The organism is Stenotrophomonas sp. YJH_SMC_91 (genome assembly GCF_059368495.1).
Genome location: NZ_JCAFRT010000006.1, coordinates 167,116 through 214,783 on the forward strand (window position 1 = coordinate 167,116; position 47,668 = coordinate 214,783).

Below are 47,668 nucleotides of genomic sequence, written 5' to 3' on the forward strand. Positions count from 1 at the left end.
ATGTCGAACCGTTGCAGGCAGGATTGGCCGCGTACCAGTCCACCTTCGTCGCCTGCACCCGTCGCGATGCCGCAGCGAAACTCGGCCTGGCTGCGGCGGATGATGAAGACCTGCAGTTCTACCTGCGCTGGCAGCAGTTGATGCAGGACGGCGCAATGGACATGACCCTGGCCTGGCGCGCGCTGATGCGCGTTGATCCAGCGTCGCCCGATGTGGGTGTGCTGGACGCGGTGTACTACGACGAGGCACGCCAGCAGTCGGTGCAGGCACCGTTGCAGCAGTGGCTGCAGGATTACGCGGCGCGGCTGCGCGTGGATCCGCTGTCGGCCAGCGAGCGCACGGCGAAGATGGCCGCGGCCAATCCGCTGTACGTGCTGCGCAACTGGCTGGCGCAGGAGGCCATCGATCGCGCCGAACAGGGCGACCTCGGCGGTGTTCATGCGTTACAGGATGTGCTGCGCGATCCGTATACCGAGCGCGCCGGCCTGGAGCACTATGCCGGCAAGCGGCCGGCGTGGGCCGACAACCGCGCCGGCTGCTCGATGTTGTCCTGCAGTTCCTGAGGGTGGGTTTCGGCAGGGCTGCGCCCTGCACCCGCAGAGGCCAGGTCAACAGCCAGAGCAAAAGCTGGATTCCGTGGTTTGGCGGGGCGGTGTCGGAGTGCGGGGACGCCGCAAGTACGTCCGTGTAGGCTTGGCAGCCGCTTGCTCGTGTGCGCTTTCCTGCGCACACGGCAAGACCGGGGTTGGGCGTCCTGCCCAACCCGCCCGAGGCATGCCTCGGGCCCATGCGGCTGACACCCCGCACTCCGACACCGCCCCGCCTCCGACAGATTCCCGTTGCTGTGGGTAGGTGTCGACCTTGGTCGACACGGTCGATCCACGCCATGCGTGGATGCTTTTTGTTCAATTCTCGAAATATTCGATTTCGATGAAGATTCATCCACGCATGGCGTGGATCTACGACAGGTCGCAGGAAACTGTCGAAGGCGGGGTGGGTCCGGTTGCGGGGGCGTGAGCCGCATGGATGCGGCGACCGAGCTTACATGGACGTACTTGCAGCGGCCCCCGCCACCGGACCCACCCCGCCATCCCACAGGAAACCCGCTTCTGCCGTTGCCGTTGCCGTTGCTTGAAGCCTCTGCAGGTGCCGGGCGCAGCCCGGCCGAACACCCCCAACAGGCAGCCGGCGCCCGGAACAGGTACCCTATGCCGCCATCAGATAGCCAACGTGACATGACCGACGCCCTCGTCGCTCCGCAGTGGGCCTCCCGCCTGCGCGACATCGCCGACTTCCCCAAGCCCGGCATCCTCTTCAAGGACATCATGCCGCTGCTCGCCCATAGCGAGGACTTCCGCGGTGCCATCACCGCGATGGCCGACCGTTGGCGCGACCAGAAGCTGGACGCGGTGATCGGTATCGAATCGCGTGGCTTCATCCTCGGCGCCGCGATGGCGCTGGAACTGGGCGTGGGCTTCGTGCCGGTGCGCAAGCCGGGCAAGCTGCCGGGACAGGTGCTGCGCGAGGAATACACGCTGGAATACCGCAGTGACTGCATCGAAGTGCACGCCGACGCCCTGCCGGCCGGGGCCCGCGTGGCGATCATCGACGACGTGCTGGCCACCGGCGGCACGCTGGTCGCTGCGCTGTCGCTGGTGCGCCGCCTGGGCGTTGACGTGGTCGGTGCCGGCGTACTGGTCGAACTGGACGGCCTGGGTGGTCGCGCCCGCTGGGAATCGGATCTGCCGCTGCACACCGAACTGGTGTTCTGATCGAAGGGCAGGTGCCAACCAAGGTTGGCATCTACCAGAGCGAATGGCCGGGAACCGGTAGTTGCCAACCTTGGTTGGCAGCGCTTTTCGCGATTGACGCCACGGATGGGCCAACCAAGGTTGGCCACTACCAGGTCAGATCATTGCCAACCGTGGTTGGCAACGCTGCTTCAATCACATCATCCGCACGCGGAAACGACGGCCCTTGATCTTGCCGGCTTCCAGTTTCGCCACGGCCTTGTTGGCCTGCTCGCGCGCGATCGCCACGTAGGAGCGGGTCGGGAAGATCGCGATCTTGCCGATGAACTTGCTCGACAGGCCGGCATCACCGGTCAGCGCACCGAGGATGTCGCCTGGGCGCAGCTTGTCGGTCTTGCCACCGTCGATCCGCAGCGTGCGCATCGCGGCCTGCGGCAGTTCGGCCGGGCGCGAGGTTGCCAGCGGCGTCTTCTGCCAGTCCAGCGGCTGCCCCATCTGCGCTTCGATGGCTTCGGCGCGGGTCTTCTCGCGGCCGGCCACCAGGCTGATCGCCAGGCCACTGGCACCGGCACGGCCGGTACGGCCGACGCGGTGCTGGTAGCTTTCCACGTCGGTCGGAAGCTCGTAATTGATCACTGCCGCCAGATCTTCCACGTCCAGGCCACGTGCGGCCACGTCGCTGGCCACCAGCACGTTGCAGCTGCGGTTGGCCAGCAGCAACAGCACTTCCTCGCGGTCGCGCTGTTCCATGTCGCCATGCAGGGCCAGCGCGGAGAAGCCGAACTGCTGCAGCGAGTTGGCTACTTCGTCCACGTCTTTGCGGGTGTTGCAGAACACCACCGCCGATTCCGGCGTGTACTTCAGCAGCAGGCCGGCCAGCGCCTTCTGGCGATGCGCCGGTTCCACCTCGCAGAACAGGTGGCGGATGGCCGGTGCCTGGTCGGCGCCTTCCACGGTCACTTCCACCGCATCGCGCAGCAGGTCACGCGCCATGGCGCGGATGCTGTCGGGGAAGGTGGCCGAGAACAGCAGGCTCTGGCGGTCCTTGTGGGTGCGGCCGGCGATCTCGCGGATCGGCTCCTCGAAGCCCATGTCGAGCATGCGGTCGGCCTCGTCCAGCACCAGCGTGCGCACCGCGCCAAGATTCAGCGCGCGCTTGCGTGCCAGCTCCTGCACGCGGCCGGGCGTGCCCACCACAACGTGTGGGTCATGGCCTTCCAGCGAGGCCAGCTGCGGGCCCAGCGGCACGCCGCCGACCAGCAGCAACAGCTTCAGGTTGGGGATGCCGGTGGCCAGCTTGCGGATCTGCTTGCCGACCTGGTCGGCCAGTTCGCGGGTCGGGCACAGCACCAGCGCCTGCACGCGGATCAGGCTGGGGTCGATGGACTGCAGCAGGCCCAGGCCGAAGGCGGCGGTCTTGCCGCTGCCGGTGGGTGCCTGTGCGATTACATCGCGGCCATCCAGGATGGCCGGCAGGCTCTGCGCCTGCACGGGGGTGAGGGTGGTATAGCCGAGGGCATCCAGGCCGGGCTGCAGGGCCGGGCTCAGCGGCAGGGTCGAGAAGTCAGTCATGGCGCATTGTACCTGCCTGCACGGCCGGTCCCGCCCAATGGGGTGGGGACGGATCCCTTTCCGCAGGAAAGGGCTCTGACCCCGTCGGAGTCGTCATCCACGCACGGCGTGGATCTACTGGTATGTGCCGCCCCTGGTCGGCACGCTCCTGATCAGCCCAGCACCGCCAGCACACCCTGGTGGATTGCCAGGCCACCGAACAGCAGCCAGGCGAACAGGATCAGCGCCAGCAGCAGCGGCTTCAGTCCTGCCTGGCGCAGCGCCGAGACGTGGGTGGTCAGGCCCAGCGCGGCCATCGCCATCGCCAACAGCACCGTGTCCAGCTGCACCAGCCCGGCCTGCAGGCCGGCCGGAAGCAGATGCAGCGAGTTGAAACCGGCCACGGCCACGAAACCGAACGCGAACCACGGCACCACGATGCGCGCCTTGCTGCCATCGGCGCTGGCCTTGCCGCCACGGGCCAGCCACAGTGACAGCGCGATCAGGAACGGCGCCAGCAGCATCACTCGCACCATCTTGGTGATCACCGCCGTGTCAGCTGCCGCTTCGTTGACCGCACGGCCGGCCGCCACCACCTGTGCCACTTCGTGCACCGTCGCACCGGTGAACAGGCCGTACTGCCGCGCGTCCATTGCCAGCCAGCCGTGCGACTGCACCAGTGCATATAGCGCCGGGTACAGGAACATCGCCAGCGTGCCGAACACCACCACCGTCGAGACCGCGACGGTGACATGCGCAGCGCGGCCACGCACCACCGGCTCGGCGGCCATCACCGCTGCCGCACCGCAGATCGCACTGCCAGCGCCGATCAGCATGGCTGCCTCGCGCTCCATCTTGAACACGCGCACGCCCAGCCAGCAGGCCAGGCCGAAGGTGCTGGCAACCACCAGCACGTCCATCAGCACGCCAGTGACGCCGACATGGCCGATGTCCTGGAAGGTCAGGCGCAACCCGTACAGCACGATGCCGGCGCGCAGCAGCCAGTGCTTGGAAAAGCCGACACCGGCCGCGCTGCCCGGTGCCAGCCGCGGGTAGAAGGTGTTGCCGACCACGATGCCGGCGACGATCGCCACGGTCAGCGCGCTCAAGCCGTGCGCCTGGAGCCACGGAAGCTCGGCCAGATACAGCGACGCCGCCGCGATCAGGCCTACCAGCACGAGGCCGGGCAGACGCGGCTGCCAGCGTTGGCGCAAGGCGGGCAGGGACCAGGGGGAGAGGGCAGGGGCATTCATGGCAGGGGCAGGGCTTGAGTGATGGGGCAAGCGTGCGCGTCTGTCGCTGACCTGTAAAACGAATAATATGGGTGAAACCTACCCATCAAGAAGGTAAGTGCCATGCGCCTGACCTTGCGCCAGCTGCAGGTTTTCGTCGCCATCGCCGACCATGGCAGCACCACCGCTGCCGGCCAGGCCATTGCGCTCTCGCAGTCGGCCAGCAGCGCGGCCCTGCAGGAGCTGGAGGCACACTTCGGCACCCCGCTGTTCGACCGCATCGGCCGCCGTCTGGCGCTGAACGGGCATGGCCGCGCACTGCTGGAGCCGGCGCGCACCTTGCTGGTCAACGCCGCCGACCTGGAGCGTCAGCTGGCCGCCGGCGGCGACCCATCGCAGGGGGCACCGCTGCGGCTGGTGCTGGCCGCCAGTACCACCATCGGCAATTACCTGCTGCCGCCACGCATCGCCGAACTGCTGCGCCAGGCGCCGCAGGCCGAGGTCGACCTGCGCATCGACAACAGTGCCGGCGTGGTCGCTGCCGTGCAGCGCCTGGACGTGGACGCCGGCCTGATCGAAGGCCCGTGCCACGAGCGCGGCCTGCAGGTGACCGCGTGGCAGCAGGACTCGCTGGTGATCGTGGCTGCCGCCGATGCCCCCGCCAGCTGGTCGCTGGACGAACTGCGCCGCGCACGCTGGCTGCTGCGCGAGCCAGGCTCCGGCACCCGCGAAGCTGTCGAACAGGCGCTGCTGCCGCACCTGCGTGGCTTCGCCCAGACCCTGCAACTGGGCAACACCGAAGCAATCAAGCAGGCCGCCATCGCCGGCCTCGGCCTGGCCTGTCTTTCGCGTCACGCGCTGGAAGAGCCATTGGCCCTGGGCCGCCTGCGCGTGCTCGAGACGCCGCTGCCTCCGTTGCGGCGCACCCTGTGGCTGGTACGGCATCCCGGCAAGCAGTGGCTGCCGGGGTTGCAGGCGTTGCTGGGGGACGTGGAGTAGCAGGGATCGGTCTTGCACTGCGCGAATTCCACGAAGGGGTCAGAGCCCGTTGCGCAGCAACGGGATCCGACCCCGACAGATCGACAGGCCTTGCAGCGCTCATCCACGCGTGGCCTGGATCTGCCGTGTCGACCAAGGTCGACACCCACCAGAGCAGAATGCCGCCCCGGCATCCCTCAGGAAACCGGCTTTTGACGTTGCCGTTGAAGTTGCCGGCCAGCGGCCGGCACTACCGCGGGTGCCGGGTGCAACCCGGCCGACGCCCCCAACCCGTACAATATCCGGATGCCTCTGATTACTCTGCAGAACGTCGACTTCAGCGTCGGCGGCCCGTTGTTGCTGGAAAAGGCCGAACTGTCGATCGAGCCGGGCGAACGCATCGCCCTGATCGGCCGCAACGGCGCCGGCAAATCCACCCTGCTCAAGCTGCTGTCCGGCGACCACAAGCCCGATGACGGCGAAGTCCGCGTGCAGCAGGGCGTGCGCGTCACCCGCCTGGAGCAGGAAGTGCCGCACGGCGCGGCCGGCTCGGTGTTCGACGTCGTCGCCGACGGCCTTGGCGAGCTGGGCCAGTGGCTGGCCGAATTCCACCACCTCAGCCATGCCGAAGTCTTCGATGGCGAAGCCCTCGGCAACGTGCAGGCCAAGATCGATGCCGCCAACGGCTGGGGCCTGGACCAGCGCGTCAGCGAAACCCTGACCAAGCTCGACCTGGATGGCGAGGCCGAGTTCGGCCGCCTGTCCGGCGGCATGAAGCGCCGCGTGCTGCTCGCCCGCGCGCTGGTGTCCAGCCCCGATGTGCTGCTGCTGGACGAACCGACCAACCACCTGGACATCGAGGCCATCGACTGGCTCGAAGCGTTCCTGAAGGGCTGGAGTGGCAGCGTGGTGTTCGTCACCCATGACCGTCGCTTCCTGCGTGCCCTGGCCACCCGCATCGTCGAGATCGACCGCGGCCAGGTCACCAGCTGGCCAGGCGACTGGGCCAACTACGAGCGCCGCCGCGAGGAACGCCTCAATGCGCAGGCGCAGGAGAACGCCCGCTTCGACAAGCTGCTGGCGCAGGAAGAAGTCTGGATCCGGCAGGGCATCAAGGCCCGTCGCACCCGCGATGAAGGCCGCGTGCGCCGCCTGAAGGCGATGCGCGTGGAGCGTTCGCAGCGCCGCGACCTCAGCGGCAACGTCAAGATGGAAGCCGCACAGGGCGTCAGTTCCGGCAAGAAGGTCATCGACGTCAAGGACATTTCGTTCGCCTTCGGCGAGCGCACCATGGTCCGCGATTTCACCACCACCATCATGCGCGGCGACCGCATCGGTCTGATCGGTCCCAACGGCAGCGGCAAGACCACGCTGCTCAAGCTGCTGCTGGGCGAACTGCAGCCGGCCAAGGGCGAAGTCAACGCCGGCACCAACCTGCAGATCGCGTATTTCGACCAGTACCGCGCGGTGCTGCGCGAAGACTGGAGCGCGATCGAGAACGTCGCCGAAGGCCGCGATTTCCTCGAATTCAACGGCAAGCGCAAGCATGTGCATGCCTATCTGCAGGACTTCATGTTCACCCCGGAGCGCGCGCGTGCGCCGATTACCCGCCTGTCCGGTGGCGAGCGCAACCGCCTGCTGCTGGCCAAGCTGTTCGCGCAGCCGTCCAACCTGCTGGTGATGGACGAACCGACCAACGACCTGGACGTGGAAACGCTGGAGCTGCTGGAAGAGCTGCTGGGCGAATACACCGGCACCCTGCTGCTGGTCAGCCATGACCGTGACTTCATCGACAACGTGGTGACCTCCACGCTGGTGATGGAAGGCGATGGCGTGATCGGCGAGTACGTAGGGGGCTACAGCGACTGGCAGCGTTATGCGGCCAGCATCGCAGCGCCTGCCGCGGCCCCTGCCGCCAAGCCGGCGGCCGCTGCGCCGGCCACCCCGGCTACCGCAGCTCCGGCCGCACCCAAGCGCAAGCTGGCCTACAAGGAAGCGCGCGAACTGGAGCAGCTGCCGAAGACCATCGAGAAGCTGGAAGGCGATGTCGAAGGCCTGACCTCGGCGATGAACGACCCGTCGTTCTACACCCGCAGCAGCGCCGAAGTGACCGCGCACACCCAGCAGCTGGCCAAGGTGCAGGCCGAACTGGATGCCGCTTACGCGCGCTGGGAAGAGCTGGAAGGCTGAGTATCGGTCGACGCCAGCAGTGCGCCGATTGATCGAGTCGGGAATCAGTAGATCCACGCCATGCGTGGATGGTGGCATCAGTGCGGACCAAGGTCCGCACCCACCGAAGCCGGTTACACCTCCGTACGGACCAACGGTCCGCACCCACCAATCAACGATCCGCACCCACCGGGGGCCTGCGGTCATTTGACCCCGTGCAGATCCCGCAGCTGGCTCGGCCGGCTGCCGAAATACGCCGCCAGATCGGCGATGTCCTGATCACTCAGGTCCTTCGCCTGTGGCGTCATCAACATGTGCTGGCGGTCACCGGCGCGGTAGGCCTGCAGCGCATGCGCCAGGTAGTCACCGTACTGCCCACCCAGCTTCGGATAGGTCGGATCGATCGGCGCATTGCCATCGGCCCCGTGGCAGTCGATGCAGCTCTGGTTGGTGGCCTTGCCCTTCACCTTGGCGCGGGCTTCAGCGGCGGCCTCGCGACCTGCAGGCAGGCCAGCCGAAGAAGAAGAGCCGTGTTCGCCACTGGCATGGCCCGGGTCGGCGGCGGATGTCTCGCTGTTTTCCACCTGCGACTGTGAACAGGCCGCCAGCAGCAGGGCAACGGACAGGGCGATGGCGTGACGCAGCGGATGCGCGGCTTTCGACATGGGCGGGCCTTACTTGACGGTGGACAGGTAAACAGAGAGATCGGCGATCTCCTGTTCGCTGAAACTCATCGACTGCGCCTGCATCGTCGGATGCCGGCGCTTGCCCTGGCGGTACTCGGTCAGGGCCTGGGCCAGGTACTGCTGGGTCTGGCCGCCGATCTTCGGCACCCGGTAGCTGGGGTAGGCGTTCTTGTAGCCGGTGATGCCGTGGCACCCCTGGCAGGTGTAGGCCAGCACGCGGCCATTGTCGAAGTTGCCGGTGGGCGCGGCAGGCGCCGGCGCGGCGGCAGGAGCCGGGGCCGGAGCGGGTGTGGCAGGAGCAGGAGCGGGCTGTGCGGCGGCCCCAAGGGGCAGGAGGACGGCCAGAGCGAGACAAGCGGCGAGCGGCTGCGGGCGCATGGTGTCGTTTCCGGGGATTCGGGTCTGGTCGTTCCGGCGTGGGGTACGGAACGCCCCGAGTATAGCCTCAGGTTTCATCTAGCTGAAATGGGGTCGGGCCGACCAGCGGCGTGAAGACACCATGACCTTTGGGATATGGTGTTGCCGTGAAGTGGTGAATTACTTTGCTACCACACCTGTCCACGCATCCTCCAGGGACCTGACGATGTCGCACCCAACCTTCCTGTCCGGCCGTCGCAGCGGAATCTGCGCTGCCGCACTGCTGATCTCCACCTCCCTGCTGCTGGGCGGTTGCGCCGCAGGGCCCAATTCCGAAGCCAAGGCCGCCGAGACCAAGGAGGAGAAGAAGGTCGATGCGGTCCCGGTCGAAGTGGCCGTGGCCAGCCATCGCGCGGTCGCGGCCAGTTACACAGGCACCGCCGCGCTGGAACCACGCGCCGAGTCGCAGGTGGTGGCCAAGACCTCCGGTGTGGCGCTGGCGGTGCTGGTCGAGGAAGGCCAGCGGGTCACCGCCGGCCAGCCGCTGGTGCGCCTGGACCCGGACCGCGCACGCTTGGCCGTAGCCCAGAGCGAAGCGCAGATGCGCAAGCTGGAAAACAACTACCAGCGTGCACAGAAACTGGTTGGCCAGCAGATGGTCAGTGCTGCCGATGTCGACCAGCTGCGCTTTGATCTGGAAAACGTCCGTGCGCAGTACCGTCTGGCGACGCTGGAGCTGTCCTACACCACCGTCGTGGCGCCGATTTCCGGCGTGATCGCATCGCGCTCGATCAAGACCGGCAACTTCGTGCAGATCAACACGCCGATCTTCCGCATCGTCGACAACTCGCGCCTGGAAGCCACCCTCAACGTGCCCGAACGCGAGCTGGCCACGCTGCGTGCCGGCCAGCCGGTGACGTTGGCCGCCGATGCGCTGCCGGGCCAGAGCTTCACCGGCACCGTCGATCGCATCGCGCCGGTGGTGGATTCGGGCAGTGGCACGTTTCGCGTGGTCAGCGCCTTCGATGGCGCCGCGCACGCGCTGCAGCCCGGCATGTTCGGGCGCATCCGCATCGATTACGACCAGCGTGCCGATGCGCTCGTGGTGCCGCGCCTGGCGCTGCTCGACGACGGTGAGCCGGCGGTGTTCCGGGTGCGCGAAGGCAAGGTCGCACGCGTTCCGGTCAAGCTGGGTTACGCCGAGGGCCCGTGGGTGGAGATCCGTGATGGCCTGGCGGCCGGTGATCAGGTGGTCACCGCCGGCAAGGTCGCGCTGCGCGACGGTACCGCGGTGCAGGTGATCGCCGATCCGAAGGCAAAGGCGAAGACGGTCGCAGCGGCCGCCAAGCCGGCAGACAAGGCCGGGAGCAAGCAATGACCGCCCCGGGCCACGACCACGGTGCCTCGCCGGCGAGCGATGGCGCCGCCGCCGGCATGCGCGGCGGCCTGGTGGAATTCGCCACCCGCCGCCGCGTGACCATCGCCATGTGCACGGTCACCCTGCTGCTGTTCGGCCTGATCGCGCTGGGCAACCTCAAGGTCAACCTGTTGCCCGACCTGAGCTACCCGACGCTGACCGTGCGCACCGAGTACACCGGTTCGGCGCCGACCGAAATCGAAACCCTGATCACCCAGCCGGTCGAAGAGGCCGTCGGCGTGGTCAAGAACCTGCGCAAGCTGAAGTCGGTCTCGCGCACCGGCCAGAGCGACGTGGTGCTGGAGTTCGCCTGGGGCACCAACATGGACCAGGCCAGCCTGGAGGTGCGTGACAAGATGGAAGCGCTGAACCTGCCACTGGAGGCCAAGGCCCCGGTGCTGCTGCGCTTCAATCCGTCCACCGAGCCGATCATGCGCCTGGTGCTGTCGAACAAGGTGGCGCCGACCAGCGATGCCGATGCGGTCCGCGAGCTGACCGGCCTGCGCCGCTATGCCGATGAAGACCTGAAGAAGAAGCTGGAGCCGGTTGCCGGCGTGGCAGCGGTCAAGGTCGGCGGTGGCCTGGAAGACGAGATCCAGGTCGACATCGACCAGCAGAAGCTGGCCCAGCTGAACCTGCCGATCGACACCGTCATCAAGCGCCTGAAGGACGAGAACATCAACATCTCCGGCGGTCGCCTGGAGGAGGGGTCGCAGCGCTTCCTGGTGCGTACCGTCAACCAGTTCGCCGACCTGGAGGAGATCCGCAACCTGCTGGTCACCACCCAGGGTTCGAACGGAAGTGCAGCCGACTCGGCATTGCAGCAGATGTTCAACATCGCCGCGTCGACCGGTTCGGCCGCAGCCATCGCGGCGGCTTCGGCGGCGCAGAGCGCATCGTCCGGTGGTGGCTCCAGCGTGGTCGCCAATGGCGTGCCGGTGCGCCTGAAGGACGTGGCCACCGTTCGCCAGGGTTACAAGGAACGCGAAGCGGTGATCCGCCTGGGCGGCAAGGAATCGGTTGAACTGGCCATCTACAAGGAAGGCGATGCCAACACCGTCTCCACCGCCGAAGCGCTGCGCAAGCGCCTGGAGCAGATCAAGGGCACGTTCCCGTCCGACGTCGAGATGACCACCATCGAGGACCAGTCGCGCTTCATCGAGCACGCCATCGCCGACGTCAAGAAGGATGCGGTGATCGGTGGCCTGCTGGCGATCCTGATCATCTTCCTGTTCCTGCGTGATGGCTGGAGCACGTTCGTGATCAGCCTGTCCTTGCCGGTCTCGATCATCGCCACGTTCTTCTTCATGGGCCAGCTCGGCCTCAGCTTGAACGTGATGTCGCTGGGCGGCCTGGCATTGGCCACCGGCCTGGTGGTGGACGACTCGATCGTGGTGCTGGAGAGCATCGCCAAGGCCCGCGAGCGTGGCCTGGGCATCCTGCAGGCAGCGATCGTCGGTACCCGCGAAGTGAGCATGGCGGTGGTCGCCTCGACCCTGACCACCATCGCCGTGTTCCTGCCGCTGGTGTTCGTCGATGGCATCGCCGGCCAGCTGTTCCGCGACCAGGCATTGACCGTGGCGATCGCCATCGCGATCTCGCTGCTGGTATCGATGACGCTGATTCCGATGCTGAGCTCGCTGAAGGGCCGGCCGCCGCTGGCATTCCCGGAAGAGGCGCCGAACGAACCGTGGCAGCCGCAGAACCGCTGGCAGAAGCCGGTGGCGCTGGGCCGTCGTGGTGCCGTCGCAACCGCGCGCTGGAGCTTCTATGCGCTGGCCTGGCTGGTCGTACGTGCGTGGCGGGGCGTCGTGGCCGTGGTCGGCCCGGTGATGCGCAAGGCCAGCGACCTGGCAATGAAGCCCTACGCCGGTGCCGAGCGTGGCTATCTGCGCCTGTTGCCGAGCGCGCTGGCCCATCCGGGCAAGGTGCTCGGCGTGGCCACGATCATCTTCGTGGCGACCATGGCGCTGGTGCCGATGCTCGGTGCCGACCTGATCCCGCAGCTGGCGCAGGACCGTTTCGAGATGACGGTGAAGCTGCCGGCCGGCACGCCGCTCAAGCAGACCGATGCGCTGGTGCGTGAGCTGCAGCTGGCCCACGGCAACGGCGAGGGCGTGGCCTCGCTGTACGGTATCAGTGGCAGCGGCACCCGCCTGGATGCCAGCCCGACCGAGAGCGGCGAGAACATCGGCAAGCTGACCGTGGTGATGGAAGGCGGTGGCAATGCACGCACTGAAGCCGAGATCACCGAGCGCCTGCGCGACAGCATGGGCCAGCATCCGGGGGCACAAGTCGACTTCGCGCGGCCGGCGTTGTTCAGCTTCTCCACGCCGCTGGAAATCGAGCTGCGCGGGCAGGACATGGCGACGTTGGAAGTGGCTGGCCAGCGCCTGGCGGCGATGCTGCGTGGCAATGCGCACTACGCCGACGTGAAGTCCACGGTGGAAGAGGGCTTCCCGGAAATCCAGATCCGCTTCGACCAGGAACGTGCCGGTGCGCTGGGCCTGACCACCCGCCAGATCGCCGACGTGGTGGTGAAGAAGGTGCGCGGCGACGTGGCTACCCGCTACAGCTTCCGCGACCGCAAGATCGACGTGCTGGTGCGTGCCCAGGAAGGCGACCGCGCCAGCGTGGAGAGCATCCGCCGGTTGATCGTCAATCCGGGCAGCACCCGGCCGGTCACGCTGGATGCGGTGGCCGACGTGGTTGCCACCACCGGCCCCAGCGAGATCCATCGCGCCGACCAGACCCGCGTTGCGGTGGTCTCGGCCAACCTGCGCGACATCGACCTCGGCGCGGCCATGCGCGAAGTGCAGCAGATGGTGGCCGAACAACCGCTGGGCGCGGGTGTCGGCCTGCACATCGGTGGCCAGGGCGAGGAACTGGCGCAGGCGGCGAAGTCGCTGATCTTCGCCTTCGGCCTGGCGATCTTCCTGGTCTACCTGGTGATGGCCTCGCAGTTCGAATCGCTGCTGCATCCGTTCGTGATCCTGTTCACCATCCCGCTGGCGCTGGTCGGCGCGATCCTGGCACTGATGCTGACCGGCAAGCCCATCTCGGTGGTGGTGTTCATCGGCCTGATCCTGCTGGTCGGCCTGGTCACCAAGAACGCGATCATCCTGATCGACAAGGTCAACCAGCTGCGCGAGGCCGGCGTGGCCAAGCACGAGGCCCTGGTGGAAGGTGCACGTTCGCGCCTGCGGCCGATCATCATGACCACGCTGTGCACGCTGTTCGGCTTCCTGCCGCTGGCGGTGGCGATGGGCGAGGGCGCCGAAGTACGCGCGCCGATGGCGATCACTGTGATCGGTGGCCTGCTGGTGTCGACCCTGCTGACCCTGCTGGTAATCCCGGTGGTCTACGACCTGATGGACCGCCGTGGTGACGCCTACTACCGCGAGCGTGGCCGCAAGCACGCCGGCGAGATCGAGCCGGGCGCAGCAGGCAGCGCGGCGGGTGCGGAGGAGCCGGCATGAGTGTTGCCGAGTTCTCCATCCGCCGGCCGGTCACCACCATCATGTGCTTCGTGTCACTGGTGGTGATCGGCCTGATCGCCTCGTTCCGGTTGCCGCTGGAAGCGTTGCCGGACATTTCCGCGCCCTTCCTGTTCGTGCAGATTCCGTACACCGGTTCAACCCCGGAGGAAGTGGAGCGGACCATCATCCGCCCGGTGGAGGAATCGCTGGCGACGATGACCGGCATCAAGCGCATGCGCTCGTCGGCCACCTCCGAGGCGGCGCTGATCTTCATCGAGTTCAGCGACTGGGACCGCGACATCGCCATCGCCGCCTCCGATGCACGCGAACGCATCGACGCGATCCGCAGCGATCTGCCCGACGACCTGCAGCGCTACAACGTGTTCAAGTGGTCCAGCAGCGACCAGCCGGTGCTGAAGGTGCGCCTGGCCAGCACCAGCGACCTGACCACCGCTTACGACATGCTCGACCGCGAGTTCAAGCGGCGCATCGAGCGTATCCCCGGCGTGGCCCGCGTCGACATTACCGGCGCGCCGCCGAACGAGGTGGAGATCGCCATTGATCCGAACCGGCTCAACGCGCATGGGCTGAGCATCAACGAGCTGAGTGACCGCCTGCGCACGCTGAACTTCTCGATCTCGGCCGGGCAGATCGACGACAACGGCCAGCGCGTGCGCGTGCAGCCGGTGGGCGAGATCACCGACCTGCAGGAAATGCGCGACCTGGTGATCAGCGCCAAGGGCCTGCGCCTGGGCGACATCGCCGACGTGCGCCTGAAGCCGGCGCGGATGAACTACGGGCGCCGCCTGGACGGCAACCCGGCGGTCGGGCTGGATATCTTCAAGGAGCGCAGTGCCAACCTGGTGGAGGTGTCGCGCGCGGCGCTGGCCGAGGTTGAAGCGATCCGTGCCGAAGCGTCGATGCGCGACGTCCAGATCAAGGTGATCGACAACCAGGGCAAGGCGGTGACCTCCTCGCTGCTGGAACTGGCCGAGGCCGGTGCGGTCGGCCTGATCCTGTCGATCACGGTGCTGTTCTTCTTCCTGCGCCATTGGCCGTCCACGCTGATGGTGACCCTGGCCATTCCGATCTGCTTCACCATCACCCTGGGTTTCATGTACTTCGTCGGGGTGACGCTGAACATCCTGACCATGATGGGCCTGCTGTTGGCGGTGGGCATGCTGGTCGACAACGCCGTGGTGGTGGTGGAGAGCATCTACCAGGAGCGCGAGCGCATGCCGGGACAGCCGCGCCTGGCCTCGATCATCGGCACCCGCAACGTGGCCATCGCGCTCAGCGCTGGCACCTTGTGCCACTGCATCGTGTTCGTGCCGAACCTGTTTGGCGAGACCAACAACATCAGCATCTTCATGGCGCAGATCGCGATCACCATCTCGGTCTCGCTGCTGGCGTCGTGGCTGGTCGCGGTCAGCCTGATCCCGATGCTGTCCGCGCGCATGGCCACGCCCAAGCTGGTGCACTCGCAGACCGGCCTGATCGCGCGGCTGCAGCGCCGCTACGCCAGGCTGCTGGACTGGTCGCTGCACCATCGCGGCTGGAGCCTGCTCGGCATCGTGCTGGTGGTGCTGGTCAGCCTGGTGCCGATGAAGCTGACCAAGGTCGACATGTTCGGTGGGGATGGCGGCAAGGACATCTTCATCGGCTACATGTGGAAGGGCGCCTACACCTATCGGCAGATGTCCGAGGAAGTCGCGCGCGTGGAGAACTGGATCGACGCCAACCGCGAGCGCCTGCACGTCAAGCAGGTGTACTCCTGGTACAGCGAGCAGGAAGGCAGCTCGACCGTGGTCACCCTGGACGAGAAGTACGCCAAGGACATCAAGGCGCTGCAGGAAGAGCTGCGCAAGGGCCTGCCGAAGTCGGCCCGCACCGACTACTTCGTTGGCAACCAGGGCGGTGATGGCGGCGGTGGCGGCAACCAGGGAGTGCAGGTGCAGCTGGTGGGCGACTCCAGTTCGATGCTGCAGGAGATCGGCCAGGAAGTGGTGCCGCTGCTGGCCCAGCGTGCCGAGCTGCGCGACGTGCGCATCGACAACGGCGAGAAGGGCGGCGAGCTGAAGGTGCGCGTCGACCGTGAGCGTGCCGCCGCATTCGGCTTCAATGCCGAGCAGGTCGCCAGCTTCGTCGGCCTGGCCCTGCGCGGTGCGCCGATGCGCGAGTTCCGCCGCGGCGACAATGAAGTACCGGTATGGGTGCGCTTCGCTGGCGCCGAGCAGAGCAGCCCGGAAGACCTGGCCGGCTTCAGCGTGCGCACCGGCGACGGTCGCAGCGTGCCACTGCTGAGCCTGGTCACCGTTGACGTCGGTTCATCGGCGACCCAGATCGGTCGTACCAACCGCCAGACCACGCTGACCATCAAGGCTAACCTGGCCGAGAAGGTCACCGCGCCGGATGGCCGCAAGGCGATGGAGTCCGTGCTCAAGCCGATGAATTTCCCGGCCGGCTATGGCTTCACCTTCGATGGCGGCGACTACGGCAACGACGACGAAGCGATGCAGCAGATGGTGTTCAACCTGCTGATCGCGCTGGTGATGATCTACGTGGTGATGGCGGCGGTGTTCGAGTCGCTGCTGTTCCCGGCGGCGATCATGAGCGGCGTGCTGTTCTCGATCTTCGGTGTGTTCTGGCTGTTCTGGATCACCGGCACCTCGTTCGGGATCATGTCCTTCATCGGCATCCTGGTGCTGATGGGCGTGGTGGTGAACAACGGCATCGTGATGATCGAGCACATCAACAACCTGCGGCGCGGCGGCATGGGACGCACGCAGGCGCTGGTGGAGGGCTCACGCGAGCGATTGCGCCCGATCATGATGACGATGGGCACGGCGATCCTGGCGATGGTGCCGATCTCGCTGACCAACACGCAGATGTTCGGCAACGGCCCGGAGTACGCGCCGATGGCGCGCGCGATTGCCGGCGGCCTGGCGTTCTCCACGGTGGTCAGCCTGCTGTTCCTGCCGACCATCTATGCGGTGCTGGATGACCTGCGCAATGCCGTGACGCGGTTGATCCGCCGCGCGCGTGGAGTGGAAATGGTAGAGCCGGGCGCTGCCCGGCTGTAATGCACATCAACGTGTTGTGGTGTGGGGGAGGCCGGTCGTAGTGGGGCGGCCTCCCCCTTTTTCTGCCGGGCATGGCGTGCCAACCAAGGTTGGCACCTTCCAGAGCGCAGTCGAGCTTGGCTCGACGCTACACGGAACAATCAACCCGCCACCTTGCCCCACACCTTGAAGGTGGTCAGCCACAGGCCGAGCATGCTGCCGATGTTGGTCAGCATGAACGTCAGCACCACGCGCGTGACCCGATTGCGGTACCAGCCCTTCAGGCTCTGCGCGTCGTCGCGCAGCTTCAGGAAGTCTTCGTACGCCGGCTTGCGCAGGCGCGCTTCAACCAGCGCCGAGAATGCGCCGGTCGGGATGCTCAGGCGGAACGGCTTGAACGGGGCCACCGCGATCGCGGTGAGGATGCTCAGCGGGTGACCGCCTGCCAGCAGGCAGCCCAGGCCCGCCAGGCCGCCGGTATACATCGCCCAGGTCGCCAGCAGTTCGGTCCCCACGCCCAGACCACCGCGGTAGAAGCCCACGCCGATGCCGGTCGCCACGATGGCCAGGATGCCCAGCGTGAACCACGGAATGTTGCGCTTCTTCGGCACCGCCTCCAGCTCGGCGCGCAGCGGTGCCGGTGCCTCGGTGTCGGTTTCCAGGTAACGCGCCAGGCCTGCCAGATGACCCGCACCGACAACCGCCAGCACTTCACGCTGCTGCGGGTTGTGTTCCTCGCGCAGGCGCGTGGCCATGTAGCGGTCGCGCTCGCCGATGATGGTCTCGTACAGTGCCGGGCTCTCGCTGGCAAACTCGCCGAAGCTCGATTCCAGCATGTCGCCCTGCTTGAGCTTCTCGATCTCGTTCTCGCCCACTTCCTCGGACGAGAACAGGCCGGCGCCGAGACCGGCAACCAGCTTCAGCTTGCCGAAGAAGCCCAACCGCTGCGAGGCGCGGCGGAAGGTCAGGCCGACCTCGCGGTCGATCAGGTGCACCGGCAGGTCGCGTTCGCGCGCCAGTTCCACCGCGCGCTTCAGTTCCGCGCCCGGCTCGATGTCGAGCTGTTCGGCCAGGCGGCGCTGGTAGGCGGACAGGGCCAGGTTGGCGGCGAACAGGGCGACGCGGCCCTTGCGGATCACCTCGACCAGGTCGAGCTTGGCCAGCGTGTCCGGGTCGCTCAGCGCCTGCAGGCGCTGCGGGTCCAGTTCAACGGCCACGGCGTCGAAGCGACCGCTGTCGATGGCTTTCTCCACCGCCTCGACGCTGGCGCGTGAGACATGGGCAGTGCCCAGCAGGGTGTAGCGCACGCCGTCGCGTTCAACAACGCGTACCGGCTGGCCGGCGAACAGGTCGTCGCCGGTCTCGGGAAGGGTTTCGGTCATGGGTTCATTCATTGGAAGGTGCAGTGTCGGCGCCATCGCCGAGTGCGCGCTGCATCTGCACGGTATCCAGCCAGCGGCCATGCTTGCGGCCGAGGCCACGGAACACGCCGACCAGCTCGAAGCCGAAGCGTTCGTGCAGCTTGATTGAAGCGGTATTGGTCGGTTCGCCGATCACCGCCACCATCTGCCGGTAGCCACGCGCCACGCAGGCGTCGATCAACGCCTGCAGCAGGCCGGTGCCAACGCCCTTGCCCTGGAACGCAGCATCGACGTAGACCGAGTTTTCCACGGTCCACTGGTAGGCAACGCGGGTGCGGTAGGTGTTGGCGTAGGCATAGCCGGCCACCTGGCCGTCAATCTCGGCGACCAGGTAGGGGAAGCCGCGGTCGATGATGTCGCGCATGCGGCGCAGCATCTCGGACGCGTCCGGGATGTCGTACTCGTAAGTGTTGACGAAGTCGGTCACTTCCACCGCGTAGATCGCGGTGATCGCGGCGATGTCGGCCGGGCCGGCATCACGGATGAGGACGGCCATGCGCGGGCTCCGGCTCAGTCGATGTAGCGCTTGAGCAGGTCGCCGTAGGCATCGATGCGGCGGTCGCGCAGGAACGGCCAGATGCGGCGCACATGCTCGCTGCGCTGCAGGTCGACATCGCACAGCAGAACCGTGGCATCGGTGCCGGCTTCGGCCAGGAATTCGCCCTGCGGGCCCAGCACGTGGCTGTTGCCCCAGAACTGGATGCCGGAGGCGCCCAGCGGCGAGGCCTCGTGGCCGACGCGGTTGCAGCTCAGCACCGGCAGGCCGTTGGCCACGGCGTGGCCGCGGTGGCTCAGCACCCAGGCGTCGCGCTGGCGGGTCTTCTCGTCCTGCACGTCGTCCGGGTCCCAGCCGATCGCGGTCGGGTAGAGCAGCAGTTCGGCACCGGCCAGCGCCATCAGGCGCGCCGCTTCCGGGTACCACTGGTCCCAGCACACCAGCACGCCAAGGCGACCCACCGAGGTATCGATCGGCTTGAAGCCGATGTCGCCCGGGGTGAAGTAGAACTTCTCGTAGAAGCCCGGATCGTCCGGAATATGCATCTTGCGGTACTTGCCCAGCAGCGTACCGTCCTTTTCGAACACCACGGCGGTGTTGTGGTACAGGCCGGCAGCGCGGCGTTCGAACAGCGAGCCGACCAGCACCACGCCATGCTTCTTCGCCAGTGCGCCCAGGCGCTCGGTGCTGGGGCCCGGAATCGGCTCGGCCAGGTCGAATTCGTCCACCGATTCGTGCTGGCAGAAGTACGGACCGTTATGCAGTTCCTGCAGCAGCACCAGCTTGGCACCCTGCGCAGCCGCCTCGGCCACGCGTGCTTCGATCACCGCCAGGTTGGCGGCGGCATCACCGTGGTTGCGCTCCTGGATCAGGGCGACGGTAAGGGGGCTGCGCGAGTTCATGCGGGGCGTTCCTGCGGGGGAAAACCAGCATGTTAGCGCGGATGGACGGCGACGGCGTGTCGCGCGCTGAATGGGTGCGATCGGTAGTGCCGGCCGCGGGCCGGCAATCCCGTGGATCCATCAGGCAGTGCGGGGTTGCCGGCCAGCGGCCGGCACTACCGTCATGCCTTCAACAGCCCTTCCGGCAGCTGCATGGTGATGCAGTGCAGGCTGCCGTTCTGCCAGATCAGCGAGCGGCAGGGCACCTGCACGATCTCGCGGCCCGGGTGCGCCTGGGCCAGCACATCGCGGGCCAGGTCGTCGGCCGGGTCGCCATAGGCCGGCATCAGCACCGCACCATTGACGATCAGGTAGTTGGCGTATGACGCAGCCAGGCGGCGGCCTTCGTCGATCACCGGCTGTGCCCACGGCAGCGGGAACAGGCGGTACGGCTGGCCATCCTTGGTGCGCAGTGCGGCCAGCTCGTTGCCCATCGCCTGCAGTTCGGCGAAGTGCGAGTCGCTCTCGTCGTCACAGGCCTGGTAGACGATGCTGTCGGCCGAGGCGAAGCGGGCGAGGGTGTCGATGTGCGCGTCGGTGTCGTCGCCTTCCAGGTAGCCGTGGTCCAGCCACAGCACGCGGTCCTGCTGCAGCCAGTCGGCCAGGTCGGCACTCAGGCTGGCGCGGTCGCGGTCCGGATGGCGCTCGTGCAGGCACTTCCAGGTGGTCAGCAGGGTGCCTTCGCCATCGGTCTCGATGCCGCCGCCTTCCAGCGCGAACGGGATGCTGCGCACCGGCGCGTCGTTGAACACGCCGGCGTGGTCCAGCACGCCCACCAGCTGGTCATCCAGGGTGGCGTCGAACTTGCCGCCCCAGCCGGTGAAGCGGAAATCCAGCAGCTGGAAACCGCCGTCGGCACGGCGCAGGGTGATCGGGCCGGAGTCGCGCAGCCAGGTATCGTCGTAGGCGGCCGTGGTGAAGTGGACCTTGTCCATGTCGATGCGGTTGGAGCGCAGCCGCATCTCGGCATAGGTCTCCACATCGTCGTCGGCCACGCAGATCAGCACCGGCTGGAAGCGGGTGATGGCCGCGACCAGGGCGATGTAGGTCTCTTCCACCTGGCCCAGGCGATCGGCCCAGTCGGTGTCGGCGGTGGGCCAGGCAATCAGGACGCCGCTCTGGGCTTCCCACTCGGCAGGAAAACGAAGGGTCTGGTTCATGGTCTCGCTACACAGGCCCGCCCACGGCGGGTAAAGGGATCAACGGATCGGCGGTTTCGGGCCGATTTCGTTCGGGTCCGCCTGGTTGGCTACCACGTCGATCACCTTCTGCTTCTCGAAGTAGACGGTGAACTGTGGGTACACCCAGCGGTTGATGGTCGGCCATTGCCGCTTCTGCCCACCACGCGGCTGCAGCTGTTCGCTCGGCGCGCCGAACTGCGCCTGTACCTGCTGCATGCTCTGGCCGCGCACGGGCAGGGCACCGGCCGGCTTCTCGCGGGCGCGGTCGACAAGCAGGGTATCGGCCAGCGCCGGTGTGGCGGCGGCCAGGGTGGCCATCACGGCCAGGGCGGACAGGTAACGCTTCATCTCGATCTACTCCCCAGTGGTCAAGAAAGGCGATTACAGCAAAATCAGCAGGAAAAAGCCGCATAAACAAAAAACCGCCCGAAGGCGGTTTCTTGCATCGGGTCGGCCCCGCGTAGGGCCAGCCGCAGCCGTGAAGGCTGTTGGGCTTAGCGCTGACGCGCCTTGAAACGCGGGTTCGACTTGCAGATGACGAAGATCTTGCCGCGACGACGGACGACCTTGCAGTCGCGGTGACGGGCCTTCGCCGACTTCAGGGAGGACAGGACTTTCATGGCATACCTCGGCGTAAACAGTAGTTGTTCGGGTGGAGCGTGGCCGCGATATGCGAAAGACAATCGGCAGTTGACGCTCGTTCAAGCCCGCCATTCTACCGGGCTTTTCCTCGTGGTTTCAAGTGGTTGCACAAAAGATCCCGCTGGGGGTGTCTGGCAGGGGCTAGAATGGCCCCTTCACACGCTCTGGGAACCCCATGAATCCACTCGCTCCCGTCCTGACCATCGACGGCCCTTCCGGGGCCGGCAAGGGTACCATCAGCCGCATCATCGCGCGCCGGATGGGCTGGCATTACCTGGATTCGGGTGCGCTGTACCGCGCGGTGGGCGTGGCCGCGAGCTGGGCCGACATCGACACCTCTGACGCCTCGGCGCTGGTGCGCTGCACCTTCGACACCCATGTTCAGTTTGTTGAACAGGGCGAGTCGATGCGGGTCATGGTCAACGGCACCGATGCCACCGACGAGCTGCGCCTGGAGACCACCGGCGCGCTGGCTTCTGCCATCGCCGCCATTCCCGAGGTGCGCGCCGCGCTGAAGGAGCGCCAGCGCGCATTCAGGGAGCTGCCCGGCCTGGTCGCCGATGGCCGCGACATGGGCACGGTGATCTTCAAGGACGCCCCCTACAAGGTCTTCCTGACCGCCAGTGCCGAGGAGCGCGCCGAGCGCCGGCATAAGCAGTTGAAAGACAAGGGGGTTTCTGTTAACTTTGATGACCTCCTGCGCGAGATCATGGCCCGCGACGCCCGTGATGCCCAGCGTACCGTGGCGCCCCTGAAGCCGGCAGACGCTGCTGTCCTCATCGACACCACAGGCATCGGCATCGATGATGTCGTTGCCCGAGTGATGGATCTGCTTCCGGTTCCGGCTGCCTGATCCGTTCGCGCGGGAGCACTGCCAGTTGCATCGGTGGTGGTCGCGCAAAGCAGTGCTGTACCAGCTCCGTCGCGCAATGATGCGTGGCGGTTTTCCTACTACACACGACCTGCGTTTCCGGGGTCGACCAACAGGCGGGCGGTCGCCATTCCCCTGAAGGGGACGCCACCGACCCATGTGTCCAACAGAGTAAATCTAATGACCGAATCATTTGCCGAACTGTTTGAAGCCAGCCAGGCCAACCTGGCCAAGCTGAAGCCGGGCGCCATCGTCAGCGGTACCGTTGTTGAAGTCCGCGGCGACGTCGTGGTGATCAACGCTGGCCTGAAGTCCGAAGGCATCGTGCCGATCGAACAGTTCCGTAACGACGCTGGCGAAATCGACGTCGCCGAAGGCGACATCGTCAAGGTCGCCCTCGACTCGATCGAGAACGGCTTCGGCGAAACCGTCCTGTCGCGCGAGAAGGCCAAGCGCGCGATGGTGTGGGACGAGCTGGAAGAAGCGTTGGAAAAGAACGAAACCATCACCGGCCGCATCAGCGGCAAGGTCAAGGGTGGTTTCACCGTGGACATCAAGGATGTCCGCGCCTTCCTGCCGGGTTCCCTGGTCGATGTGCGCCCGGTGCGCGATCCGGCCTACCTGGAAGGCAAGGAACTCGAGTTCAAGCTCATCAAGCTGGACCGCAAGCGTAACAACGTCGTGGTCTCGCGCCGCGCTGTCGTCGAAAGCGAGCACTCGGAAGAGCGCGAGCAGCTGATGGACAAGCTGCAGGAAGGCGCGATCCTGAAGGGTGTCGTCAAGAACCTGACCGATTACGGCGCGTTCGTGGACCTGGGCGGCATCGACGGCCTGCTGCACATCACCGACATGGCGTGGAAGCGTGTGCGTCACCCGTCGGAAGTCGTGAACGTCGGCGACGAGCTGGACGTCCGCGTGCTGAAGTTCGACCGCGAGCGCAACCGCGTTTCGCTGGGCCTGAAGCAGCTGGGCGAGGATCCGTGGGACAACATCGGCCGTCGTTACCCGGCCAACAGCCGCGTCTTCGGCAAGGTCTCCAACGTCACCGATTACGGTGCGTTCGTTGAGATCGAGCCGGGCGTCGAAGGCCTGGTGCACGTCTCCGAGATGGATTGGACCAACAAGAACGTCAACCCGTCCAAGGTTGTGCAGGTTGGTGATGAAGTCGAAGTGATGGTGCTGGACGTCGATGAAGAGCGTCGCCGTATCTCGCTGGGCATGAAGCAGGTTGCCGCCAATCCGTGGGAAACCTTCGCTGCCACCCACAAGAAGGGTGACAAGGTGTCGGGCCAGATCAAGTCGATCACCGACTTCGGCATCTTCATCGGCCTGGACGGCGGCATCGACGGCCTGGTCCACCTGTCCGACATCAGCTGGAACACCACCGGCGAAGACGTCGTTCGCAACTTCAAGAAGGGCGATACCCTGGACGCCGTCGTCCTGGCTGTCGATCCGGAGCGCGAGCGCATCTCCCTGGGCGTGAAGCAGCTGGAGCAGGATCCGTTCGGGCAGTACATGGCTGCCAATCCGAAGGGCTCCAAGGTCGAAGGCGTGGTGAAGGAAGTCGACGCCAAGGGCGCGATCATCGAGCTGGCTGACGGCATCGAGGGTTACGTTTCGGCTCGCGACATCGCCAACGAGCGCGTTGACGACGCCACCCAGCACCTGAAGGTCGGCGACAAGATCGAAGCCAAGTTCGTGGGCATGGACCGCAAGGGCCGCACCCTGCAGCTGTCGATCAAGGCCAAGGACGACGCGGAAATGCGCGAAGTGCTGGAGGAATACCAGTCCTCTTCGGCTTCCAGCGGCACCACCCAGCTGGGCGCGCTGCTGCGTGCACAGCTGAACGGCAACAAGTCCGAGTAATCGGCCTTACGCTGTTTGTTGTTTCCTGGACGGCCCGGGCTTCTGCCCGGGCCGTTTCAGGCTGAGATGCCCCTGATGTGAGCCGGTAATGACCAAATCCGAACTGATCGAAATCCTTGCGCGCCGCCAGGCGCACCTGAAGGCCGATGATGTCGATCTGGCGGTGAAGTCGTTGCTGGAAATGATGGGCGGATCGCTGTCCGCCGGGGATCGCATCGAAATCCGTGGTTTTGGCAGCTTCTCGCTGCACTATCGTCCGCCGCGCCTGGGTCGCAACCCGAAGACCGGCGAATCGGTTGCCCTGCCGGGCAAGCACGTCCCCCATTTCAAGCCGGGCAAGGAACTGCGCGAGCGGGTCAGCAGTGTGCTGCCGCTGGACGCCGATCCGGCCTGAGCCTCCGTCGCGCCACCGCGTGCGAATCCAGCCGCGGGTCGGATAAGCTACGGACTCCTGCCACTGGAGCTGTCGCATGAAGGTCTCTCGTCTGCTGGTCCTGCTGGCGGTCCTGATCCTTGGGCTGATCATTGGTGCGGTCAACATGACCGCGATGTCGATCAACCTGCTGTTTACCCAGTTGAATACCTCTGTCGGCGTGGCGCTGATCGCGGCCCTGCTGATCGGTGTCATCGTCGGTGCCGGCCTGGTACTGGTGAGCGTGGTCATTCCGCTCTACGGTCAGCTGCGCCGTGCCAACAAGTCCGTGGCGGCAACGCCGGCCGCGGGTGTTTCCCCCCAATCTTTTGATGGACGCTGATCGAAGATGGATTTCGTCACCGAGTGGCTGTGGTTTTTCCTGTTCGTTCCGCTGGCCGCACTGGCCGGGTGGGTGATCGGCCGGCGTGGTGGCCAGCGCCACGGTGACAACCAGGTCAGCCGCCTGTCCAGCACCTACTTCCGTGGTCTGAACTACCTGCTCAACGAGCAGCCGGACAAGGCCATCGAACTGTTCCTGCACATCGCCGAGCTGGACAAGGAAACCTTCGAGACCCAGGTCGCGCTGGGCCACCTGTTCCGCCGCCGCGGTGAAGTCGACCGCGCCATCCGCCTGCACCAGGGGCTGGTCAACCGCCACGACCTGAGCGACGCGCAGCGCGTGCAGGCCCTGCTGGCGCTGGGCGAGGACTACATGAAGTCCGGCCTGCTGGACCGCGCAGAGACCGTGTTCACCGAGCTGGCACAGCTCGACCAGCGCGCCCCGCAGGCGCTCAAGCACCTGATCGGCATCTATCAGGCCGAGCGTGACTGGGAAAAGGCGATCGACAACGCCACCCGCTTCGAAGACGTCACCGGCGAGCCGATGGGCAAGCTGATCGGGCAGTTCGAATGCGAACTGGCTGAACGCTTCCGCGGTGCCGGCAAGCTGGAAGAGGCGAGGGCGGCGATCGCCCGCGCCTACCAGGCCGACGCCATGTCGGTGCGCGCCGGCATCATCGAAGGTCGCCTCGAGACGGATGCGGGCAACGCTGAAGCCGCGGTGCGTGCATTCGAACGTGCCGCGCGCAACGACCCCGAGTACCTGCCCGAGCTGCTGCCGGCGTTGATGGAAAACTATCGCAAGGTCGGCGACCTGGGCGGCGCACGTGCGTTCCTGTCGGAAATGACCGAGCACTACCGTGGCATCGCCCCGGTGCTGGCCCTGACCCGGCTGATGGAAGAGCAGGAGGGCGTGGCTCCGGCCCGAGCCTACCTTGGCCGCCAGCTCAAGGATCGTCCGTCGGTGCGTGGCGAATCGGCGCTGATCGACCTGACCCTGGCCGAGGGCGCCGATTCCACAGCGACCCTGCATGACCTCAAGCACATCACCGACCAGCTGCTGGTGCGCAATCCCGCTTATCGCTGCACCCGTTGCGGGTTCGGTGCACGTACCCACCATTGGCAGTGCCCGAGCTGCAAGGAATGGGGCACGGTCAAGCCACTGCTGAACTACGCGGTGCTCTGATCCATGCCGTGGCTCGTGATGGGCGCGCTGCTGGGGCTGGCCCTGCTGAGTGCGGGCTTGACCTGGGCGGCACGGGGTTATGCCCTGCGCCAGCAACTGCTGGACCAGCCCGGCGAGCGTCGCAGCCATAGCGTGGCAACGCCGCGCGGTGGTGGCATCGCCATCGTCATCAGCCTGCTGGTCACCGCCGGTGCAGCGATGTGGGTCTGGCCTGAATCGACACCGAGCCTGCTGGTGGCCAGCGTGGGCCTGGTGCTGGTGGCGGGCATCGGCTGGTGGGACGACCACCGGCCGTTGCCGGCCATGCGCCGCCTGCTGGTGCACTTCATTGCCGCCGCGCTGCTGGCCGCCCTGGTCAAGGTGCATGGTGGAAGCTGGTTGCTGGCCGGGCTGGTGCTGGTATTCACCGCCTCGTTGATCAACATCTGGAACTTCATGGATGGCATCAACGGTATTGCCGCCAGCCAGGCCATTGTTGTTGCGCTGGGCCTGGCGCCGGTGCTGCCCTGGCCGTATTCGCTGGCCGCGGTGGCGCTGGGCCTGGCCTGCCTGGGCTTCCTGCCGTTCAATTTCCCGCGGGCCCGGATCTTCATGGGTGATGTCGGAAGTGGCGCGCTGGGCTATGCAGTCGCCGTCGTCCTGGCCATCGCTGCGGTGCGTACCGATATCAACTGGATCCTGCTGCTGGTGCCGGCTTCGGCGTTCCTCGTGGACGCGGGCTTCACACTGGCGGCGCGCATCATCTCCGGACAACGCTGGATGGAACCCCATACCCAGCACGTCTACCAGCGGGCGGTGCAGGCAGGAGCCAGCCACGCCCAGGTGACAGGGATGTACTTTGCTTTGGGTCTGTTCAGTATTACAGTGCTTAATGTCTGCTCCAATTTGCAGCCGAGGTGGGAGGCTGTCCTGGCGGTCGCGTGGTTTCTCGCGCTGAGCGTCCTCTGGATCCTCCTGCGCAATGGATTGCGTCACCGACAAGGAAATACCTGACTTATGGCTTCACCCTGGCGGGACAGAATCCTCGGCCTGATGCCGCGTTCGGCCATCGTCTGCCACGACCTGTTCATGGTCTGGGCATGCTGGCAGCTGCTCCACGCCGGGCGGTACTCGATCCTCCCCAACGCGCCTTCGCTTCCGCTCTGGAATGTCGACACCACCCTGGTGCTGCTGCTGCAGGGCCTGGTGTTCTGGCGCGTGGGCCTGTATCGCGGGCTGTGGCGTTTCGCCAGCGTCAGCGACCTGCTGAACATCTTCAAGGCCAGCTTCATCGGCCTGGTCGGCATCGTGCTGGTGCTGATGTGGAAGCGTTTCGACGGCGTGCCGATGTCGGTGCTGGTGATCTATCCGTTCGCGCTGTCGGCGCTGCTGGGCGCCCCGCGCCTGCTGTACCGGGCCTGGAAGGATTACCAGGCACTGCAGTCGGATTCGAGCGCGCGCCGCGTGCTGATCCTCGGTGCGGGGCAAGCCGCCGAGACGCTGGTCCGCGATCTGCGCCGCTCCGGCAACTTCGAACCGGTCGGCCTGCTGGACGACGCACCGCACCTGCGCGGCGCCAAGCTGCAGGGCCTGCCGATCCTGGGCAGCCTCGATGATGCCCCGGCGGTGGTCCGCGAGACTGCGGCCAAGTTGCTGGTGATCGCCATGCCCTCGCTGGATGCCGCAGGCATGCAGCGGGTGGTCGCCATCTGCGAAAGCACCGGCGTGCCGTTCCGCACCGTGCCAAAGCTGAGCGACATCCTGCAGGGGCAGTCGCTGCCCGGCCAACTGAAGGAAGTGGCGATCGAGGATCTGCTCGGCCGCAAGCCGATCACCCCGGACTGGAACCTGATCCGTGGCTGGTTGGGCGGTCGCACCGTGATGGTGACCGGTGCCGGTGGCTCGATCGGCTCGGAGCTGTGCCGCCAGTGCGCGCGCCACGGTGCCGGCCGCATCATCCTGCTGGAGATCAGCGAACTGCTGCTGCTGACCATCGAGGGTGAGCTGCGTCGCAGCTTCCCCGATATCGAGATCGAAGCGGTGCTGGGCGACTGTGGCGATCCTGCGGTGATCCGCCATGCGCTGTCGCTGCATCCGGTCGACACCGCGTTCCATGCCGCAGCGTACAAGCATGTACCGGTGCTGGAACGGCAGCTGCGCGAAGCTGTGCGCAACAACATCCTGGCGACCGAGAACGTGGCCCGCGCCTGCCTGGAAGCGCGCGTCGAGCATTTCGTGTTCATCTCCACCGACAAGGCGGTCGATCCGGTCAACGCGCTGGGTGCCAGCAAGCGCTATGCCGAGATGATCTGCCAGAGCCTGGACCAGAAGTCCACGCACACCCGTTTCGTTACCGTGCGCTTCGGCAACGTGCTGGCCTCGGCCGGCAGCGTGGTGCCGCTGTTCCGCGAGCAGATCCTGCGCGGTGGTCCGGTCACGGTCACCGATCCGGAAGTCACCCGCTACTTCATGACCATCCCCGAGGCCTGCCAGTTGATCCTGCAGGCCGCGGCCTCGGCCTCGCACGGTGCGATCTACACGCTCGACATGGGCGAGCCGGTGCCGATCCGGCTGCTGGCCGAGCAGATGATCCGTCTGGCGGGCAAGCAGCCGTACAAGGATGTGCAGATCATCTATACCGGCCTGCGTCCGGGCGAGAAGCTGCACGAGACGCTGTTCTATTCGGATGAGGACTACCGCGCAACCGCGCATCCGAAGGTCCTCGAGGCCGGCGTGCGCATGTTCTCGCGCGATCTGGTGCTGGGCAACGTCCCGCGCCTGCGCGAGGCGGTGTGCAGCTACGACACCGAAACCATCAAGGAAGTCCTGTTCGCGACGATGCCCGAGTTCTCGCCAATCGAACAGGATGCTTACATTTCATCCGCTAAAGTCGTGCCCTTTCCCGCACGCGAGGCCAACAGGCACCAATGAGCAAGCGAATTCGCAAAGCAGTTTTCCCCGTAGCGGGTTTGGGGACGCGTTTTTTGCCAGCAACCAAGACCGTGCCGAAGGAGATGCTGCCGATCATTGACCGGCCGCTGATCCAGTACGCAGTGGACGAAGCAATCGAGGCCGGCTGTGACACGCTGGTGTTCATCACCAACCGCTACAAGCACGCGGTCGCCGACTACTTCGACAAGGCCTACGAGCTGGAGCAGAAGCTCGAGCGCGCCGGCAAGCAGGAGCAGCTGGAGCTGATCCGTCACGTGCTGCCCAATGGCGTGCGCGCGATCTTCGTGACCCAGGCCGAGGCGCTGGGCCTGGGCCATGCGGTGCTGTGTGCCAAGGCCGTGATCGGTGACGAGCCGTTCGCGGTGCTGCTGCCGGACGACCTGATCTGGAACCGCGGCGACAGTGCGCTGAAGCAGATGGCCGATCTCAACGAAGCCAGCGGCGCCAGCGTCATTGCCGTTGAAGATGTGCCGCACGACAAGACCGCCAGTTACGGCATCGTCGCGACCGAGGCCTTCGATGGCCGCAAGGGCCGTATTTCGCAGATCGTGGAGAAGCCGAAGCCGGAGGACGCGCCGAGCGACCTGGCCGTGGTCGGCCGCTACGTGCTGAGCCCGAAGATCTTCGAGCTGCTGGAGCAGACCGGCAGCGGTGCCGGCGGCGAGATCCAGCTGACCGATGCGATCGCGCAGCTGCTGAAGACCGAAGAGGTGGATGCCTACCGTTTCGAGGGCACTCGTTTCGACTGCGGTACGCACCTGGGGCTGGTGGAAGCGACGATCCGCTTCGCGCTGGACAACCCCAAGCTGGCAGGGCCGGCGCGGGAGAAGCTGACGGCGATGTTGGCTGAGTAAGGTTTATCAAGCGCTCCGTGCAGCGCCTTGATTGATACGTGATGGGCGGGACGGGTGGGCCGTTGCAGGACACGCCGTAAACCCGTCCATGGGGGCTCGATGGCGCCATCCATGGCGCCAACGGTCCTGCAACGGCCCACCCGTCCCGCCTGTCAGGTTTCCTGCGGGCGCGGACGGGAAGGGCGGAATCAAGGGCAAGAGCAAAAGCAAAAAAGGCAGCCAATGGCTGCCTTTTTTGATTGTTGGGGTCAGATCCCTTTGCGTAGCAAAGGGCTCTGACTCCAGCTTTTGACCTTGCTTTTGCTAAACCCTCCGCCGCGCGGAATGATGGATGGCACGGGTGGGTGAGGCTGACCGGGACTGTCAGCGGCATGGATGCCGCTGCCAAGCCCCCAGGGACGGGTTTACGGCGTGTCCCGGGCAGCCTCACCCACCCGGGCCCTGCAAGCAGACCGACATCCCGCCGGCAACGCTTTGAACCTTACAGCGCCTCGAAAATACCCGCTGCGCCCATGCCGGTGCCGATGCACATCGTCACCATGCCGTACTTCTGCTGGCGACGACGCAGGCCGTGCAGCAGGGTGGCGGTACGGATCGCGCCGGTCGCACCCAGCGGGTGGCCCAGGGCAATCGCGCCACCCAGCGGGTTGACCTTGCTCGGGTCCAGGCCGCAATCGCGGATCACCGCCAGCGACTGCGCGGCGAACGCTTCGTTGAGCTCGATCCAATCCAGCTGGTCCTGGGTCAGGCCGGCCTGCTTCAGTGCCTTCGGGATCGCGGCGATCGGGCCGATGCCCATCACTTCCGGGCGCACGCCGGCCACCGAGAAGCTGACGAAACGGGCCAGCGGGGTCAGGCCGTAGTCCTTGATCGCCTGTTCCGAGGCCAGCAGCACGGCACCGGCGCCATCGCTCATCTGCGACGAGTTGCCGGCGGTGACGGTGCCGCCGAACTGGCCGTTGCGGAACACCGGGCGCAGCTTGGCCAGGCCTTCAGCCGAGGAATCCGGGCGCGGGCCTTCGTCGGTGTCGGCGATCTTGTTGCGGGTGATGATGCGCTGGCCGTCGGCCAGGTCCGGCAGGTGCGAGACGATCTCGTACGGGCTGATCTCGTCCTTGAACTCGCCGTTCTGGATCGCGGCCATGGCCTTCTGGTGCGAGGCGAGGGCGAAGGCATCCTGGTCTTCGCGCGAGACCTTCCACTCTTCGGCCACCTTCTCGGCAGTGATGCCCATGCCGTAGGCGATGGCCACGTGGTCGTTGTCGAACACGCTCGGCGCCATCGCGATCTTGTTGCCCATCATCGGCACCATCGACATCGACTCGGTGCCGCCGGCCAGCATCAGGTCGGCATTGCCCAGGCGGATCGCGTCGGCGGCCTGCGCCACGGCCTGCAGGCCGGAGGAGCAGAAGCGGTTCACGGTCTGTGCGGCAATGGTGTTGGGCAGGCCGGCCAGCAGCACGCCGATGCGCGCCACGTTCATGCCCTGCTCGGCTTCCGGCATGGCGCAGCCGATGATCGCGTCATCGATGCGGTTGACGTCCACGCCCGGGGCCTGGGCGACGACGCTGCGCAGCACGTGCGCAAGCATGTCGTCGGGACGGGTGTTGCGGAACATGCCCTTGGGCGCCTTGCCGACCGGGGTGCGGGTGGCGGAGACGATGTAGGCGTCCTGGATTTGCTTGGTCATTGCAGTGATCTCTCGAATTTTTTAGCCGGGGTGCCGACCAACGGTCGGCACCCACCAGAGGCAGAGGAGTGCCAACCAGGGGTCGGCACCCGCCATCAATCAGTTACGCAGCGGCTTGCCGGTCTTCAGCATGTGCGCGATGCGGGCCTGGGTCTTCTCCTGCTGGGCCAGTTCGACGAAGTGCTTGCGCTCCAGGGTCAGCAGCCACTCTTCGTCCACCAGGGTGCCGCGGTCGACCTTGCCACCGCACAGCACGGTGGCGATGCGTTCGGCGATCTCGTAGTCGTACGGGCTGATGAAACGGCCTTCCAGCATGTTGACCAGCATCATCTTGAAGGTGGCGATGCCCACGTCACCGGCCACCTGGATGCGGCGTGCCGGCAGCGGCGGACGGTAGCCCGCTTCGGCCAGTGCACGGGCTTCGGCCTTGGCGATGTGCAGGGCCTCGTAGCTGTTGAACACCACCTTGTCGGTACTGCGCAGCAGGCCCAGTTCCTTGGCGTTGACCGCCGAGTTGGACACCTTGGCCATCGCCACGGTCTCGAAGGTCTTCTTCAGTTCGGCGAACACGTCACCGCCCGGGCCCGCGGCCTGAGAGGCACGCACGGCCAGTTCCTTCAGGCCGCCACCGGCCGGCAGCAGGCCGACACCGGCCTCGACCAGGCCGATGTAGCTTTCCAGGAAGGCCACGGTCTTGGCGCTGTGCATCTGGAACTCGCAGCCGCCGCCCAGGGCCAGGCCACGCACCGCTGCCACCACCGGCACCAGCGAGTACTTGATGCGCTGGCTGGTGCGCTGGAAGTTGGCGACCATTTCCTCGAACTGGTCGACCTTGCCGGCCTGCAGCAGGCCCAGTGCACCGGCCAGGTCGGCACCGGCGGAGAAGGGCTCCTTCTGCTGCCAGATCACCAAGCCCTGGAAGTCCTTCTCGGCGCGGCTCACGCATTCCTGCAGGCCGTCCAGCACCTGGTCGGACACGGTGTTCATCTTGGTCTTGAAGCTGACCACGGCAATGCCATCACCGTCGTGCCACATGCGCAGGCCGTCGTTCTCGAACACGGTCTCGCCCGGCGCGAACTTCTCGCCCAGCAGCGGATCCGGGAAGCGCTGGCGCTGGTACACCGGCAGCGACGAGCGCGGCAGCTTGGCGTTGCGCGACGGGCTGTAGCTGCCCTCGGCGGCGTGCACGCCGTCGCGGCCGTCGAAGACCCAATCCGGCAGCGGGGCATTGCTCATGCTCTTGCCGGCGACGATGTCATCGGCGATCCACTGCGCCACCTGCTTCCAGCCGGCGGCCTGCCAGGTTTCGAACGGGCCCAGCGACCAGCCGTAGCCCCAGCGGATGGCCAGGTCGACATCGCGCGCGGTCTCGGCGATGTCGGCCAGGTGGTAGGCGCTGTAGTGGAACAGGTCGCGGAAGGTCGCCCACAGGAACTGCGCCTGCGGGTGCTGGCTCTCGCGCAGCTTGGCGAACTTCTCGGCCGGGTTCCTGATCTTCAGGATCTCGACCACTTCCGGGGCGGCAGTGCGGTCGGCCGGGCGGTAGTCCTGCTTCTCCAGATCCAGTACCACGATGTCCTTGCCGACCTTGCGGAAGATGCCGGCGCCGGTCTTCTGGCCCAGCGTGCCCTTGGAAATCAGCGCGTCCAGCCACTTCGGCGACTTGAAGAATTCATGCCACGGGTCATTCGGCAGGGTGTCGCCCATGGTCTTGATGACGTGGGCCATGGTGTCCAGGCCGACCACGTCGGAGGTGCGGTAGGTGGCCGACTTCGGGCGGCCCACCAGCGGGCCGGTCAGGCCGTCCACTTCATCGAAGCCCAGGCCGAACTGCTGGGTGTGGTGGATGGTGGACAGGATCGAGAACACGCCGATGCGGTTGCCGATGAAGTTCGGGGTGTCCTTGGCGTACACCACGCCCTTGCCCAGGGTGGTGACCAGGAATGCTTCCAGGCCTTCCAGCACGGCGGCATCGGTGGTGGTGGCCGGGATCAGCTCGGCCAGGTGCATGTAGCGCGGCGGGTTGAAGAAGTGCACGCCGCAGAAGCGGTGGCGCAGCTGCTCGGGCAGCACGTCGGCCAGCTTGTTGATGCCCAGGCCCGAGGTGTTGGAGGCCAGCACCGCGTGGTCGGCCACGAACGGGGCGATCTTCTTGTACAGGTCCTGCTTCCAGTCCATGCGCTCGGCGATGGCCTCGATGATCAGGTCGCAGTCCTTCAGCTGCTCCAGGCCGGACTCGTAGTTGGCCGGGGTGATGGCTTCGGCCAGCGACTTGCTGGCCAGCGGCGCCGGGCTCAGCTTGCCCAGGTTGGCGATCGCCTTCAGCACGATGCCGTCGGCCGGACCTTCCTTGGCAGGCAGGTCGAACAGCACGGTGTCGACGCCAGCATTGGTGAGATGGGCGGCGATCTGGGCACCCATGACGCCGGCACCCAGCACGGCGGCGCGGCGGACTAGCAGGGAATTGGACATGGTGTAGGGCCTTTGTTGGTCAGCAGTTACTGGGTGGAATCAAGGGAAGCGGGCAGGGCGCTGGCGCGTGCGGCGGCGCGGAACCCGGCTTCGGCGAAATGGATCAGTTCGTGGGCGGCATGGGCACGATGCGCCGCTTCGGTGACACCGGCGGGACGCTTGATCAGCCCGAAGTCGGCCATCGCATAGGTCAGCGAGCCGGCCAGGAAGTCGAGGCGCCAGTACAGCTCCTCCTTGCTCAGGTCCGGCACGCACTCGCCGATGGCCTTGCCGAACGCACGCAGCACGTGGCCGTAGTGGTCGGACAGGAACTTGCGCAGGTTGTCGTTCTTCTCGGCGTAGGCGCGGGCGATCACGCGCACGAAGGCGCCGCCGTTCTGGCGGTCCTGGGCCAGCGCCAGGGCCGGCTCGACGAAGGCAGCCAGCACCGGGCGCAGTTCACCCGGGTGCTCGGCGCGGGCGCGCTCGAGCTGCGACAGGCGGGCACCGGTCATCTCGTCCATGCGGCGGCGGAACACCTCGTTGACCAGGTTTTCCTTGGAGCCGAAGTGGTAGTTGACCGCGGCGATGTTGACGTCGGCCTGGCTGGTCACCTGGCGCAGCGAGGTGCCGGCGAAGCCGTGCTGGGCGAACAGCTCCTCGGCCGCGCCGAGAATCCGGTCCTTGGTCGAGAAGTGGGCGGGCTTGGCCATCGGTGGGCGGACCTTAATCAAACGATTGTTTGATACTAGGACCAGACGGTACCGTATGGCATTTTGCAGTGCAGCAAAAATCGGCCGACCCGGTCAGATTTCACTCAGGTCGGTGAATGGGGTAGTGCCGGCGGCTGGCCGGCAGCTCCTAGGTTGAAGGGCGCCCAATGCCGGCCAGCGGCCGGCACTACCATGCCGCCGCTTTATCTTTTACAATTCGCCTACGTTTATCAGGCTAAGCCCGCGTCCCGACGCGGGTTTTTTTCATGTTACCCTTCGGGCCATCAGCGGCCCGATTCCATTGGAGACATCCCATGGCGCTGGAGCGCACCCTTTCGATCATCAAGCCGGACGCCGTTGCCAAGAACGTCATCGGCGAAATCTACGCCCGCTTCGAGAAGGCCGGCCTGAAGGTCGTGGCCGCCAAGTACAAGCAGCTGTCGCGTCGTGAAGCCGAAGGCTTCTACGCCGTGCACCGCGAGCGTCCGTTCTTCAACGCGCTGGTCGAGTTCATGATCTCCGGCCCGGTGATGATCCAGGCCCTGGAAGGCGAGAACGCCGTCCTGGCCCACCGCGACCTGCTGGGCGCCACCAACCCGAAGGAAGCCGCGCCGGGCACCATCCGCGCCGACTTCGCCGAATCCATCGATGCCAACGCCGCCCACGGCTCGGACTCGGTCGAGAATGCCGCGATTGAAATCGCCTACTTCTTCGCCGCCACCGAAGTCGTTTCGCGCTGAGAGTAATGCCGTGAACGAGGTCGTACAGTCCCCCGCCATCCAGCCGCTGCCGAAGTCGGCACCCACGGCTGGCAAGCAGAACCTGCTCGACCTCGATCGCGCGGGCCTGGAGAAGTTCTTCGTCGAGGTTCTCGGCGAAAAGAAGTTCCGTGCCCATCAGGTGATGAAGTGGATCCACCATCGCTACGTCACCGACTTCGATGAAATGACCGACCTCGGCAAGGTCCTGCGCGCCAAGCTGCAGGCCCATGCCGAGGTGCTGGTTCCCAACATCGTGTTCGACAAGCCCTCCGCCGACGGCACCCACAAGTGGCTGCTGGCGATGGGCGTGGATGGCAAGAACGCCATCGAGACCGTGTACATCCCGGACAAGACCCGCGGCACGCTGTGCGTGTCCTCGCAGGTCGGTTGCGGCCTGAACTGCACGTTCTGCTCCACTGCTACCCAGGGCTTCAACCGCAACCTGACCACCGCCGAGATCATCGGCCAGGTGTGGGTTGCCGCGCGCCACCTGGGCAACGTGCCGCACCAGATGCGCCGCCTCACCAACGTGGTGATGATGGGCATGGGCGAGCCGCTGATGAATTTCGACAACGTCGTGCGCGCCATGAGCGTGATGCGCGACGACCTGGGCTACGGCCTGGCCAACAAGCGCGTGACCCTGTCGACCTCCGGCCTGGTGCCGCAGATCGACCGCCTGTCTGCCGAAAGCGACGTGTCGCTGGCGGTGTCGCTGCATGCGCCGAACGACGCGCTGCGCGAGACCCTGGTGCCGCTCAACAAGAAGTACCCGATCGCCGAGCTGATGGCCTCGTGCGCACGCTACCTGCGCGCCAACAAGCGCCGCGAATCGGTCACCTTCGAATACACCCTGATGAAGGGCATCAACGACAAGCCCGAGCATGCCCGCGAGCTGGCCCGCCTGATGCGCCAGTTCGACAACGCGGTGCAGGCCAAGGATTCGGGCAAGGTCAACCTGATTCCGTTCAACCCGTTCCCGGGTACCCGCTACGAGCGTTCGGAAGAGGCGCACATCCGCGCCTTCCAGAAGATCCTGCTCGACAGCAACGTGCTGACCATGGTCCGCCGTACCCGTGGCGACGACATCGACGCCGCCTGTGGCCAGCTCAAGGGCCAGGTGATGGACCGCACCCGCCGCCAGGCGGAGTTCAACAAGACGCTGCAGGCGGGGAAGGGGAGCGATGCCGCGGCCTGACCGCCTCTGGCTGGTTCTGCTCGCAGGCACGCTGGCCCTCGCGGTCGGCGGCTGCAAATCCCATCCCAAGGCCAAGCTTGGCCCGAGCGAGGCGCCGGTCTACTCCGTCCGTGATCCGGAAGGGGTGCGGCAGCAGGTGCGCTGGCAGGAGTTGCTGACCCTGGCCGGCCGCGACATCCAGGGCGGCAATCTCGATGCTGCCGAGCGAAAGGCGCGCGAAGCCCAGAAGCTGGTGCCGACGGCCCCCGACGGCCTGGTCCTGCTTGCGGGCATCGACGAGCGTCGCGGTCGCAGCCAGCAGGCCGGCGAGAACTTCCGCAAGGCTGCCGAGCTGGCGCCGCAACGTGGCGACGTGCTCAACAACTATGGTGCCTGGCTGTGCCAGCAGGGCCAGGCGGCCGAATCGCTGGTGTGGTTCGATCGTGCCCAGCGGGCGCCGGGCAATCCCGCCGTCGCCGAAGCGCAGTCCAATGCCGGCAGCTGTGCGCTGGATGCAGGCCAGTTCGAGCGTGCCGAGCGCGACCTGCGCGCGGCGCTGTCGGCGCTGCCGGGAAACCCGGTCGCGCTGGAGGCCATGGCCCAGCTCAGCTTCCGCCAGGGTCGCTACATGGAGGCCCGGGCCTTCGCCGAACGTAGGATTGCGGCTGCACCCGCAACGCGTTCCGTGTTACAACTTGCGTCTCAAATCGAAGCGCGGCTGGGTGATCGGGCGGCATCTGACCGCTATCTTCAGCGCATTCGACAGGAATTTCCGCAGGAAGCGGGCTCCTAACTCCAGGGTTGATGCATTGTGATTGATGACCAGACTGTGAGCGCTCTCGAGACTGCGGCCGGCTGCGGCACCCGCCTGCGCCAGGCCCGTGAAGCGGCCGGACTGACCCTTGAGGATGTCGGCTCGCGCCTGCGCATGCCGGTCCAGGTGGTCAGGTCGCTGGAGGAAGAGCAGTGGCAGAAGCTGGGCGCGCCCGTCTTCGTGCGCGGCCAGTTGCGCAGCTACGCGCGCCTGCTCGACGTCGATGTGAGCCAGCTGCTGGAGCAGGCCCAGGTGGGTCCTGTCGTGCCGCCCACCCTGGTCAGCCATACCCATACCCCGCGTGCGCGCCGCATTGCCGAGAATCTCGGCCGGCGCGTGCTGTACGTCGGCATCACCGCCGTGCTGGCCGTGCCGGTGTGGTTCGCCACCCGTGGCCATTTCGATGGCAGCGCCACGCCGTCGCCGAACACGGCCTCGCTGGACGCGATCCCGGCCGCTGTGCCGGTGGCCCCGTCCGCTGCGGGTGTCGAGCCGGCAGCCCCGGCTGAAGTCGCGAGTGCCCCGGCCAGCAAGCCGGCCGCAACCCCGTATGTCGCTTCGCTGTCCCCGGTGCCGCGTTCGGCACCCGCTGCGCCCGCAGCCGCCAATACGCTGGAGATGCAGTTCAGCGGCGACAGCTGGGTCGATATCGGTGGTCCGGACGGCGCCACGGTCGAAAAGGCGCTGATCAAGTCCGGCGAGAGCCGCAGCTTCACGCCGGGCCAGGTGACCCGGGTGACCCTGGGCAACGCCTCGGCGGTCCAGGTTCAGCAGAACGGCGCTATCGTCGATCTGACCCCCTACCAGCGAGCCAACGTGGCACGCTTTCAGGTATCCTCTGAAGGCTCCGTAGTCCCGGTTTCGCACTGAGGCGCGGTTTCACCACCTTCGATTAAACCCAATGGTCCCTCCCGATGGGCGGGGCGAGAGTACGCATGGCGATCGACGATCTGCTCGACGAGCACGAACAAAGTGAACGCGTCCGCAGCTGGCTGCGGAAGAATGGCGCCAGCATCCTCGGTGGCGTAGCCATCGCGATCGGTGCCATTGCCGGCTGGCAGTGGTACCAGAAGGATCAGGGCGGCAAGCTGGCCTCGGCCAACGTGGAATACCAGAAGGCCCTGGTCGGTCTTCAGCAGAACAAGCTCGACGACGCTGCCAAGGCAGTGAAGGCGCTCGAAGCGGGCCCGTCCAGCATCTATGGCGACCTCGCGGCGCTGCAGCTGGCCAAGGCCCAGGTCGACGCCGGCAAGAACGAAGAAGCGCTGGCCACCCTGCGCGCCGTGAAGGTCGAAAGCGACCTGCAGCGCGTGGTCGACCAGCGTGTGGCCCGCCTGCTGGTGGCCACCGGCAAGAGCGACGAGGCGATCAAGCTGCTGGGCAGCGCCACCGACAGCAGCAGCCTGGAAATCCATGGCGATGCGCTGATGGCGCAGGGCAAGCGCGATGACGCCCGCGCACAGTACGAGAAGGCGCTGAAGTCGCTGGACGTGGCAGCGCCGCAGCGGCGCCTGCTGGAAACCAAGGTTATGGATGCCGGCGGCACGGTCGCCGCCCCTGCGGAGTCGGTTTGATGAGTCAGAAGGTCATGATCACCCGCGTCGCCACCGTGCTCCTGATGGGCATGGCCCTGACCGGCTGCAGCACCATGAAGGGCTGGTTCGCCGGCAAGGACGCGGCAGCGAAGAAGGCCCAGGAGCCGGCTGAGCTGGTCAAGTTCGAGCCGAGCGTCAAGGTCAACAAGGCCTGGTCGGTCAACCTCGGCAAGGGCGAGCGCCGCATCGGCGTGCGCCAGGGCCCGGCCGTTGCCAATGGCCACGTGTTCGCTGCGGCGATCACCGGCGGCGTGCACGCCATCGACCTGCAGACCGGCAAGAAGGTCTGGACCTGGGAGCCGCAGAAGGAAAAGAAGAAGCCGAAGCTGCGCCTGTCCGGCGGCCCGGGTGTCGGTGAGAACCTGGTCGTGATCGGCACGCTCGATGGCCAGGTCATCGCCCTGGACATCAATGACGGCAGCGAGAAGTGGCGCGCCCGTGTTCCGGGTGAGGTCATTGCCGCGCCGGCCGTGGCCCAGGGCCTGGTGTTCGTGCGCAGCAACGACGGCCGCGTCACCGCGTTCGATGCCGGCAACGGCACGCAGAAGTGGTTCAACCCGAGCGAACTGCCCGCGCTGACCGTGCGCGGCAACGCGCCGGTGGTCACCGGTCCGGGCGTGTTGTTCATCGGCAAGGACGAAGGCGCGGTTGCCGCGCTGGCCATGCAGGATGGACGTACCCTGTGGGAACAGAACCTTGGCAACGGCGAAGGCCGTACCGAGCTGGACCGCATGGCCGATGTCGACGGTGCTCCGGTGCTGGAGGGCAACACCCTCTTCGTGAGCAGCTTCAAGAACCAGACCATGGCCATCGAAGGCCCGACCGGTCGCCCGCTGTGGGCGCGCGACCATGGCGGTGCAGGTGGCGTGGCGGTGTCGTCGGGCAATGTGTTCGTCACCGACAACAAGGGTGGCGTGTTCGGCCTGGACAAGGCGACCGGCGCTGCCATGTGGTCGCAGACCGAGCTGGCGCGTCGTTCGCTGACCGGCCCGGCGCTGCACGGTGATTACGTGGTCGTCGGCGACTACAAGGGATACGTGCACTGGTTGAAGACCTCCGATGGTGCGATGGCGGCACGGGCGAAGAGCGGCGGTGACGCCCTGCTGGCCCAGCCGGTCGTCGTCGACGGGGTGCTGCTGGTGCAGAACGTGGATGGCAAGCTGACCGCCTTCCGGTTGGCAAATTAAAAATTGGAGTAATCGCGATGCTGCCTTTGGTCGCCCTGGTTGGACGGCCGAATGTCGGCAAGTCGACTATTTTCAATGCGCTTACGCGCACCCGCGACGCGCTGGTCCATGACCAGCCCGGCGTCACCCGTGACCGCAACTACGGCGTCTGCCGCCTCGACGAGGACAACCATTTCCTCGTCGTGGATACCGGCGGTATTGCCGGGGAAGACGAAGGCCTGGCGGGTGCCACCACGCGCCAGGCCCGGGCTGCGGCGGCCGAAGCCGATCTGATCCTGTTCGTCGTCGACGCCCGCGAGGGCACCTCGGCGCTGGACGACGAGATCCTGGCCTGGCTGCGCAAGCTGTCGCGCCCGACGCTGCTGCTGATCAACAAGATCGACGGCACCGACGAGGACAGCGTGCGTTCGGAATTCGCCCGTTACGGCTTCGGCGAGATGCTGACCGTCTCGGCCGCGCATCGCCAGGGCCTGGACGACCTGCTGGACGAAGTGATCCAGCGCCTGCCGGAAGAAGGCAGCGGCGAAGAGCTGGACAACGATCCGAACCGTATCCGCATCGCCTTCGTCGGACGTCCGAACGTGGGCAAGTCGACCCTGGTCAACCGCATCCTCGGCGAGGAGCGCATGATCGCCTCCGACGTGCCGGGCACCACCCGCGACTCGATCGCGGTGGACCTGGAGCGCGACGGACGTGAGTACCGGCTGATCGACACCGCCGGCCTGCGCCGCCGTTCGCGCGTGGACGAGGTCGTCGAGAAGTTCTCGGTGGTCAAGACCATGCAGTCGATCGAGCAGTGTCAGGTCGCCGTGCTGATGCTGGACGCCACCGAAGGCGTGACCGACCAGGACGCCACCGTGCTCGGTGCCGTGCTCGACGCCGGCCGCGCGCTGGTGATCGCCATCAACAAGTGGGATGGCCTGACCGAGTACCAGCGCGAACAGGCTGAAACCATGCTGTCGCTGAAGCTGGGCTTCGTGCCGTGGGCCGAGTCCGTGCGCATCTCGGCCAAGCATGGCTCGGGCCTGCGCGAGCTGTTCCGTGCGGTGCACCGCGCGCACGAATCGGCGAACAAGACCTTCACCACCAGCGAAGTGAACAAGGCGCTGGAAGTGGCCTACGAGACCAACCCGCCGCCGACCATCCGCGGCCATGTCTCCAAGCTGCGCTACGTGCACCCGGCCGGTTCCAACCCGCCGACCTTCATCGTGCACGGCACCCGCCTGAAGGAGCTGCAGGAGTCGTACAAGCGCTACCTGGAGAACTTCTTCCGCAAGCGCTTCAAGCTGATCGGTACGCCGGTGAGCTTCATCTTCCGCGAGGGCACCAACCCGTACGAGGGCAAGAAGAACGTCCTCACCGAGCGGCAGGTCAAGGCCAAGCGGCGCTTGATGAAGCACGTCAAGGGCAAGTGATTCACGGGAAGGCGGCCGCAGGGCCGCCTTTCTTGTGTGTGGTCGTGCCGGCCGCTGGCCGGCAACCCGATGATGCCTGGCGTGTTCACGAGGTTGCCGGCCAGCGGCCGGCACTACCCCTACGTCTACAGTCCTCAATCATGGCGAACTGTTGCGACGAGCGCGGCAATGCGGCAACGCGCATGGGGCGCTGCGGGGCGCGGCCATCATCGGTTCGGGCAGCTGCGCCTGCCCCGAGAGGCTTGCCCAGACCAGGGTGGTACCCAGTACCCCTGCCAGGTACGCCACCGACACCGCGCCGATCACCAGACCCGCCGCATGCTCCAGCCACGGAAGCAATCGGCAACACCCCTGTGCCCAGCGCGGATGGCTGCCGAGCCACGCCATCAGCAGGCCGAGCGACAGCGCGACGCCGCCCAGGCAGGCCACGTAAGCGGCCTTTGTACCCATGTCGGCAACGAGGCCGCTGACCAGGGCGGCAACCGCGAACTGCAGCGTCCAGTTGTTGATGCTGGCGAGCGCCAACAGGCATCCAGCCTCGGCGTGCGGCCAACGGGAGCGGGCCTTCAGGCCCCGGGGCATCTGCAGGGAAAGCGGAGAGAGGGAGGTCAGCCCGGCGTCGCGCAGGCACATGCCCGCCAGGCGCAGCAGCAGCAGGCAGCCCGCGCACTCCATCGCCAGCGTCCACAGGCCGCGGTTTCCCAGCATGCCCGCCGCAACGAAGGCCGTGGCGCAGATGGTGCCCGTACCGATGGCGATACCGAACGATGCGGCCATGGCGGCGTGCCCGCCCGCGCCCATCGCGGTGCGCAGGATCTTCGCGTGATTCGACGCAGGCAGGAGCATGGCGAAGCCGTACAGCACCGCGACGATGAAGAACTGCTGCACGAAAACCTGCCACCAAACTACAGAAAGTGCCGAGTGTGGGCTGCGGCGGACGCGCCGTATTGAACGCTATTGCGACAGGCGCGAATTACCGGCATCAGCCCAGCCACAGCGACACGGCGATCCACAGCGCCAGCGCAATCATCAGGAGTCCTGCGGCCCGTTCCAGCCAGGGCAGGGCACGCGCGAATCGACCCAGCACCCACGGGTGGCCAACCAGCGCGGCAACCAGCAGATCCCATAGCAGGACGATGCCGAACATCCACGCGCCATAGAAGAACTTCGTTGCGGCGCTGGCCTGCGGACCGTTGAGCATTGCCGCCAGCGTTGCGTAGAACAGCGCATTCTTCGGGTTCAGCAGCGCAGACAGGGCGCCCAGCCCGGCCGCCCTCCACCATCCGTGGGCACCACCCGCTCGCGATCCGTCGGCAGCTTCAGGTGCCTGCAACGTCGTCGAACCCGCATGGCGCAGAAACAGCGTGCCGAGGTACAGCAGGAACCCGCAGCCCGCCAACTGCACCGCAATGAACCCTGCGCTGCCTGCGCGCAGCATGGCCGTTCCGGTGAAAGCGGCCACGATGAAGACGCCATTGCCGAGGGCGATGCCTGCGCAGGCACCACTGGCAGTGCGCCATCCCGAGGTGATCGCGGTGCGTGCAACGAGGAAGAAGTCGGGGCCGGGTGAGAGCAGGGCGAGAAAATGTACGGTGGCGATGACCAGGAACTGTTCCATCGGGTCCGGCGGCGGCTGGCTGGGGCGCCAGTCTGGGGATGCGCCGGGCGACGGTATTGAACGTTATTGCAGGCTCAGCGCCGGTACTGGCCCGGGGTCGCACCGGCGTGGGCCTTGAAGACCCGCTGGAAATGGCTCTGGTCGGCAAAACCCAGCGCATGCGCGACCACGGCCAGTGCCTGCCCTTCGCACAGCCGCCGGCGGGCCTCCTGGATGCGCTGGTCGATCTGCCAGGCGTGCGGGGTCAGGCCCGTGGCGCGTCGGAAGGCGCGGATCAGCTGGTAGCGGCTCATGCCTGCCAGCGATGCCAGCTCCTGCAGGGCCGGGGTGTGTTCGAGCCGCTGGCGCAGGACGTCCATCACCGGCTGCAAGCGCTGCTGTAACGCGGCATCTTCAAGCGGGCCGGCGACGGCTACACCATCGTGTTCATCCAGATCGCCGACGAACGCGATCAGGGCCGCTTCCTTGACGCTGACCGGGTCGTCGGAGAACAGCGTCTCGTTGAGCTGGCAGTACTGCTGGTAGCGCGGGCGATGGTTGGAAATCCGGATCGGTTCCTGCTGCCAGTCGGGTTCGGGCAGGTCCTCATACTCGGCGCGGACCTCGGCCATCCAGCGTGGGTCCAGATGCAGCATCTGGTAGCTCCAGACCTGGCCGGGCAGGGGGTTGCAGGCGTGCACGCGGCCTGCTGGCACGCCGACCAGACTGCCGGGCTGCAGCAGGCGCGGCCCTTCCGTGGCGCCGGTGAACAGGCTGCTGCCGGCGTCGACGGCGCCGATCGAGAAGGTGTCATGGCTGTGCGGGCGATGGCAGGCGAGGCTGTCGCACGCCCGTCGGCTTTCGACGAAGGGCATGCGCGGGTCACGCCAGAATTCGGTGGCAGAGCGCATGCAGCGGTTCCGGGATGCAGGGGCAACGCCCGCATGGTGCCATGTTCGGGGCAGGGCGCGTCGAGGGTGTCTGCGCGATAATGCCGCCATGAGCATCCAAGAGCTTTCCCCCGCGCAGGCACGCGAGCGCCTGGCCCATGGCGCGGTGCTGATCGATGTGCGCGAAGCGCACGAACGGGCCGGCGGGATGGCCGAGGGCGCGCGAGGCGTGGCCAAGGGCGAGCTGCAGGCCGACCCGACCGCACACCTGCCGCGGCACGACCAGGAGATCCTGCTGATCTGCCAGAGCGGCAAGCGCTCGGCCGATGCCGCGCAGTTCCTGCTGCAGGCCGGCTACACAAACGTCGCTTCCGTGACGGGCGGCACCGTGGCCTGGCGCGAGCAGTCGCTGCCGCTGGTGCAGCCGCTGGCCAGCGCCGCCGACCGCGACTTCTACGACCGCTATTCGCGCCACCTGCTGTTGCCGCAGGTGGGCGAGGCCGGCCAGCGCCGGCTGCAGCAGTCGCGCGTGCTGGTGCTGGGCGCGGGTGGGCTGGGCGCGCCGGCGGGCTTCTATCTGGCCGCCGCCGGGGTAGGGCACCTGCGCTTCGCCGACCACGACCGCGTGGAGCGCAGCAACCTGCACCGGCAGATCGTGCATACCGAAGCCAGCGTGGGCCAGCTCAAGGTCGATTCGGCGCGTGAGCGGCTGCTGGCGCTCAACCCCTCGATCAAGGTCGAGGCGGTGCCGGAGCGGGTCACCTCCGAGAACGTGGATGCGTTGCTTGAGGGCGTGGACGTGGTGCTGGACGGCTCGGACAACTTCCCGCTGCGCTACCTGCTCAACGACGCCTGCATCAAGCACGCCACGCCGCTGGTGTATGCCGCCATCGAGCGCTTTGATGGCCAGGTAAGCGTGTTTGACGCTGGCCGCCAGCGCGGCGTGGCGCCGTGCTACCGCTGCCTGTTCCCCGAGCCACCGCCGCCGGAGTTTGCGCCGAACTGTTCCGAGGCCGGTGTGCTGGGCGTGCTGCCGGGATTGGCTGGTGTGCTGCAGGCCACCGAAGTGCTGAAGCTGCTGCTGGGCATCGGCGAGCCGCTGGTGGGGCGCCTACTGCGCTTCGACGCTCTGGGCATGCGCTTCCGCGAGACCGGCATCCGTCCGGACCCGCACTGCCCGGTGTGCGCGCCGGACGTGCCATTCCCGGGGTATATCGATTACGCCGCGTTCTGCCGGGGTGGGTGAGGCTGGCCGGGGAATGCCTTGGTAGATGCCGACCTTGGTCGGCGTTTTCGTGCCAACCAAGGTTGGCACCTACCGAAGCGGGTGCATGGTGGCACCCAACGACGCGGATGCATGGTTTCGGGATGATGCTGGGGGTAGCTCCCCACATCGTTCCACCTCCAAGACAATCCGGCGCAACATGCGTGCTATTGCCGTCATCGGCATTGCTCTATTGTTGAACCCGATTCTGGATCTTGGGGAACACACCGCATGGCGGTAGAAGCAGCGACCAGCGAGCTGGTCAAGGTCGTCGCCCTGTTGGGCGCGGCGGTGGTGATGGTGCCTTTGTTCCGCCGGGCCGGCCTGGGCTCGGTGCTGGGCTACTTCGCCGCTGGCCTGGCGATCGGACCGTTCGGGCTGGGCTGGTTCTCCGACCCGCAGGCCATCCTGCATACCGCCGAGCTCGGCGTGGTGATGTTCCTGTTCGTGATCGGCCTGGAAATGCGGCCCTCGCACCTGTGGAGCCTGCGCAAGGAAATCTTCGGGCTGGGCACGCTGCAGATCGTCACCTGTGCGCTGGTGCTGACCAGCATCGCCAAGCTGTTCGGCCTGCCGTGGCAGGTGGCCTTCATCGGCGCCACCGGCTTCGTGCTGACCTCCACTGCGGTGGTGATGCAGCTGCTGGCCGAACGCGGTGACATCGCGCTGCCGTCGGGGCAGAAGATCGTCTCCATCCTGCTGTTCGAAGACCTGCTGATCGTGCCGTTGCTGGCGCTGGTGGCCTGGATGGGCCCGAGCGCGGGCAGCGCCGATGGCGAGGGTTCGCGTTGGCTGTCGGTGGCGATCGGCGTCGGCGCCATCGTTGGCCTGGTGCTGGTCGGCCGCTTCCTGCTCAACCCACTGTTCCGCGTGCTGGCCGAGTCGAAGGCGCGCGAGGTGATGACCGCCGCCGCGTTGCTGGTGGTGCTGGGCGCTGCGCTGCTGATGCAGCTGTCCGGCCTGTCGATGGCGATGGGCGCATTTCTGGCCGGCGTGCTGCTGAGCGAATCGACCTTCCGCCACCAGATCGAAGCCGATATCGAGCCGTTCCGCGGCATCCTGCTCGGCCTGTTCTTCCTCAGCGTGGGCATGGCGCTGGACCTGGGCGTGGTGGCTGGCAACTGGCAGCTGATCCTCGGCCTGGTGCTGGCGTTGATGGCGGCCAAGGCGCTGTGCATCTACGTGGTCGCGCGCATCATGGGCAGCGACCACGCGCAGGCGCTGGATCGGGGCGTGCTGATGGCGCAGGGCGGCGAGTTTGCCTTCGTGCTGTTCTCTGCCGCCGCATCGGCCGGCGTGATCAACCTGGAGATCAATGCCAACTTCACCGCCGTGGTGGTGCTGTCGATGGCGCTGACCCCGCAGGTGGTGCTGCTCTACAAGCGCGTGGCGCCGAAGCCGACGGTGAACATGGACGGCGTGGACGAGGCCGATGGCCTCTCCGGCAGCGTGCTGCTGATCGGCTTCGGTCGCTTCGGCCAGGTCGCCAGCCAGTCGCTGCTGGCGCGCGACGTGGACGTGACCATCATCGACAACGACGTGGAGATGATCCAGAGCGCCGCGCGTTTCGGTTTCAAGATCTACTACGGCGACGGTACGCGACTGGACGTGCTGCATGCCTCGGGCGCGGCCACCGCACGTGCGATTGCGGTGTGCGTAGACAAGGCCGAGGCCGCCGACCGCATCGTTGAACTGGTGGCACACGAGTTCCCCCAGGCCAAGCTGATGGTGCGCTCGTTCGACCGCGAGCATTCGCTGCGGCTGATCCATGCCGGTGTCGATTTCCAGATCCGCGAGACGTTTGAATCGGCAGTGTTGTTCGGCCAGGCCGCGCTGGTGGAGCTGGGTGCGGATGAGGACGACGCGATCGAGATTGCCGAGCAGATCCGTCGCCGCGATGCCGAGCGTTTCGAGCTGGAGATTGCCGGTGGTGGTCTGAATGCCGGCGCCAAGATGGTGTTCGGCAACTCCGGCCAGGGCGTACCGACGCCGACGCCGTTCACCGCGCCGAAGCGGGCGAGCAAGACGTTGAACCCGCAGGACGTGCCGGAAGAGGAAGAGTAAAGCCCGGTCGTGCCGGCCGCTGGCCGGCAGATACGGAAACGTTTCGACGTCATGAGGTTGCCGGCCAGCGGCCGGCACTACCCGTGTGGGGAATTGCCGAAGCCGGTGGTTGGTAGTGCCGGCCGCTGGCCGGCAGATACGGAAACGTTCCGACGTCATGAGGTTGCCGGCCAGCGGCCGGCACTACCGTGTGGGAATTGCCGAAGCCGGTGGTTGGTCGTGCCGGCC

Annotated in this window: 40 protein-coding genes (1 of these 40 cut by a window edge); 24 read left to right on the forward strand and 16 right to left on the reverse strand. The window is 66.5% G+C overall.

The features are described 5' to 3' along the window. A protein-coding gene (locus tag AC5P5X_RS10390) for a protein adenylyltransferase SelO (protein WP_329762674.1) crosses the window boundary here: on the forward strand, positions 1 to 563 show its 3' end. The gene continues 1,003 nt to the left of window position 1, outside the view; only the last 563 of its 1,566 coding nucleotides appear in the window; its start codon lies off the left edge, out of view; its stop codon occupies positions 561 to 563. Positions 564 to 1,235: 672 nt separating this feature from the next. Continuing rightward, entirely contained in the window at positions 1,236 to 1,772 is a 537-nt protein-coding gene (locus AC5P5X_RS10395; RefSeq protein WP_005409268.1) for an adenine phosphoribosyltransferase, read from the forward strand. Between the two features lie 174 nt (positions 1,773 to 1,946). Here AC5P5X_RS10395 and dbpA read toward each other — a convergent pair whose 3' ends face one another. Beyond that, positions 1,947 to 3,323 (reverse strand): ATP-dependent RNA helicase DbpA, encoded by a 1,377-nt coding sequence (gene dbpA / locus AC5P5X_RS10400; RefSeq protein WP_005409269.1) that lies wholly within the window; start codon positions 3,321 to 3,323, stop codon positions 1,947 to 1,949. A 152-nt stretch (positions 3,324 to 3,475) separates the two neighbouring features. Next, entirely contained in the window at positions 3,476 to 4,555 is a 1,080-nt protein-coding gene (locus AC5P5X_RS10405) for a YeiH family protein (RefSeq protein WP_012479937.1), read from the reverse strand. A 102-nt stretch (positions 4,556 to 4,657) separates the two neighbouring features. Between AC5P5X_RS10405 and AC5P5X_RS10410 the strand changes: the two genes are divergently transcribed. Beyond that, on the forward strand, positions 4,658 to 5,533 hold the full coding sequence (locus tag AC5P5X_RS10410; RefSeq protein ID WP_111189185.1) for a LysR family transcriptional regulator: 876 nt from the start codon (positions 4,658 to 4,660) through the stop codon (positions 5,531 to 5,533). Between the two features lie 285 nt (positions 5,534 to 5,818). Beyond that, positions 5,819 to 7,702: an ATP-binding cassette domain-containing protein gene (locus tag AC5P5X_RS10415; protein ID WP_005409272.1), complete on the forward strand. Its 1,884-nt coding sequence runs from the start codon at positions 5,819 to 5,821 to the stop codon at positions 7,700 to 7,702. A 182-nt stretch (positions 7,703 to 7,884) separates the two neighbouring features. Here AC5P5X_RS10415 and AC5P5X_RS10420 read toward each other — a convergent pair whose 3' ends face one another. Both AC5P5X_RS10420 and AC5P5X_RS10425 read right to left on the reverse strand, forming a co-directional pair. After that, the gene (locus AC5P5X_RS10420; protein ID WP_495215975.1) at positions 7,885 to 8,346 is read right to left on the reverse strand and encodes a c-type cytochrome; all 462 of its coding nucleotides are present in this window, start codon (positions 8,344 to 8,346) and stop codon (positions 7,885 to 7,887) included. A 9-nt stretch (positions 8,347 to 8,355) separates the two neighbouring features. Next, entirely contained in the window at positions 8,356 to 8,745 is a 390-nt protein-coding gene (locus AC5P5X_RS10425; protein ID WP_005413034.1) for a c-type cytochrome, read from the reverse strand. A gap of 205 nt (positions 8,746 to 8,950) precedes the next feature. Here AC5P5X_RS10425 and AC5P5X_RS10430 point away from each other — a divergent pair, with 205 nt between their 5' ends. Genes AC5P5X_RS10430 through AC5P5X_RS10440 form a run of 3 tightly spaced genes read left to right on the forward strand, consistent with a single transcriptional unit; the run spans position 8,951 to position 16,703 of the window. Then, complete coding sequence (locus AC5P5X_RS10430; protein ID WP_021204157.1) at positions 8,951 to 10,102, forward strand: efflux RND transporter periplasmic adaptor subunit; 1,152 nt, start codon at positions 8,951 to 8,953, stop codon at positions 10,100 to 10,102. Then, positions 10,099 to 13,620, forward strand: a complete 3,522-nt coding sequence (locus AC5P5X_RS10435; protein ID WP_181453860.1) for an efflux RND transporter permease subunit — start codon at positions 10,099 to 10,101, stop codon at positions 13,618 to 13,620. Before AC5P5X_RS10430 ends, AC5P5X_RS10435 begins: the two co-directional genes overlap by 4 nt. After that, positions 13,617 to 16,703, forward strand: a complete 3,087-nt coding sequence (locus tag AC5P5X_RS10440; RefSeq protein WP_111189187.1) for an efflux RND transporter permease subunit — start codon at positions 13,617 to 13,619, stop codon at positions 16,701 to 16,703. Before AC5P5X_RS10435 ends, AC5P5X_RS10440 begins: the two co-directional genes overlap by 4 nt. A gap of 140 nt (positions 16,704 to 16,843) precedes the next feature. On the opposite strand, the gene AC5P5X_RS10445 is transcribed toward AC5P5X_RS10440, so the two are convergent. From AC5P5X_RS10445 to ykgO, 6 genes are all read right to left on the reverse strand, one after another. Next, on the reverse strand, positions 16,844 to 18,064 hold the full coding sequence (locus tag AC5P5X_RS10445; RefSeq protein ID WP_005409278.1) for a TraB/GumN family protein: 1,221 nt from the start codon (positions 18,062 to 18,064) through the stop codon (positions 16,844 to 16,846). A 4-nt stretch (positions 18,065 to 18,068) separates the two neighbouring features. Further along, entirely contained in the window at positions 18,069 to 18,599 is a 531-nt protein-coding gene (locus AC5P5X_RS10450; protein ID WP_005409279.1) for a GNAT family N-acetyltransferase, read from the reverse strand. A gap of 14 nt (positions 18,600 to 18,613) precedes the next feature. Next, a complete protein-coding gene (locus AC5P5X_RS10455; protein ID WP_005409280.1) occupies positions 18,614 to 19,501 on the reverse strand; it encodes a carbon-nitrogen hydrolase in 888 nt (295 codons plus the stop codon). A gap of 161 nt (positions 19,502 to 19,662) precedes the next feature. After that, complete coding sequence (locus AC5P5X_RS10460) at positions 19,663 to 20,700, reverse strand: agmatine deiminase family protein (RefSeq protein WP_049397761.1); 1,038 nt, start codon at positions 20,698 to 20,700, stop codon at positions 19,663 to 19,665. Positions 20,701 to 20,739: 39 nt separating this feature from the next. Then, positions 20,740 to 21,039, reverse strand: coding sequence for a hypothetical protein (locus tag AC5P5X_RS10465; protein WP_227837998.1), 300 nt, complete (start codon positions 21,037 to 21,039; stop codon positions 20,740 to 20,742). Between the two features lie 176 nt (positions 21,040 to 21,215). Continuing rightward, positions 21,216 to 21,341 carry a type B 50S ribosomal protein L36 gene (gene ykgO, locus AC5P5X_RS10470; protein WP_005409283.1) on the reverse strand — a complete coding sequence of 42 codons (126 nt, stop codon included), beginning with the start codon at positions 21,339 to 21,341 and terminating at the stop codon, positions 21,216 to 21,218. 197 nt (positions 21,342 to 21,538) lie between these two features. Here ykgO and cmk point away from each other — a divergent pair, with 197 nt between their 5' ends. From cmk to galU, 8 genes are all read left to right on the forward strand, one after another. Next, positions 21,539 to 22,216, forward strand: a complete 678-nt coding sequence (gene cmk / locus AC5P5X_RS10475; protein ID WP_111189188.1) for a (d)CMP kinase — start codon at positions 21,539 to 21,541, stop codon at positions 22,214 to 22,216. 198 nt (positions 22,217 to 22,414) lie between these two features. Further along, positions 22,415 to 24,100: a 30S ribosomal protein S1 gene (rpsA, locus tag AC5P5X_RS10480; protein ID WP_005409285.1), complete on the forward strand. Its 1,686-nt coding sequence runs from the start codon at positions 22,415 to 22,417 to the stop codon at positions 24,098 to 24,100. An 88-nt stretch (positions 24,101 to 24,188) separates the two neighbouring features. Beyond that, positions 24,189 to 24,494, forward strand: coding sequence for an integration host factor subunit beta (locus AC5P5X_RS10485; protein ID WP_005409286.1), 306 nt, complete (start codon positions 24,189 to 24,191; stop codon positions 24,492 to 24,494). Positions 24,495 to 24,570: 76 nt separating this feature from the next. After that, positions 24,571 to 24,855 carry a LapA family protein gene (locus AC5P5X_RS10490; RefSeq protein WP_495215976.1) on the forward strand — a complete coding sequence of 95 codons (285 nt, stop codon included), beginning with the start codon at positions 24,571 to 24,573 and terminating at the stop codon, positions 24,853 to 24,855. 6 nt (positions 24,856 to 24,861) lie between these two features. After that, positions 24,862 to 26,040 (forward strand): lipopolysaccharide assembly protein LapB, encoded by a 1,179-nt coding sequence (gene lapB, locus AC5P5X_RS10495; RefSeq protein ID WP_049428020.1) that lies wholly within the window; start codon positions 24,862 to 24,864, stop codon positions 26,038 to 26,040. 3 nt (positions 26,041 to 26,043) lie between these two features. After that, positions 26,044 to 27,033, forward strand: coding sequence for an MraY family glycosyltransferase (locus AC5P5X_RS10500; RefSeq protein ID WP_043035154.1), 990 nt, complete (start codon positions 26,044 to 26,046; stop codon positions 27,031 to 27,033). 3 nt (positions 27,034 to 27,036) lie between these two features. Then, on the forward strand, positions 27,037 to 28,950 hold the full coding sequence (locus AC5P5X_RS10505; protein WP_005413043.1) for a polysaccharide biosynthesis protein: 1,914 nt from the start codon (positions 27,037 to 27,039) through the stop codon (positions 28,948 to 28,950). After that, positions 28,947 to 29,825, forward strand: a complete 879-nt coding sequence (galU, locus tag AC5P5X_RS10510; protein WP_005409291.1) for a UTP--glucose-1-phosphate uridylyltransferase GalU — start codon at positions 28,947 to 28,949, stop codon at positions 29,823 to 29,825. The genes AC5P5X_RS10505 and galU overlap by 4 nt, the downstream gene beginning before the upstream one ends. 481 nt (positions 29,826 to 30,306) lie before the next feature. Here galU and AC5P5X_RS10515 read toward each other — a convergent pair whose 3' ends face one another. The 3 genes from AC5P5X_RS10515 to AC5P5X_RS10525 form a co-directional block, all read right to left on the reverse strand. Further along, positions 30,307 to 31,515, reverse strand: a complete 1,209-nt coding sequence (locus AC5P5X_RS10515) for an acetyl-CoA C-acyltransferase (RefSeq protein WP_065183247.1) — start codon at positions 31,513 to 31,515, stop codon at positions 30,307 to 30,309. A gap of 99 nt (positions 31,516 to 31,614) precedes the next feature. Next, entirely contained in the window at positions 31,615 to 33,987 is a 2,373-nt protein-coding gene (locus AC5P5X_RS10520; protein WP_111189630.1) for a 3-hydroxyacyl-CoA dehydrogenase/enoyl-CoA hydratase family protein, read from the reverse strand. A gap of 26 nt (positions 33,988 to 34,013) precedes the next feature. Continuing rightward, positions 34,014 to 34,679 carry a TetR/AcrR family transcriptional regulator gene (locus tag AC5P5X_RS10525; RefSeq protein ID WP_005413120.1) on the reverse strand — a complete coding sequence of 222 codons (666 nt, stop codon included), beginning with the start codon at positions 34,677 to 34,679 and terminating at the stop codon, positions 34,014 to 34,016. Positions 34,680 to 34,993: 314 nt separating this feature from the next. On the opposite strand from AC5P5X_RS10525, the gene ndk reads away from it, so the two are divergent. The 7 genes from ndk (at position 34,994) to der (ending at position 41,625) form a co-directional block, all read left to right on the forward strand. Beyond that, complete coding sequence (ndk, locus tag AC5P5X_RS10530; protein ID WP_005409295.1) at positions 34,994 to 35,419, forward strand: nucleoside-diphosphate kinase; 426 nt, start codon at positions 34,994 to 34,996, stop codon at positions 35,417 to 35,419. Between the two features lie 10 nt (positions 35,420 to 35,429). Next, positions 35,430 to 36,635: a dual-specificity RNA methyltransferase RlmN gene (gene rlmN / locus AC5P5X_RS10535; protein WP_005409296.1), complete on the forward strand. Its 1,206-nt coding sequence runs from the start codon at positions 35,430 to 35,432 to the stop codon at positions 36,633 to 36,635. Further along, complete coding sequence (locus tag AC5P5X_RS10540; RefSeq protein WP_005409297.1) at positions 36,622 to 37,407, forward strand: tetratricopeptide repeat protein; 786 nt, start codon at positions 36,622 to 36,624, stop codon at positions 37,405 to 37,407. The genes rlmN and AC5P5X_RS10540 overlap by 14 nt, the downstream gene beginning before the upstream one ends. An 18-nt stretch (positions 37,408 to 37,425) precedes the next feature. Next, positions 37,426 to 38,298 carry a RodZ domain-containing protein gene (locus AC5P5X_RS10545; protein ID WP_005409298.1) on the forward strand — a complete coding sequence of 291 codons (873 nt, stop codon included), beginning with the start codon at positions 37,426 to 37,428 and terminating at the stop codon, positions 38,296 to 38,298. 65 nt (positions 38,299 to 38,363) lie between these two features. Then, the gene (locus AC5P5X_RS10550; RefSeq protein ID WP_005409299.1) at positions 38,364 to 39,002 is read left to right on the forward strand and encodes a YfgM family protein; all 639 of its coding nucleotides are present in this window, start codon (positions 38,364 to 38,366) and stop codon (positions 39,000 to 39,002) included. Beyond that, entirely contained in the window at positions 39,002 to 40,210 is a 1,209-nt protein-coding gene (gene bamB, locus AC5P5X_RS10555) for an outer membrane protein assembly factor BamB (RefSeq protein ID WP_005409300.1), read from the forward strand. Before AC5P5X_RS10550 ends, bamB begins: the two co-directional genes overlap by 1 nt. 17 nt (positions 40,211 to 40,227) lie before the next feature. Continuing rightward, positions 40,228 to 41,625, forward strand: a complete 1,398-nt coding sequence (gene der, locus AC5P5X_RS10560) for a ribosome biogenesis GTPase Der (protein ID WP_005413118.1) — start codon at positions 40,228 to 40,230, stop codon at positions 41,623 to 41,625. A 138-nt stretch (positions 41,626 to 41,763) separates the two neighbouring features. Here the strand turns inward: der and AC5P5X_RS10565 are convergent, their stop codons facing one another. The 3 genes from AC5P5X_RS10565 to AC5P5X_RS10575 form a co-directional block, all read right to left on the reverse strand. Then, complete coding sequence (locus AC5P5X_RS10565) at positions 41,764 to 42,513, reverse strand: lysine transporter LysE (RefSeq protein ID WP_087803559.1); 750 nt, start codon at positions 42,511 to 42,513, stop codon at positions 41,764 to 41,766. Positions 42,514 to 42,607: 94 nt separating this feature from the next. Continuing rightward, positions 42,608 to 43,243: a LysE family translocator gene (locus tag AC5P5X_RS10570; RefSeq protein ID WP_087803561.1), complete on the reverse strand. Its 636-nt coding sequence runs from the start codon at positions 43,241 to 43,243 to the stop codon at positions 42,608 to 42,610. Positions 43,244 to 43,317: 74 nt separating this feature from the next. Continuing rightward, a complete protein-coding gene (locus tag AC5P5X_RS10575) occupies positions 43,318 to 44,133 on the reverse strand; it encodes a helix-turn-helix domain-containing protein (protein ID WP_111189631.1) in 816 nt (271 codons plus the stop codon). A gap of 88 nt (positions 44,134 to 44,221) precedes the next feature. Between AC5P5X_RS10575 and moeB the strand changes: the two genes are divergently transcribed. Further along, positions 44,222 to 45,358, forward strand: coding sequence for a molybdopterin-synthase adenylyltransferase MoeB (gene moeB / locus AC5P5X_RS10580; protein WP_111189632.1), 1,137 nt, complete (start codon positions 44,222 to 44,224; stop codon positions 45,356 to 45,358). A 249-nt stretch (positions 45,359 to 45,607) separates the two neighbouring features. Continuing rightward, complete coding sequence (locus AC5P5X_RS10585) at positions 45,608 to 47,440, forward strand: monovalent cation:proton antiporter-2 (CPA2) family protein (RefSeq protein WP_495215977.1); 1,833 nt, start codon at positions 45,608 to 45,610, stop codon at positions 47,438 to 47,440. Positions 47,441 to 47,668 lie beyond the last annotated feature (228 nt).

What these genes read in the sequence shown, in the direction of transcription:
- moeB (WP_111189632.1), top strand. Translation starts at nt 44,222, where the DNA reads ATGAGCATCCAAGAGCTTTCCCCCGCGCAGGCACGCGAGCGCCTGGCC.
- der (WP_005413118.1), top strand. Translation starts at nt 40,228, where the DNA reads ATGCTGCCTTTGGTCGCCCTGGTTGGACGGCCGAATGTCGGCAAGTCG.
- AC5P5X_RS10505 (WP_005413043.1), top strand. Translation starts at nt 27,037, where the DNA reads ATGGCTTCACCCTGGCGGGACAGAATCCTCGGCCTGATGCCGCGTTCG.
- bamB (WP_005409300.1), top strand. Translation starts at nt 39,002, where the DNA reads ATGAGTCAGAAGGTCATGATCACCCGCGTCGCCACCGTGCTCCTGATG.
- AC5P5X_RS10420 (WP_495215975.1), bottom strand. Translation starts at nt 8,346, where the DNA reads ATGTCGAAAGCCGCGCATCCGCTGCGTCACGCCATCGCCCTGTCCGTT.
- AC5P5X_RS10515 (WP_065183247.1), bottom strand. Translation starts at nt 31,515, where the DNA reads ATGACCAAGCAAATCCAGGACGCCTACATCGTCTCCGCCACCCGCACC.
- AC5P5X_RS10425 (WP_005413034.1), bottom strand. Translation starts at nt 8,745, where the DNA reads ATGCGCCCGCAGCCGCTCGCCGCTTGTCTCGCTCTGGCCGTCCTCCTG.
- AC5P5X_RS10440 (WP_111189187.1), top strand. Translation starts at nt 13,617, where the DNA reads ATGAGTGTTGCCGAGTTCTCCATCCGCCGGCCGGTCACCACCATCATG.
- AC5P5X_RS10415 (WP_005409272.1), top strand. Translation starts at nt 5,819, where the DNA reads ATGCCTCTGATTACTCTGCAGAACGTCGACTTCAGCGTCGGCGGCCCG.
- AC5P5X_RS10430 (WP_021204157.1), top strand. Translation starts at nt 8,951, where the DNA reads ATGTCGCACCCAACCTTCCTGTCCGGCCGTCGCAGCGGAATCTGCGCT.
- galU (WP_005409291.1), top strand. Translation starts at nt 28,947, where the DNA reads ATGAGCAAGCGAATTCGCAAAGCAGTTTTCCCCGTAGCGGGTTTGGGG.
- AC5P5X_RS10405 (WP_012479937.1), bottom strand. Translation starts at nt 4,555, where the DNA reads ATGAATGCCCCTGCCCTCTCCCCCTGGTCCCTGCCCGCCTTGCGCCAA.
- AC5P5X_RS10485 (WP_005409286.1), top strand. Translation starts at nt 24,189, where the DNA reads ATGACCAAATCCGAACTGATCGAAATCCTTGCGCGCCGCCAGGCGCAC.
- cmk (WP_111189188.1), top strand. Translation starts at nt 21,539, where the DNA reads ATGAATCCACTCGCTCCCGTCCTGACCATCGACGGCCCTTCCGGGGCC.
- AC5P5X_RS10465 (WP_227837998.1), bottom strand. Translation starts at nt 21,039, where the DNA reads ATGGCCACCCTGGCCGCCGCCACACCGGCGCTGGCCGATACCCTGCTT.
- AC5P5X_RS10500 (WP_043035154.1), top strand. Translation starts at nt 26,044, where the DNA reads ATGCCGTGGCTCGTGATGGGCGCGCTGCTGGGGCTGGCCCTGCTGAGT.
- AC5P5X_RS10550 (WP_005409299.1), top strand. Translation starts at nt 38,364, where the DNA reads ATGGCGATCGACGATCTGCTCGACGAGCACGAACAAAGTGAACGCGTC.
- AC5P5X_RS10445 (WP_005409278.1), bottom strand. Translation starts at nt 18,064, where the DNA reads ATGACCGAAACCCTTCCCGAGACCGGCGACGACCTGTTCGCCGGCCAG.
- ykgO (WP_005409283.1), bottom strand. Translation starts at nt 21,341, where the DNA reads ATGAAAGTCCTGTCCTCCCTGAAGTCGGCGAAGGCCCGTCACCGCGAC.
- AC5P5X_RS10450 (WP_005409279.1), bottom strand. Translation starts at nt 18,599, where the DNA reads ATGGCCGTCCTCATCCGTGATGCCGGCCCGGCCGACATCGCCGCGATC.
- AC5P5X_RS10585 (WP_495215977.1), top strand. Translation starts at nt 45,608, where the DNA reads ATGGCGGTAGAAGCAGCGACCAGCGAGCTGGTCAAGGTCGTCGCCCTG.
- AC5P5X_RS10520 (WP_111189630.1), bottom strand. Translation starts at nt 33,987, where the DNA reads ATGTCCAATTCCCTGCTAGTCCGCCGCGCCGCCGTGCTGGGTGCCGGC.
- AC5P5X_RS10410 (WP_111189185.1), top strand. Translation starts at nt 4,658, where the DNA reads ATGCGCCTGACCTTGCGCCAGCTGCAGGTTTTCGTCGCCATCGCCGAC.
- AC5P5X_RS10525 (WP_005413120.1), bottom strand. Translation starts at nt 34,679, where the DNA reads ATGGCCAAGCCCGCCCACTTCTCGACCAAGGACCGGATTCTCGGCGCG.
- AC5P5X_RS10570 (WP_087803561.1), bottom strand. Translation starts at nt 43,243, where the DNA reads ATGGAACAGTTCCTGGTCATCGCCACCGTACATTTTCTCGCCCTGCTC.
- dbpA (WP_005409269.1), bottom strand. Translation starts at nt 3,323, where the DNA reads ATGACTGACTTCTCGACCCTGCCGCTGAGCCCGGCCCTGCAGCCCGGC.
- AC5P5X_RS10575 (WP_111189631.1), bottom strand. Translation starts at nt 44,133, where the DNA reads ATGCGCTCTGCCACCGAATTCTGGCGTGACCCGCGCATGCCCTTCGTC.
- AC5P5X_RS10540 (WP_005409297.1), top strand. Translation starts at nt 36,622, where the DNA reads ATGCCGCGGCCTGACCGCCTCTGGCTGGTTCTGCTCGCAGGCACGCTG.
- AC5P5X_RS10490 (WP_495215976.1), top strand. Translation starts at nt 24,571, where the DNA reads ATGAAGGTCTCTCGTCTGCTGGTCCTGCTGGCGGTCCTGATCCTTGGG.
- ndk (WP_005409295.1), top strand. Translation starts at nt 34,994, where the DNA reads ATGGCGCTGGAGCGCACCCTTTCGATCATCAAGCCGGACGCCGTTGCC.
- lapB (WP_049428020.1), top strand. Translation starts at nt 24,862, where the DNA reads ATGGATTTCGTCACCGAGTGGCTGTGGTTTTTCCTGTTCGTTCCGCTG.
- rpsA (WP_005409285.1), top strand. Translation starts at nt 22,415, where the DNA reads ATGACCGAATCATTTGCCGAACTGTTTGAAGCCAGCCAGGCCAACCTG.
- AC5P5X_RS10460 (WP_049397761.1), bottom strand. Translation starts at nt 20,700, where the DNA reads ATGAACCAGACCCTTCGTTTTCCTGCCGAGTGGGAAGCCCAGAGCGGC.
- AC5P5X_RS10455 (WP_005409280.1), bottom strand. Translation starts at nt 19,501, where the DNA reads ATGAACTCGCGCAGCCCCCTTACCGTCGCCCTGATCCAGGAGCGCAAC.
- AC5P5X_RS10395 (WP_005409268.1), top strand. Translation starts at nt 1,236, where the DNA reads ATGACCGACGCCCTCGTCGCTCCGCAGTGGGCCTCCCGCCTGCGCGAC.
- AC5P5X_RS10435 (WP_181453860.1), top strand. Translation starts at nt 10,099, where the DNA reads ATGACCGCCCCGGGCCACGACCACGGTGCCTCGCCGGCGAGCGATGGC.